Genomic DNA, 55366 nt, shown 5'->3' on the forward strand with positions numbered 1-55366 from the left:
GCAAGAACGGCCTCCACATCATCACCGCGCTACGCGACGCCATCACCGGAAACCCCTGGCTGCCAACGAACACCGAAATGCCCTGAACAGTTACCCTGATCGAGTGATGAACATGCGTTCGTGTGCCGGTAATCTTGGTGTGTGGACAGCGATGCGGTGATGCGAGCGGATGCGGTGGCCTTGGCCGACCGCATCTCCGCGCTGCTCACTGTGGTGCGGTCCGCCGAGGCCGAGATCGGTTCGCTGCTGGTGGAAATCGAGTCGCGCGGTGTCATGGAGTTGTTCGGCTACCGTTCTGCCGCACGGCTCTTTGAGCACCTCGCCGATGTTCCCAAAGCTGCCGCTGAGTCTGTGGTGAAACGAGCCCGTGCCCTCACGCCCGGCCGGAACCTGGATGGCAGCCCGGTGGCTGCTGTTGCTCCCGCCACCGGCGCTGCCGCGTCGGATGGCCGGTTGAGCACCCCGATGATCGACACCATCGTCGGAGTCATGACCCAAGTCCCGCCCGAACACCGCGACGAGGCCGAACAGCATCTGCTCACGTTCGCCGAAGACGCCGGGCACAAGCAAGTCGCAGCGCTGGGCGCACGGATCCTGGCGCACCTCGACCCCGACGGCCAGGCCCCCGACGAGGTCGAACCCGCCACCCCCAACCGCGAACTCTCGTTACGCCGCAAGAGAACCGGGGTCTGGGAACTGCAGGGTCGCTTCGACGACGAAACCGGCACCCGCGCCAGCGCTTTGCTCGACTCTCTGGCCCAGCGCCGCACCACCGACGAGGGCCCGGACGTGCGTTCCCCACAGGAACGCTACGGCGACGCGTTCTCCGACGCGATCGATCTCGCCCTCAACACCCCAGACCTACCGATGCAGGCCGGCGAACGAGCCCACGTGATGGTCGCCGTGTCGCTGGAAGACTTGAAGTCGGGCGTCGGCCGGGCCATCCTCGGCGACACCGGCACTATGTCGGCGGCCGAAGCCCGGATCCACGCGTGTGACTGCATGCTCATCCCCGCCGTGCTCGGCACGAAAAGCGAACCCCTCGACCTGGGACACCAACGCCGCCTGGTCCCACCCGGAATCCGCCGCGCGCTGTACCTGCGCGACCGCGGTTGCGCCTTCCCCGGCTGCCATCGCCCACCGCGGCACTGCCAGGGCCACCACGTCCGGCATTGGGCTGATGGCGGCTCCACCGAGCTGGGCAACATGGTGCTGATGTGCGCTCATCACCACCGGCTGTTGCACCGCTCGGGCTGGCAAGTCCGCATCGCCGCCGACGGCCTCCCGGAGTTCTTGCCGCCGGTGTTCCTGGACAAGCGCCGAAAACCCAGGCGCAACAACCTGCACCAACCGTTGCCGTTCGCGGCTTAGACAATTGACACGGGAAAGGCCCGCAGCCACCGGCTACGGGCCTACACCCACCGTCCTTGCCGTCCGTGCGCCTGGCCACATCTCAAACCCTGCGAGGCCTCACCGCTTCCCGGGCCGCACCTCCTGAGGAAACCGCTGGAGCGACTTCTCATCAGCCGCTCTCACCTGCCACCGACTGGCCATCGGCGCAGGGAATTCATCCCGCTGAACCACCCTGACTCACGTAGCGTCGAGCTGAGCCAGCAGTGGTGCCAGTGTCTTGATCCCCGCCGTCACCGCTGCCCTTCCCTTCGCCGAACTCACCAGCGGCTGTTGCGTCATCAGCACCACCACATACCGCCCGCCCACGACCCCGGTCGTGTTCAGCACCAGCGCGTTCCGCAGGATCATCCACCCCTGCTTGATCTGCCACGGCCGACCCGGCAGACCGTCCGGGATGCCGAAGTACTGGTCCCACCCGTCGTCCGCCGGGTTGCGGGCGGTGCCCAGCGCCGCCAGCAATGGGGCCGCCACGTCTTCCGGGATCGCGTCCGTCAAGTACTCGTACGTCGCCACCACGTCGCTCGCGCTCGTCTTCGCCATTCCCCACTGGGCCGGGTCGGTCGGCGGTGTCGTGTGCTCAAGACCGATCAGGGCCGCCGTGCGGGTCACTATCGCGTTGCCGCCGTTCTGCTCCCAGAACGCCGACGCGATCGCGTCGTTGCTGCCCTCCAGCATGTCCGTCAGGTCCTCGACCGCGTCCGCGTCCGGGAGGGCCCAGCCGTCGTTCGAACGGACCTCGTCGATCGCGATCAGGAGCTTGACCACCGATGCCGTGTAGTACGGCTGGTCCGCGTCGACTGAGGCCAGTGCCTTGCCCGACTCGCGGTCGTACAGGACGAATCCGACACTCGTGCCGCGCGACGCTGCCGTTACTGCGTCGCTCACCTCGCTCGCCACCGATGACAAGTCCGGGTACGGGACCTCGGACGTCGACGCCGCCGGGCTCACGGCCGTGTCGTCGGGGGAGCCAGGGGAGCCGGAGGAGACGGAGGAGACGGAGGAGACGGAGGAGACGGAGGAGACGGAGGAGACGGAGGAGACGGAGGAGACGGAAGCAGCTGGTGGGGCCGACGTCACCGCCACCGTCGTCACCAGGTGCCCACCGGCCGCGACCACCGCCCCGGCCGTCAGCACGGCCGCCGCCAGCCCCGCGCTCGCCAACGTCCACCGGATCCGTCTTCCCATGCCTGGTCAACGCCCGGCGGCGCCGGATCGACCTGTCGTTTCGCTGTGTCTTGCTGTGGGAATACTGTGGCCGCCGCCGGGCGCTACGTCATGGTGTGAGCGACTTGAAGATTCTGGTGGTGGGCGCCGGGGCGACCGGCGGGTACTTCGGCGGACGGCTGCTGCAGGCCGGCCGCGACGTCACCTTCCTGGTCCGGCCGGCCCGGGCGAAGCTGCTGCGGGAACGCGGCCTGCGGATCACCGGCCTCGGGGAAGACACCGTCCTCGAACCGCCGCTCGCCGAGACCGGAACCCTCGACCGGACCTACGACCTCGTGCTGCTGGCCGTCAAGGCGACCGGCCTGACCGCGGCCATCGACGATTTCGCCCCGGCGGTCGGCCCCGGCACGCTGATCCTCCCGTTCCTCAACGGACTCGCGCACATCGACGCCCTCGACGCGCGGTTCGGCAAGGACGCCGTGCTCGGCGGGGTCGCCAAGGTGCAGACGACCGTCGACGACGAGGGCGCGATCCGGCGGCTCGGCCCGCTGCAGAGCCTGGCCTACGGCGCTCGGACCGAGCCCGCACCCGACAAAGTCGCGGACGTCGACGCGGCTCTGAAGAACGCCGGGTTCACCGCCGCCCTGGACGAGCGGATCACCGAGTCGATGTGGGCGAAGTGGGTGTTCATCGCCGCGATCGGCGCGGTGAACACGCTCATGCGCGGCACGATCGGCGACGTCGTCGCCGTCCCGGGCGGCACGGACTTCGCCGAAGCCGTCGTGGCCGAAGCGGCCGCTGTCGCCGAGGCAGCCGGGTACCCGCTGCCCGCCGGCGATCTCGCGGCCACGCGCAAGACCGTCACCGACCCCGGGTCGGGTGGATCTTCGCTCTACCGCGACCTGCTCGGCGGCCACCCGGTCGAGGGGGACCAGATCTTCGGGGATCTCACCGCGCGTGCCCGTGAGCTGGGCGTTGCCGTGCCGCTGCTCGATCTCGTCACCCTGCAACTGCGCGTGCACCAGCACCGCATCGGGTGACCCGGTCACCGAGAGCGCTTTGCCCACACAGGCCGGGGATCGTGGTCTTTCGGGCATCGGCGTGGCGGTGCTGACGCGGTGTCACCGGGCACTGATAGCCTTCGGCAGGAAAGTTGCTTGAGGGTTTGACAAAGAAGCAGCGAGGGGAAATGGCGGACAGGTTCGAGTTCGTCCTCGAGGTCGTCGAAGCCCTCGTCGTCGGCCGGGCGACCGGTGGCGACGTCCGGCGCTACCCGTTGCGCGCGGGCAACCTCCCGGCGGACCCGGTGCGGTTCGTCGGAGTCGCGCGCCAGGTCTACGACGCGCTCGAGGAGCGACGGCTTTCGGTGTCGGGCGAGCTGCACCCCGGGGTGCGCACGGCGTTCGAGCTGCTGACCGAGCCGCGCGTTTCGGTTGCGGTGAGCGGGATCGACGGCCTCGGCGCCGACGTCGCCGTGCTGGTGGTCACCGACGGCGCCCAGGCGCTCGGCATCACCCAGGCCCCGGAGACCGACGAGCTGCTGTTCTCGCTGTTCGCCGACGAAGACCTGGTCGAGGTCGTCACCGGCGTGCTGCCCCCGGCCCCGGCCGCGACCACCGGCAAGCACGTCGTGCACCGCGCCGCCGGACGCGAGGTCTCGGCCATGACGGCGAAGCGGATCGCGGACGCCGAGTTCGACGAGGAAGAGACCGACGCCTTCGGCATGATCGAGGTCAAGGCCGTGGTGCGGCCGGGCCGCCGGCCGCCGGCGCCGAAGCCGTCGGACGTCGCGGTGCTCGAACGCGTGCTGGCCGAACCGCGGCTGGGCGGCGGCCACATCGCCGTCACCGCGCAGGGCCGGCGCGGCGAGCGGCTCGCGGGTGAACCGCTGAGCTGGCTCGACACCGCCGACGGCCGCTACCTGGTGCACACCAAGACCGGCGAGTCGGGCGAGCTGACGGCGGAGTACGTCCCCGCCGGGCGCGCCGACCTCGCGCGCGCGATCCGCGACGCGATCGCCGCCGTCTACTGAGCGGGAAGGGAAGACAGTCCTGATGACCGACGACACGGCGATGGCCGCCGAGGTTCTTCAGCCGGCGTTACAGGCGCAGACCGCGACCGAACCCGCGCAGAAGGCGCTGCTCGCGGCCCGGGTCGGCCTGGCGGGCGGTGAGCTGAAGCGGCTCGCGCAGTCCGGCGGCTTCGCCATCGACGACACCACGGGCAACCAGCTGATCGACGCCCTCGAAGGCGTGCTCGAGTCGCTGGAGCAGCGCTGGGCCAACCTCCAGCGGCTGCACGACGCGCCCGCGATGAGCCGGACCGCGACCGGCCAGTGGGTCTCCGCGCACATGGTGAGCACCGCGGCCGACGAGCACGGCCTGGTCACCCAGCTGCAGGCGGCGCGTCAGGAGTTCCCGACCTACGTCGAGGCCATCAAGCTGGCCAAGCAGAACTACAAGTCCCGGGAAGAGACCACGCGCACGACGCTGACGTCGCTCCCGACCGCCGACCAGAGCTGAGGGAGACCCGTGGCACCCACCGCCGAGTCCGTCTCGGATCCGTCGTCTCCGGACTACGACAAGCACAGTCCGCTCTACGACGTGACGGCCGATTCGTCGTCGAAGTACTACGTCGGGCCGCTGAAGACGGACAACACACCCTCGGGTGACGAGATCCGTAACATGGCCACCCAGCAGATCGACGACGAGATCCGGGCCGGCTGGCTCGGTCCCGCCGTCGACCCGGTGCTGCGCGACAAGAAGATCCAGGAGCTGTACCAGCAGCACCTCGACAACGCCAAGCACGGCCTCGACGAGGGCCTCACCATGCGTGAGAACGGTGGCGCACCGAAGACGCTGTGGGCCAACGCGAGCCACGAGCAGATGAACGAGGCCATCACGCAGGACGCCAACCCGGCGACCGTCGCGGAGACCTCGGAGGAGTGGGTCGCGGTCGGCAACGACCTGGGCACGCACCAGAAGACCCTCGGCGACGCGATCAACGCCAGCACCAGCAACTGGCAGGGTGACGCCGGCGACGCCGTCCGCGAGCACCTCGCCGGCGTCGGCAAGTGGCTGGGCGCGACCGCGCAGGGCGCGACGCTGGCCGGCCGGCAGCAGGAGATCCACTCGCAGGCGCTCAACGAGACCCAGCGGCAGATGGCGGCGAACCCGCCGGTGCAGTTCGACCTGCAGAGCACCAACCAGCGCCTGATGTCGATGACCGACCCGGTGCAGTACGCGGCGGCGGCCGGCGAGGCCATGCAGACCTACCGGGCGCAGACCGCGGCCCGGGACCACGCGGCGCAGATCCTGACGCAGTACGACGACACCATCGGCGGCGCGGTCGCGACGCCGAGGTTCCCGGCTCCGCCGAAGCTGCCGTCCGCGACGGCGCGGTCGGCGACCAGCCCGGCTTCGGGCGGTGCCGGCACCGGGGCGGACGGCTCCCAGCCGCTGATGGCGCGCGCGGCGATGGACCCGCTTTCGGCGCGGATCCCGGGCGAAGGGACCACGAGCGGTCCCGACGGCGTGAACGGTCCGGGCGGCGCGGGCGCGTCCGGTTCCGGCATCCCGGGCGGCGGCTCGGGAGCCGGTGGCTCGGGAGCCGGTGGCTCCGGGTTCTCCGGTTCCGGCATCCCCGGCGGCGGATCCGGCGCGGGCGGTTCCGGGTTCTCCGGCGCGGGCATCCCCGCCGCCTCGGGTGGCGGTGGCGCCGGCGGCATCGGTGGCGGCGCGGGCGGCTCCGGCTTCACCGCGCCGAACTTCGACGTGCCCGACACGCCCGGCGGTGGCAGCTTCAGCGGCGCCGGCATCCCCGGCTCGTCGATGCCGGTCGGCGGCGACTCGACGACGTCCTCGGGCTTCTCGCCGTCCGGGATCGGCGGCGGCGGAGGCACCGGCGGCAGCGGCTTCACCCCGGGATCGATCCCGGGTATCCCGGACACCTCGGGCGGGGGCGGCGGCAGCATCCGCGGCGGCGGGATCCCCGGGTTCACCCCGACCGGCATCGACCCGATCACCGGCCTGCCCACCGGCACCGGCCCGGGCGGCATCCCCGGCGGCGGCATCGGCGGCGGCAAGATGCCGACCATCGGCCGCGGCGGCGGGATCAACGGCGAGAGCATCGCGAGCCGGCTCGGCGGCATCGGTGGCGGTGGCGCCGGGGGCGGGTCCCTCGGTGGCATCGGCGGCGGTGGCTCGGGTGCCGGCGGCGTCGGCGGTGGTGTGCGCGGCACGGGCGCGGGCAACCTGAGCGGTGGTGCCGCCTCCGGCGCGGCGGCGGAGGCCGAAGCGGCGGCGGCGCGCAACGCGGGCATGGGCGGCAAGGCCGGTGCGGCGGGCAGCCCGGGCATGGGCGGCATGGGTGCCGGCAAGGGCGGCAAGAAGGAAGACGACAAGGAACACAAGGCCGCCGATTACCTCGAGAGCGACGACCCGAACTTCTTCGCGGGCGAAGAAGCGGTCGCGCCCCCGGTGATCGGCGACTGGAAGAACCAGGATTGGAAGTGAGCGCATGACAGCCGGCGGCTTCGAGGTCGAGCCGGACGAGCTGGTCGCGCACTCGAGCCACGTCGAGAGCCTGGTGGACCGGCTCGCCACGGCGGCTTCGGCGGCGGACTCGGCGATGTCGGACCACGCCTACGGGCTGCTGTGTGCGTTCCTCCCGCCGATCATCCGGCCGACGGGCGAGAAGGCGAAGGAAGCGCTGGACGCGTCGAGCGAAGGCGTGCGCGGGCTCGTGGACAACGTCAAGACGGCCGCGCAGTCCTATCGCGACGGCGAAGAGGCCAACGCGCAGCCGTTCGAGCGCCAGCTCGCGGCGGCGCCGCGCACGGCGGATGCGAAGGTGCAGGCATGACGAGCCCGAACGGCCTGGGGGACCTGATGCGGGACCCCGACGAGGCGATCCGCCGGATGGACGACTGGGCGGCCGGCTTCGCGGCGAAGGCGGAGCGCTACCAGGCGGCCCAGGAGCAGACCGAACGGCTACGGCTGACCGCGAGCAGCAGCGACGGCGCGGTGAGCGTCACCGTCGGCGCCGACGGCACGGTCACCGACCTGACGTTCAGCAACAAGATCAAGTCGTTCCCCCTGGACGAGCTGTCCCGGACGATCCTGACGACGATGCGCCGGGCCCAGTCCGGCATCGCCGAGCGGGTCGCCGGGGTGATGTCGGAGGAGCTCGGCGACGAGGACCGCGAGACCCGGACGCTGCTGCTGGACAACCTCCGCGGCCGGTTCCCCGACCCGGACGAGCCGGACGACCCGGTGCCCGCCGACCCGCCGCCCGCGCCGCCGCAGCCGCCGCCCGCCGCGGGTGCCGGCACGCCTCCGGCGTCGCCGCCGCGCCGCGCGGGTGCCACCGACCCGGACGAGCAGGACAACAACCCGTGGTGACCAGGCCCGCCGCGGCGGGGGGCTGACGAACCGGCCCTCCGTGCGGCGTGGCCCGGCCGGGCGGTATTGCTCGACAGACGGCCTCCGGGGGTCGACACTGAGCCGATGACCGGCCTGATCACCGGCAGCCGTGTCCGCCTGCGCCCCGCCGCAGCCGCGGACGCCGCCCGGTTCGAGGAGATCCTGTCGCACCCGGACGTCGCCCGCTGGTGGGCGGACGCCGAGGAGCCGGTGGCCGCCCAGGTGTCCTACTTGCTGGACCCCGACGAGGGCACCACGACCTACGCCATCGAGCACGAAGACGTCGTCGTGGGCATCGAGCTGGCCTTCGAAGAGGCCGATCCACAGTACCGGCACGCCGGGATCGACATCGCGATCCACCCGGACTGGCAGGGCCGCGGCCTCGGCTCGGACGCGATCCGGGCGCTGGCCGAGCACCTGTTCGGCCGGCGCGGGCACCACCGGGTCGTGATCGATCCCGCGGCGGACAACAAGTCCGCGATCCAGCTCTACCAGTCGCTCGGCTTCCAGCCGGTCGGCACGATGCGCTCCTACGAGCGCGGTCCGGACGGCAGCTGGCACGACGGGCTGCTGATGGACCTGCTGGCCGAAGACCTCGTCCCGGCGTTCGCCGGCTCGTGAGCGCGGAAGCCCCGGCCGGGGCGGCCCGGCAGCTGCGGCGAGTCGCCGTGGCGAGCGCGATCGGGACCACGATCGAGTGGTACGACTACTTCATCTACAGCACGGCGACGGCGCTCGTGTTCGGCAAGCTCTTCTTCACGACGCTTTCGCCCGCGTCCGGCACCCTCGCCGCGTTCGCGACGCTCGGCGTCGGGTTCCTGGCCCGCCCGGTCGGCGGGATCCTGTGGGGCCACTTCGGCGACCGCGTGGGCCGCAAGGCGATGCTGGTGCTGTCGCTGCTCCTGATGGGCGTGGCCACGGTCGGCGTCGGCCTGCTGCCCACGTACTCCGCGATCGGCGTCTGGGCCCCGATCCTGCTGCTGGTCCTGCGGTTGCTGCAGGGGTTGAGCGCGGGCGGCGAGTGGGGCGGTGCGGCGCTGATGGCGGTCGAGCACGCGCCGGAGGGGCGGCGCGGGCGGTACGGCGCGTTCTCGCAGATCGGCGTCCCGGCCGGGCTGATCCTGGCGCAGCTGCTGTTCTTCATCCTCGGCCGCAGCCTGACCGACGCGCAGTTCGCGGCGTGGGGCTGGCGGGTGCCGTTCCTGGCGAGCATCGTGCTCGTCGGCGTCGGCCTGGTGATCCGGCTGCGGATCGAGGAGTCCCCGGTGTTCGCGCGGCTGCGGGAGTCGGAGGCGCGCAGCAGCCGGCCGATGGTCGACGTCTTCCGCGAACGGCCGCGAGCGCTGCTGGTGGCGGCGGGCAGCTTCATCGCGAACACCGCGATCGGGTACATCTTCCTGGCGTACCTGCTGTCCTACGGCACGTCGGTGCTGAAGATCGATCGGACCACACTGCTGGTGGTGGTCATCGTCGGCAGCGTGACGTGGCTGGTGAGCATCCTGGTCACGGCGGCGTGGTCGGACCGCGTCGGCCGCAAACCGGTGTACCTGGCCGGATCCATCCTGCTGGTCGTCTGGCCGATCCCGTTCTTCCTGCTGGTGGACACCAAGGCCGCGGTCTGGCTGATCGTGGCCGTGGTGGTGCTGAACATCGGTCTCGGCGCGACGTACGGGCCGCAGTCGGCGTTGTTCGCGGAGCTGTTCGAGCCGCGCTACCGCTACAGCGGCGCGTCGTTCTCGTACGCGGTGGGCGCGGTGCTCGGCGGCGGGTTCGCGCCGCTGATCGCGACGGCGTTGCAGACCGCCACCGGAACTTCGCTTTCGGTGTCGCTCTATCTCGTCGCGGTGGCGCTGCTCAGTTTGGTGGCGGTGCTGTTCATCCCACGCTCACAGGCGGTCTAGGCGGACCGCGGCGGCCATCCGCTCGTAGCCCGCGTCGCCCGGGTGGAGGTGGTCGCCCGAGTCGTAGGCGGCGAGCATCCGGAGCGGGTCGGCCGGGTCGCGGACCGCGGCGTCGAAGTCGACGACGCCGTCGAAGACGCCGCCGGTGCGGATGAACGTGTTCACCGCGGTGCGCGTCGCTTCAAGGGTTTCGTCGTAGACGCGCCAGCCCTTGAACGGGGTGAGCGTGCCGCCGAGGACGCGGATGCCGCGCGCGTGCGCCTGCGTCACCAGCTGGCGGTAGGCCGAGGTGATGGCGCCCGGGTCGGTCTGGTGCGGGTCCTGCTGGATGTCGTTGATGCCCTCCAGCACGATCAGCGTCCGCACGCCGCCGACGCTCAGCACGTCGCGGTCGAAGCGGGACAACGCGTTCTGGCCGGCGCCCGACCCGGGCACGTCGAGCAGCAGCCGGTTGGCGCTGATGCCCGCGTTGAGGACGCCGAAGCGGCCGTGCAGCCGGTCGGCGAGGTAGTCCGGCCAGCGGTGGTTGGCCCCGGCGACCGAGCCGACACCGTCGGTGATCGAATCGCCGAGCGTCACGATCGAGGCCTCGGCCCCGCCCTGGACGTCGACGCCGGAAACGTAGTGCCACACCGACGTCTGCTCGGTGTAGGGCGCGCCCGACTCGCTGCCGGCGAAGTCGCCGGCGCGGGTGAAGTACGACGTCTGCGACGCGGCCGGGTGGTAGGTGACGGGCCCGGACTTCGTGGGCACGTAGGTCGTGACGAGCAGGTTGGCGTCGGCCGGGATCCGGACGTTCACCGGGTCGCTGAGGGCTTCGGCGCCGGCCGGGACGACGACGCTCGCCGCGCCGCCGAAAGTGAGGGAGCGCAGGGTGCCGGGCACCGCGTCGGGGCCGGTGCCCTGGACCGCGACGGTGACGTGCCCGAAGGTCAGGGGAGAGGCGCCGAAGGCGTTCGAGAGGTGCACGCGCGCCCGGTTGCCGCCGGCGCTGCTGTGCACGACGTTGCGGATCGAGTAGCCCGGGTAGCCGTCCGGGGTGTTGGCGACGGCGGACGCGGGCGAGGCGGCCCACGTGCCGACCCAGCCGCCGACGGCGTGCTCGGCGACCACCGGGAGAGCGCTTTCCGGATGGGCGCTGACCGGGTTCGCGCTGCCGGATGTCGTGAGGATGCCGATCCCCGCCAGTACTGCCGCGCTCAGAGCCAGAAAGCGTCGCATGCACTCACAGTGGCGCGGCTGCTCCGAGCCAGGGACCGCTGATCAGGTGACCGAATCGGACAAGATCCCGGACAGTTCGGACGGCGGCGGAGCGGGCCCGTCCGGGATTCTGGGGATGCCGGACGGGCCCGCGCGAGGTGGCCGTTGCCGCGACGGCCGCTCGCCGGAGTGCCCGGTCCCGATCGGGCGGAGGCTGGCCCGGATCGTTTGCTTCGTGGCGACTCCGGAGGGCGTGTGCGAGACGCCCTCACCCAGAGCACGGGCACCGGCCCGGGGCGGTTCAGTCCGTTCGCGAGGTTTCTCGCCCCGCCGGTCGACTCCGAAACGTCCGAAACGCCGTGAAGGCCACCTTCACGAACTTGAAGTTCCTGAAGGTGGCCTTCACGGCGTTCGAGCGGGAGGCTCAGGCTGCGGCGGCGGGAAGATCCGAGCCGAGCGCGCGGTGCCCGGCTTCGGTGAGTTCGGCGGGTGCCCATCGGCCGACGATCGTGACGCCGACGGCGCGGATCAGCCCGGCGCGGGCGAGGTCGTGGGCGGTGTTCTGGTCGCAGCAGGACAACCCGTCCACGCGGAGGTCGGGTTCACAGCTGCAGCGGAGCTCGGCGCGACCCTCGCCGACCGCCTTGAGCATGGCGATCGCGCGGCGGTTCAACGCGCTCGGATAGGTGGACATCGGTCTGGCCTTTCGACGCGGCTGGTGGTGGCGGCGAGTGCTGCAGCTCGTTACCGAGAACTACGGGCCGGACACGAGCACGGTTCACAACGATCGCGCCGGTTGGCCCCTTGACAGCGGCAGGCGTAACGAGCAGGGTCAGTCATCGGATGAATCAGCTCCGCTAGCGACAGAACCGCCTGCCAGGGGCGGACTCTGTCGTCATTCCGTCGTAGTCATCCGATCCCTGGAGGTTCAGTGACGACCTTCCCCCGCCGTCAAGCCCTCGGTATCGCGCTGGGTGGCGCCGTCGCCCTCAGCGCCGCCGGTCTCAGCCCGGCTGGTGCCGCCTCGCCCGTGGACGCCGTCCCGGACAGCCCCGGCACGCCGATCGTCCCGCCCCCGCCGCCCGTCCCGGTCGCGCTCGACGCCTGGTTCTCGAACGACGGCATCGACAGCGCGTCGGCCCCGGGCGGTGACTTCGACGGCTCCGGCTACACCTTCCCCGCCGAACACCTGCCCGCCGGGCAGACCGCCACCGTCGGCGGCGTTCCCTTCGAGCTCGGCTCCGCCGCGGCCGGCGCCAAGAACGACATCGCCGCCACCGGCCAGACGATCGACCTGCCGAAGGGGCGGTACTTCGTCGCCTACTTCCTGGTCGCCGCCAGCTACGGCACCACCGGCGGCACGGCGACCGTGCACTACGCCGACGGCAGCACGAGCGCCGGCTCCCTCTCCGGCCCCGACTGGTACACCGGCACCGGCGCCCTCGTCTCGCCGTTCCGCTACGCACCCGGCGGAGTCGTCGACAACAACCCGGTTTCTCTGGCCACCGGCCAGGTCTGGATCGACCCGGCCCGCGACGCCGTCGCCCTGACCCTCCCCACCACGGCGACGCCGGCGCCCAACGTCTCCAGCCTGCACGTCTTCGCGCTCACCCTGCAGCCGGTCGCCGTGGGCCGCTCGGCGTTGATCCTGGACGGCCGGTCGACGGCCAACCTGCTGACCGACGGCGGTCCGCAGGCCGTGGAGGCGACCGTCGTGAACGCCGGCACGGTGTGGCTCGGGGCCCGCGACAAGATCACCGTCACCGTCGACGTCCCGGGTGGCCGGACGACCGTGCCGGCGACCATCCGGGCGCTGGCGCCGGGGGAGCAGGCGACGGTCCGGCTCGGGCTCGCGCCGAACGCGTCCGTGCCGCCCGGGACCACCACGAACGGCCAGGTCCGCGTCACGGCCGGGCGCGGCACCCTCGCCACCCAGCAGGTCCCGATCACCCTCGGCGTCCCGGACTTCCGGCCGACCGACGCGTCGCTCTCGACGCACCGCGCGCCGTACTGGTTTACCGACAGCAAATTCGGCATCTTCATCCACTGGGGCGTGTATGCCGTGCCGGCCTGGGCGCCGGTCGGGCAGCAGTACGCGGAGTGGTACTGGCAGAACCAGCAGGACCCGAACGGCGCGACCTACGCCTACCACAAGGAGAAGTACGGCGAGGACTTCGCCTACGACGACTTCATCCCGATGTTCACCGCGGCGAAGTTCGACCCGCGCACCTGGCTGAAGCTGATCGCCGACGCGGGCGCCGAGTACTACGTCCTGACGTCCAAGCACCACGACGGCTTCGCCTTGTGGGACACCAAGGTGAGCGACCGCAACTCCGTGAAGCTCGGCCCGAAGCGCAACATCATCGACGAACTCTTCACCGCCTCGCGGAAGTACACCCCCCAGCTGCGCAACGGCCTGTACTTCTCGCTGCCCGAGTGGTTCAACCCCGACAACCCGTGGATGGGCCACGCCCCCCGCAACCCCTACACCGGCGCGCCGCTGCCCTACACCGGTTACACCGCCGGGAAGGACTTCGTCCGCGACTACCAGGCGCCGCAGGTGCTCGAGCTGATCTCGGAGTTCGACCCGGACGTCCTGTGGTTCGACATCGGCGGCGTCAACGACAGCCGGACCGTGCTCACCGAGTACTTCAACCACGCGAAGAACCGTAAGCGCCCCAAGGACGTCACCTACAACGACCGCGGCGGCATCCCCGACCACGACTTCACCACACCGGAGTACACGACGTACCCGAACACCGTGGTGGCGAAGTGGGAGTCGAGCCGCGGCCTCGACCCGTTCTCCTACGGCTACAACCGCGCGACGCCGGACGACCGGTACATGACGGCGGAGGAGGTCGTCCGGACCCTCGTCGACATCGTGTCGAAGAACGGCAACTTCCTGCTCGACATCGGCCCGGACTTCGACGGCACCATCCCGGACGTCATGCAGAAGCACCTGCGCGACGCGGGCGCGTGGCTGAAGGTCAACGGCGAGGCGATCTACGGCACGACGTACTGGTCGCGGATGGCCCAGCTCGGCGACCTGCGGTTCACGGTGAAGCAGAACGAGGCGTTCTACGTGCATTCGCTGGTGGCGCCGGGCAGCAGGCTGGTGGTCGACGCGCCGGTCCCGATCCGCCCGGGAGACCGCGTGACGCTCTTGGGCTACCGCGGGAACCTGCACTGGACGGTGGAGAACGGCTCGCTGGTGATCGACGTCCCGGCCGCGGCCCGGCAGGCGGGCCGCTTCGCCTGGGTGTTCAAGATCGCCTGGAGCTAGGCGCTGCTAAAAATCCGCGTTCTTGCCGATGTACAGCTCCGCGAACGCCGCCGCGGCCGCGGGCGAACCCAGCAGGCGGCGCATCCGGGCCTCCGCGATGCGCGCCGCGAACCGGTTCTCGCCCGTGGCCGCGGTGTTGTGGAAGATGTCCGACAGCCACAGCGAGAACTCCTGGTACTGCCACACCAGCGGCAGGCAAGCGTCGGAGTACCCGGCCAGCCGCGTCGGCTCGCCCGCGTAGTGCGCCTCGTACGCTTCCGCGAGCAGGAACGCGTCGTGCAGGGCGAGGTTCATGCCTTTCGCCGCGATCGGCGCGACCAGGTGCGCCGCCTCGCCCGCCAGGTGCAGGCGGCCGTGCGTCATCGGCTCCACGACGTAGTTGTGCATGTCGAGGATCCGCTTCTCGATCAGCTTTCCCGCGATGATCGGACCGTCCGGTACCGCGAGCCGGGCCTGCAGCTCCGTCCAGACGCGCTCGTCGGGCCAGTCCGCTTCGGTTTCGCCCGCCGCGGTCTGCAGGTAGAACCGCGTCACCGTGGGCGTGCGGGCCATGTGCGCGCCGAACCCGCGCGGGTGGATGCCGAACAGCACCCCGTCGGCGGACGGCGGGGCCTCGGCGAGCAGGGCCAGCCAGCCGATTCCGTAGTCGTGGTGGGACTTCACGGTGGTTTCCGGGGGCAGGTGGCCTTGGGAGACGCCGCGGGCGCCGTCGCAGCCGGCGACGAAGTCGCAGTCGATCCGCTGCTCGCCGTCGGCGGTCCGGAACGTGACGGCGGGGGAGTCCGACGTCAGGTCGTGCAGCCGGACGTCGGAGACCTCGAAGACGGCTTCGCCGCCCGCCTCGGTGTACTGCGTGACCAGGTCGGTGACGAGAAGTTGTTGCGGGTAGACGAAATGGCGCTGTCCGGTGACGTCGCCGTAGCGGAAGGTGTGCCGGCGGCCGGCGAACCGGAACTCGAACTTCTCGTGCCGCGGCGCCTTCGCGACGAGCTGCTCGCCGAGCCCGCGCTGTTCGAGCCCGCGGACCGCCCACTCCTCGATGAACCCGGCCCGCGGCCGTTGTTCGATGAACGCCCGGCTCTCCTGCTCCAGCAGCACGCAACCGATTCCCGCGCGCCGCAGGAGGTTCGCCACCGTGAGTCCGGCCGGGCCCGCCCCCACCACGGCCACCGCCGTGCGCCTCGCCACCATGCGCCCGAGGGTAGCGCGAACCGGACGAAACGTTCAGTAGTACTGGCGAAGTACCGGCCACGCCGTCGACCACGGTTCGGTCAGCGTGCACAGGGAGAGCGCGACGCCTTCTTCGTCGTTGTCGACGCCTTCGGCGTTGTGGTGCTTGGCCACCACCCGGCACCCGGTGATCAGCCGTGCCGCGGGCGAGCCGCGTTCCCAGCCGCCGACGAGCAGCACCGGGCCGACCAGCCGGTCCGGCGGCGGCCCCCAGTCGGCGTAGGACATGTGCGGCGAGTACGGCTGGGGCAGCCCGCGTGCGGGCCCGTAGTACTCCAGCGCGCCGGCTTCCCCGTAGTTCCCGGCGACGATCACCGCGGTGTCCCGCTCGGTGGCCGGGATGCGCGCCCACGCGCCGGCGACGGTGTCGGCGAACTCCGGCCAGCCGACCTGTTCGCCGGGTTCCTTGTTGACCGCCAGCAGCGGGCCGTTCAGGGCCGTCGCCGGCACCACCGGGAGTCCGGTGAGGACGGACACGACCGCGCACACCACGGCCGCCGCGCCGGTGAGCACCCGCCGCGGCACCCCGCCCCGGCCCAGCCACCGCAGCGCCGGCTCCGCGCCGAGTGCCACGAGTGGCAGCAGCAGCGGCACCGAGTAGTACGGCTTCCCGCCCAGGACCAGGAGCTCGGCGCAGACGACCGGGTAGGCGATCGCGAGGGCGCGGGCCCAGCGCAGGCCGGGATCGCGCCACGGCCGCACGAGCCCGGCGATCCACACCGGAACCAGCACGGGGGAGAGGTAGACCAGCTGCATCGGCACGAACAGCGCGCGGTTCTCGCCGCCGTCGTCGTCGCTGATCCCGCCGGCGACGGTGAGCATCGGCCAGCCGTGCGACGCCTGCCAGAGGACGACCGGCGCGGCGAGCACGGCGGCGATCCCGATCCCGGCCGCGAGCCACCACGTCCGCAGCACCCGGCGCGGCCCGGCGATCGCCACGCCGATGCCGAGGCCGGACAGCAGGAGCAGGACGAGCCACTTGTTCGCCATCCCGAGCCCGGCCGCGGCGCCGACGGCGAGCCACCACCGGCCGTCCCCGGTGCGCAGGAGTTTCAGCCCGAACAGGGCGATCAGCGACCACAGCAGCACGTCGGCGGAGTTCGTCGCCAGCATGTGCGACACCACGAGGATGTACGCCGAGAGCGCCGTCGCGATCGCGGTGAACAGCTGCGCGCCGCGGCCGCCGCCGAACTCGCGGGCGATCAGCGCGACGATCACGACGGTCGCCATGCCGAGCAGGGTCGCGGCCACGCGCAGGCCGGACGGCGTTTCGCCGAACACCGCTGTCGACGCGCGTGCGAGCCAGGGCGTGATCGGCGGGTTGTCGACGTAGCCCCAGTCCGGCCGGCGGCCCGCGGCGAGGAAGTACAGCTCGTCGCGGTGGAAGCCGTAGCGGCCGGACAGCACGGTCAGGATGACCGCCTGCGCGGCGACGACGATGCCCACCGGAAGCGCGGCGAACCGCGGCAGCTGTGCCAACCGGGCCCCCGGCCCGGGCCGGGGGCTTCGCCACCCGGACCCCCGAAAAGCTCGCGCACGACCGGCCCCCATGGCAGTCTCCCCTCGGCGTGCCCGGATGCTACGCCGGTGATCATGCTTCCGGGAGCGCTCCGACGTATTCTCCGCCCGCGTCGGCGACCAGCTCGGCCAGGGACTGCGCGCGGCGGATGGGCGTGAACTCCACGTGTCCGCGCGCGGACACGGTGAAGCCGTGCACGGCCGGGCGCGGCAGCGTGTTGTAGGCGTAGTGCGCGCCGAAGTAGTAGGCGCCGGTGTCGTGCGCGACGACGAGGTCGCCCGGCTCGAGCAGCGGCAACGGTCGTTCTTTCGCCAGCAGGTCGCCCGCGAAGCAGAGCGGGCCGGCGATGTCCTGCTCGACGTCGGGCCCGGTCTTCGGGCGGCCGGCGGCGTCGAGCGCGGTCAGCCGCAGCGGCCAGTGCTCCGGCTGGAGGACCGTGCGGGCCGCGACCTGCGCGCCCGCGTGCGTCACGGCGATGGGGCGGCCGCCCGCGACCTTCGTGTACTCGACGGTGCTGACCAGGAAACCGCTCTTCGCCAGCAGGGACCGGCCGAACTCGGTGACGAAGGTGTAGCGCCCGTCGGCCAGCGCCGGGACTTTCGCCAGCAACGTCGCGACGTACTCGGCGTAGGTCGGGCCGGGATCCTCGGAGGCGAAGTTCACCGGCAGGCCGCCGCCGAGGTCGAGGCTGGTGACCTGCCGGCGGCCGGCCGTGGCGTTGATCTCCTCGGCCAGCTCGTGCACCGCGGCGACGCCGTCGGCCATCAGCTCCGGCGGGCAGCCCTGCGAGCCGACGTGGACGTGCAGCCGGGTCAGCCACGGCCGTCCCGCGAAGGCATCGATGATGAGATTTCGGTTGTCGCGCAGGGGAATGCCGAACTTGGACGTCGTGGTCGCGGTGCTGGTGTCGCCGATCCGGCCCGCGCCGACCTGCGGGTTGATCCGGAGCCCGAGCACCGAGCGCGGATCGTTCCCGACGAGGTCGTCGAGGCGGGCGAGCTCCTGGAAGTTGTCGGCGTTGATCGCCGTGCCCTCGCGCAGAGCGTGCAGGAGCTCGGCGGCGGTCTTGGCGGGGGAGTCGAGGACGAGCCGCGGGCCGCGGACACCGGCGGCTTCGGCGACCGCCGTCTCGCCCGGGCTCGCGACCTCGGCGTCGACCCCGAGGTCGGCGAGGTACCGCAGGACGGGCGCCAGGCCGCACGCCTTGGCGGCGACGGTGTGCTGGACCCGGCCGAGCGGCGCGAACGCCTTGGTCAGGTCTTCGACGGCTTCGCGGATCCCGGCGAGGTCGACGAACCCGGCCATCGGGTCGAGGAGGTTCTCCGCCGCCGCGGCGGCGAGGGCGTGGAGCTTGCGGTCGGTGCGGTTCACGTTCCCAGTCTCGGGTGGACCGCGCGAGGCGGTCCAAGACTTCGTCCCTCTTGATCTATAGGTCCGTCCTATAGTGGCTGGGTGGATCTGCGCCGATGGCACTACTTCGCCGTGCTCGCCGAGGAGATGCACTTCACGCGGGCGGCCGCGCGGCTGTTCGTGTCGCAGCCGTCGCTGAGCCAGCAGATCCGGGCGTTCGAAGCGGAGCTGGGCGTGGCGCTGCTCGACCGTTCGGGCCCGCGGTTCGGCTTGACGGAGGCGGGGCGCGTCGCGGCGGCGGAGGCGAGGGAGCTGCTGGACCGCCTCGACCGGGCGCGCGGCGTGATCGCGGCGGCCGGGCGCGGCGACGCGGGCCAGTTGCGGATCGCGTACACCCGTTCGGCGCCCGGCCCGCTGGCCGGCGACCTGGTGGCGGCGTACCGGGCGCGGCACCCGGACGTCTCGCTGGCCTTGGAGACGGGGTGGACGAGCCTGAACCTGGCGCGCCTGGCGGCGGGCGAGATCGACGTGGGGTTCGTCCGGCCGCCGGTGGTGTCCCCGGGCATCGAGGTGGCGGTGGTGGGGTCGGAGGAGGTGCTGATCGCGCTGCCGTCCGGGCACGCGCTGGCCCGGCGGCGCGGCCGGTTGCGCCGGACGTGGATCGCGGCGGAGCCGGTGGTGTTCTGGCCGCGCGAAAACGGGCCGGGCCAGTACGACGCGATCAGCGCGCAGGTCTGGCCGGGCGGGGTGCCGCGGATCGTCCGGGAGGAGCCGGAGGACGAGCAGCTGATGCGCGCGGTCGCGGAGGGTGCGGGGGTCGCGGCGGTGCCGGAACACCGTGCACGCGGGTTGAAGCGCCGCGGCGTGGTGCTGCGACGGCTGGAAGACCCGGTGCCGGTGATCGAGCTGGGGCTGGCTTGGCGGGCCGGGGTGGTGGCGCCGGTGGTACGGGGATTCGTGGAGCTGGCCCGCGGGGGCGCGCAGGCGTAGGCGGGGGCCGGCGATCCGGATCACCCGGGCGGGGCGGCCCGCGCGGCGTATGCTCGCGGGCGGACAGGAGGGGATTTCCCATGGCAGGCCACGAAATCACCGATCGCATCGCCGACCTGATCGACGAGGAGCACCGGCTGCGCAAGGGTGCCCTCCACCACGGCGGGCTGACCGCGGAGGAGCGCTTCCGGCTCAAGGAGCTCGAACACCAGCTCGACGCGGCCGTCGACCTGCTGCACCGCCGTCAGGCCCTGTCGGTCTTCGACGACGACTGAGCCGACGGCCGACGCGCCGCCGTCTCAGTCGTCTCAGTCGTCTTCGGGGTCGATCAGGTGTGGCGCAGCAGGGCGCCGAAGCCTTCCCAGAGGTCGAGGCGCTCGTCGAGCACCACCACTTCCGCGCCGGTGGCGATCGCCGCGAACGGGATCGCCTCGTCGGCCCGGCGCTGCTCCGGTTCCGCGACACCGAGTGCCTGCAACCCGGCCTTGCCCACCGCGACCTGCGCCGGCTCCGGTCCCGCGAACACCGCGGTGTCGCCGGGGGAGCCGACCAGCAGGGTGGCCACGTTGGCCTCGGCCAACGCCGCCGTCACGGCTTCGAGCCCGCTGACCGCCCGGCCGGACGCACGGCCCGACTCCGCGCGGAACGTCTCGGCGACGTCGTCGAGGCTCGCCAGCCGGCGCCCGGCGAGCAGTTCGCCGACGTGCCGGTCGAGCTCCTCGTGCGACGAACCCGGCGCCCGGCTGCCGCCGTCGACCTCGCTGGTGATCCGGCGGACCGGTTCCGGCAGCCGGTCGCGCAACGCACTGCGCGCCTGCACGTCGCCGGCCAGGACGACCAGTCCGGCGTGGGAGCGCTCGACCGCCTTCGTGACGTGCCGCGCGACCTCGTCGAGGTTCTGCCGGGCCGTCTCGCCGGTCTGCTTCTCGCGGTGCGTGGGCCCGCCTCCGCCCTGGACGGCGGGCGGATCCGCCCCTTCGACCGTCTCGGTGTGCGGCGCGCCGCGGCCGTGTCCGGTGATTTCGGCGCCGGTCTGGTCGGTCACGACGACCAGGTACGGCAGGGTCTCTGCCTCGTGCGTCGCGAGCGGCAGCAGGTACGGCAGCGCCGAGAAGCGCACCACCGGGGCCGGCGGCGGGGCGGCGAGGTGCCGGTCGAGCACGACCGAGCCGTGCGCGGCGACGATGCTCCGGCCGGCCTTGCCGACCGGCGGCTCGCTGTCGCGGACGGCCCGCAGGACGGCCTCGATCGTGGCCGGGTCGGCCCGCTGGTCGCTCAGCGCCGCCTCGATTTCCTTCAGCCGGAGTTCGAGCTGTTTGGCGGCGTCCTCGGTGTCGTGCGAGAAGTCGAAGTGCACGGACGCGAACGGCCCGGGAGCCGTGGTGAGTTCGCGCAACGGGGAGGTGTCCACAGTGGACTCCTTTCGGTGCTTGACGGTCAGGAGCTTCGTCCCTGTTGCCCGGCGAGCGCGGTGGTCGCCCGCTTCCGGGCCTAGACGTCGCCGAGCGCCGACCGGACGGCCGCCACCACGTCCGGGTGACCGAGTGGCAGCGGCGGCGGAACGCGGTCCTCGGGGCCCTCGGTGGTCGACGCGATCACCCGCACGTCGGTGCCCGCTTCGCGCAGCTTGGCCACGACGTCGGCGCGCTCCGCCAGCCAGGCTTCGTTGGCCTGCGCGGCGTCGCCGGACGGGAGGAAGGCGTCCGACGCCGGGTCGACCAGCAGCAGGTGCGCGGCCGCGCCCTCGTGGCGTTCGACGAGCTGGAGGGCTTCGGCCGCGAAGGGACCGCTCGCCACGACGGCGATGTCGGGGTCGCCGGGCCCGTGGTCACCCACGAGGTCGTCGGCTTCGGTGAGGGCGCCGCCCGCGGGCACCCGGCACCAGAAGATCCCGCGCTTCTCGGCCAGCGGCCGCCAGGTCGCCGGCAGCTCGTCGTGCCGCGCGGCACCGGCCGGGTCGAGCACGATGATCTTGGGGCCGGACGGGTCGCCGGCGGTGACGACGGACGGGCCTTCGGAGCGGACGGGGTCGGGTTCGGCGGCCATGGGCTTTCCTTTCAGCGGCGCGGGAGTTCGGGGGAGCCGGTGTCGAGCGGCACCGCGCCGGAGCGGACGAGTCCCAGCTGGACGGTCTGGCGGCCGGTCAGCCGCTCCAGGGCCCAGTCGACGGCCGTGCGCAGGCGGTTGCCGGGCATCGCCATGAGGTGGTAAGCGCGGGTCACGGCCTTCGCCGGGAGCCCGGAAAGCGGGATGTGCAGCGGGTTCGCCGCGGCGGCGCCGGCCCCGAGGTCGACGACGAAGCCGAGGTCGTGGTGCCGGTAGGTGGCGGGGCGGCCGTACCCCAGCGACGCCGCGACGTTGCGCCCGGCGAGCTTTCCCTGCCGCTCGGCGTGCTGCGCGGTCATCGCGGTGTACTGGCCGGGGCGGGTGAGGTCGGGCACCGCGGCCGCGTCTCCGCAGGCGAAGACGTCGTCGCGGCCGGGCACGCCGAGCTGGTCGCTGACCACGAGCCGGCCCTTCGCCGTCTCGAGCCCGAGGTCGGCCACCAGCGGGTCCGGCCGCACGCCGACGCACCACACCAGGGTGCGGGTCGGCACCGGCTCGCCGTTCGTCAGCGTGACGCCCTTCTCGTCGGCGTGGCCGACCGAAGTCTTCATCAGCACCTCGACCTCGCGGGCGCGCAGCACCTCGTCGGCCGTCTTCCCCAGCCGCTTGCCGAGCTCGGGCAGCACCCGCTCGGCGACGTCGAGCAGCAGCCAGCGGATCTTCTGCCCGGCCAGTTCGGGGTGGCGCGCGGCGAGGGCGTCGGTGAACGCGGGGCCCTGCGCGGCGACCTCGGTCCCGGTGTAGCCGGCGCCGACGACGACGAACGTGCAGCGCGCGTCGCGCTCGGCGGGGTCCTCGGCCGCGGCGGCCAGCTCGATTTGGCGCGTGATGTGGTCGCGCAGGTAGAGCGCCTCGGGCACCCCGCGAAACCCGTGCGCGTACTCCGGGACGCCCGGGATCGGCAGCAGCTTGTTGACGCTGCCCGCGGCGAGCACCAGCCGGTCGTACCCGATCCGGTGCTCCTGATCCTCCGGATCGGTGAACGTGACGTGCCGGGCGTCGAAGTCGACTCCGGTCGCGACGCCGAGCACGAGGCGAACGCCGGGCAGCGTCTCGGGGATCGACACCGTCACCCGACGCGGGTCGAGGATCCCGGCCGCCACCTCCGGCAGCAACGGCAGGTAGAGGAAGTAGTCCGTGGGGTTGAGGATGACCACTTCGACGTCCTCGCCGACGGTCTTCCGCAGGCTCTTGGCCGCGTGGTAACCGGCGAAACCACCGCCGACGATCACGACTCGCATGGATCTCCTTCCGGGCCGGACCTCGGTCGTCCGGCGGTTACCCGAGGCCACGGCCGGGAAACCGGCGGGGTTGACCTGGGGACGCAGGGGCGTACGGTCGAGGGGTTGGCTGTTGTTCAGACACACGTGCTCCGGTCAGCGCCCCTGCACGCTGCGTTAGGGAGCGCCATGTACGGCTTCAGCACGATCGACGACCCGTCCGGCTTGACCTTCACCGCCACCGAGCGATCGGGCGGGGTCCGCGTAATCACTTTAGTGGGTGACGTCGATGCGGCCACCGTCGAAACCTTCGACGAAGCCCTCGCCACCGGCGAGCGGCTGGTCGTGGACCTGACCCGGGTCGCCTTCCTCAGCTGCGCCGGCGTCCGGTCGCTGCTCGAGGCGAACACCCGCGGCAAGCTCGCCGTCGTCGTCGGCGGCCACGCCGTCACGCGCTCGCTGGAGGCCACCGGCGCGGACGTGCTGCTGGAGATCCACTCCCGGGTCGGCGCCGCGCTCGCGGGCCTCACCCCGGTGCCCGAACCCGGCCGGGAGGCGTGACCGCCCGGCGGTCGCGCCTTCCGCCGTCCACACTGGACTGTGGGAATCAAGGACACTGTGGTCAGTCGTCCGGCCAGTCGCCGGTGGCTTTCTCGTAGCCGATGGCACCCGCCCGCTCGGTCGCGGCCTTGACCGCGGCGAAGATCGCGCCCTGCACCGCCGCCGCGATGAGCACCTGCCGCCAGGTGTAGTCGCGGTCGGTGGCGTCGGGCGCGTCTTCTTCGCCGGCCACGCGCTTCCAGACCTGCTTGAACGCCTGGCCGGCGAGGACACCGCCGAGCGCGCCGATGACCCAGCTCAGCGGCTTGTACAGAACCTTGTTCACGAGTCGTTCCTCCGTCGCAGGATCAGCCGGATCACGATCAGCAGGCCGAGCACGCCGGCGAAGATCGGCACGGGGTTGCTCCGCACGACATCGGCGCCCTGGCGGAACTTGACCGCGGTCGGCTCGTTCGTCACTTCGGCGACTTTCGCGGTCGCCTGGTCGAGCTTCTCGTCGACGTTCTCCTTGACCCGGGTCTTCACGTCGAGCTTCTGCCCGAGCGCTTCGAGGGTCTCGCTCAGCTCCTCCCGGGTGGTGTCCCGGTCGAGCCGCGCCTCTTCGGCGTTCTTCGGGAAGTCCCCGCTCATGTGCGCACTCCCTGCTTCACGGTGTCCACGTCCGCCCGGACGCCGCTGATGGCTTCTTCCGGCACCGGCGGCACGCCTTGCGTGACTTCCTTCTTGCCGACCATCGCGGCGACCCCGGCGACCAAGAACAGCGCGACCGCGACGATCACGGCGGCCAGCCAGCCGGGCACGACCAGTGCGAGCGCCAGCACGGCGGCCGCGACCAGGGTGCCGGCGCCGAACAGCGCGAACAGGCCCGCCGCGCCGAACAGCCCGGCGCCGAGGCCCATCTTCTTGCCCTTGCGCTGCAGTTCGAAGACCGCGAGCCGCATCTCGTCCCGGACGAGCCGCTTGACCTCGTCGGTCAGGTCCGTCACCAGTTCGCCGACCGAGCGGTCGGCGCCGGCTTCTTGTTCACTTCTTCGATCACGGAACACCTCCTTGCCTGGCCGCCGTGTACCCGGCCCCGCCCGGGGTCAACCACGCCGGGTTTGACCGGTCCGGCACCGGGTAGCCGATCCGTACCACCACCGACGAGGAGGAGAGTGCATGAGCACGATCACCGAAATCGTGGACGTGGAAGTCCCCGTTTCGACCGCGTATAACCAGTGGACTCAGTTCGAGGAGTTCCCGCGGTTCATGGAAGGCGTCGAAGAGATCCGTCAGGTCGACGCCACCCACACCCACTGGGTGACCCGGTTCGGTGGCGTGACGCGCGAATTCGACGCGACGATCACCGAGCAGCACCCTGACGAGCGCGTCGCCTGGACGTCGGACTCCGGTCCGGACCACGCCGGGGTGATCACGTTCCACCGGCTCGACGACGCGCACACCCGGGTGACCGCCCAGATGGACATCGACCCCGAGGGCTTCGCCGAAAACGTCGCGGACAAGCTCGGCGTCCTCGACCGCCGGGTGAAGGGCGACCTCAAGCGGTTCAAGGAGTACATCGAGCAGCGCGGCGGCGAGACCGGCGCCTGGCGCGGTGACGTGGACCGCCCCGGAGCGCGGTAACCTCAGAGAACCACACGATCGGGTGACACGGCGGGGCGGCGACGCCCCGCCGTGTTTCGCGTCCGGAGACGTCGGGTAGGCGGCTGGCATGACTACCCCCGACGTCCCGGCCGTGGAACTGGAGAACGGCGTGCGGATCCCGCAGTTCGGGTTCGGCGTGTTCCAGATCCCGCCCGAGGAGACCGCCCAGGCCGTGCGGACCGCGCTCGAGGCCGGCTACCGCCACATCGACACCGCGCAGATGTACCGGAACGAAGAAGGGGTCGGCGCCGGTATCGCGGAGTCGGGGGTCGCGCGCGACGACGTGTTCGTCACGACGAAGCTGGCGAACGACGCGCACGGCCACGACAACGCGATCACCGCGCTCGAGGGCAGCCTGCGGCGCCTCGGCTTCGACCACGTCGACCTGTACCTGATCCACTGGCCGTTGCCGCACAAGGACACCTTCGTCCGGACGTGGCAGGGCTTCGAAGACATCCTGCGGGCGGGCAAGGCCCGCGCCATCGGCGTCTCGAACTTCCAGCCCGCCCACCTCGACCGGCTCGCCGAGGAGAGCGCCACGGTGCCCGCGGTCAACCAGATCGAGCTGCACCCGGCGTTGCAGCAGACGGAGCTGCGCGCCTACCACCAGGAGCACGGCATCGCCACGGAGGCGTGGAGCCCGCTGGCCCAGGCGGAGGTCCTGGACGACCCGGTCCTCGCCGACCTGGCCGAAAAGCACGGCCGCACGGCCGCGCAGGTGGTGCTGCGCTGGCACCTGCAGCTCGGGAACATCGTCTTCCCGAAGTCGTCGTCGCCGGAGCGGATCAAGCAGAACATCGACGTGTTCGGCTTCGAGCTCGACGACGAGGACATGACGGCGATCGGCAAGCTCGACGACGGCCGCCGCACCGGCCCGGACCCGGACACCTTCACGGGGTGACCGCGGCGTTTCCCTGCGCAACCGGCCGGGTACTTCACCCGAAGAGGTCCCCCTGGAAGGAGCGTCCGGCATGAGCACCAACGCGTATCTGTCGTTTCTCGTGATCGGGGTGGTGCTGGTTCTGATCGACGGGCAGATCATCTACCGCAGCGGTCGCCGCTACCTGGAGAACTCCTACGGCGACCCGGCGGCGGGCGCCTCGATGACCCGGCTCGTCACGGTCCTGTTCCACCTCGCGACCCTGGGCGTGCTGGCCCTGGTGTCGACCATCAATTTCGGCGGCGAGATCACGGGCATCGTCGCCCGCGTGGGCATCCTGCTGCTGATCCTGGCCCTGGCCCACGCGATCACGCTCGGCGTGCTGGCCCGCATCCGTGGTGAGCAGGAGGTCGAGGCGGTCGTCCAGCGCGGCCGGCCGCAGCAGCGGGTCGAGCCCGAGCAGCCGGCGGGCCCGACGGTGACGCCGGTGCCGGGCCAGCCCGGTACGTACCCGGACGTCAGCCCCTCGCTGGAGAACCGGTCCCCGTACTCGGCTTCGTAACCGGATTTCGTTCCGAGGGCGGCACTTTCACGGGCAAGTGCCGCCCTCGTCCGTGCCCGGGGTTCAGCGGTCCGCCACCGGCAGATCCACCTCGGTGTGCCGGGCGGCGAGCGCCCGGGCCAGGTCGGCCAGCTTGACGTTCAGGTCCTGGGACGCGCGGCGCAGCACGTCGAAGGCTTCGTCGGCCGTGATGCCGCGGCGCTGCATCAGGATGCCCTTCGCCTGGCCGATCACGTCCCGGCCCTCGACCGCGCGGCGCAGGTGCGCCGTCTCCAGCTCGGCCGCGGCGACGGCGTCCGTGTGCGCCAGCGCCAGGGACGCGTGCGTCGCCAGCAGCAGCGCCAGGTCGATCGCGCGGCCGTCGAAAGCACCCGGCCGGCTCGAATAGATGTTGAGCGCGCCCGAGCGCCGTGGCGGGAGGGCGTCGGGGAGCAGGGCCGTCGCCAGCACCGAGTGGTAGCCGTAGCCGGCGGCGACGGGGCCGAACGAGGGCCAACGGGGTTCGTTCGCGAGGTCCCGCGACCGGGCGATGGCCGGGCCGTCCGGGCGGGCCGACTCGACGCACGGGCCTTCGTCGTGGTCGTACTGCGCCTGGTCCAGCCGTACCGCGACCGGGTCGGTCTCGACCGGCGTGTGGAACCTGCCGTCGGCTTCCCGCAGGGTGACGCTGACCAGGTCGGCGTCCGGCACAATCGCGCTCGCGGCGCCGACGACGAGCCGGAGGACGCCGCCGACGGTCGGCGTCACGTCGAGCAGCGTGCGCGTGAGCTCGGTGAACTGGCCGACCAGCGAGCCGGCCGATTCGCCGTCCGGCCCGAACCCGGCTCGTTCCCGGGCCCACTCGTCTTCGCCGATGCTCATGCGTCTCCGTCGTCTTCGGGGATGGGCCTCCATTCAACCCGATGCCGGTGCTCAACCGGGGGAGCCGGCCGCGCGGCGCAGCGCGTCCCGCGCCCGGTCGACGAAGCCCGGCCCCGGCCACAGCTGGTCGGCTTGCGGCATGCGGTCGGACAGGTCCGGGTGCGGCAGTGCCGCCGCGGCGTCCCGGACGGCCAGGACCTCCTCGCCCAGCTCGACCCGCCGCTCGGGCGAGCAGGTGAGCCGGACCTGGCGCACGGCCGCCGGGCCCTCGTCGCGGACGTGCCGGCGCACGGCGCGGATCAGCCCGCCCAGCAGGCGCTCGAACCGCGTCTCCTGCGGTCCCACCCCCTCCAGCTCCCGCATCAGGCCGTCCGCCTCCGCGAGAGCGCCGTCGCCGTCGAGGAAGGACTCTTCGGCCACCGCGTGGCGGACGAGCTCCGCGGTCAGGTGGTCGGCGAGGTCCTTGCGGTTCTCGGGACTGCCCTGACCGAGCTCGATCTCGGTGCACAGCCGGTCCAGCTCCCGGTGGTCGCCGGCGAGGACGGTGGTCAGGTCGGTTGCGGGCTGGCTGCCGTTCATGCACGCTCCTGGTCCGGGCTCGGGTTCTCCTGGCGAATACCCGCTGCTCGCCCGCCGAATCCCCGTGTCGGGCCGGCCCACGCCGGGTATTCGTCAGGAGAACCGGCCCCCGAGGAGGATGATCATGGCAGCGCCGTCGTCGGTGATCGAGCGCGAGCGCAAGTACGAGATCGTGGCGGGCAGCGGGGTTCCCCGGCTCGTCGGCGTCGCGGGCGTCGAGACCCAGGACGACCCGGTCGAGCAGATCCTCGACGCGTCCTACTACGACACCGGGACCTTCCGGCTGGCCGGCAGCGGCATCACGCTGCGCCGCCGCGTCGGCGGGCACGACGCGGGCTGGCACCTCAAGCTGCCGGTCTCCGCCGACGAACGGCAGGAGATCCAGCTGCCGCTGGGCGGCGACCCGAACAAGGTCCCCGGGCGGTTCCGCCGGCTCGTGCGCGCCTACACGCTGGGGGAGAAGCTGGTGCCGATCGCGCACCTGCGCACCGACCGGTTCGCCCACCGGCTGGCCGACGGCGACGGCCGGACCGTCGCGACCCTCACCGACGACCACGTGACCGGGGAAGCCGGCGGCGAGAGCGCGCGGCTGGACCAGTGGCGCGAGCTGGAGCTCGAGCTGGACCCCGAAACCGACCCCGGCCGGCTCGAGGAGTTCGACCGGGCGCTGGCCGAAGCCGGTGCCTCGGCCTCGCCGTGGCCGTCGAAGCTGCGGCGCCTGATCGGCGACCGCGTCCCCGCGCCGCCCCGCGGCCGCAAGAAGCCGACCGCGGGCCAGGTCGTGCTGACGTCGCTGCGCGAGCACCACGCCCGGCTGCGCCGCGCGGACATCGGGGTCCGGCTGGACGTCGAGGACTCCGTGCACCAGATGCGCGTCGCCACCCGGAAACTGCGCAGCGCGCTCCGCACGTTCGGCTCCGTGGTGGACAAGGACGCGACCGCCCCGCTCGCGGCCGAGCTGAAGTGGCTCGGGCAGCAGCTGGCGCCGGCCCGGGACGCGGAGGTCAGCGAGCAGCGGCTGCGCGAGCAGCTCGACGACCTCCCGTCCGAGCTGGTGTTCGGGCCGCTGCGCCAGTACCTCACCCGGTACTTCGCCCGCGAGGCCGAGGAAGGCCGGACCCGGGCGATGACGGCACTGACCGGCAAGCGGTACCTGAAGCTGCTGCGCGCGCTGGACGCCGTGGTGGAGGAACCGTCGCTGACCGGCCGGGCGCGCAAGCCCGCGAAGTCCGCGTTGCGCAGGCCGGTGCGCAAGGCCGCCGCGAAACTGCGTCGCGCCGAAGCGGCGGCGAGCGGACTGGCCGGCCACGAACTCGAGACGGCGCTGCACGAAGTCCGCAAGAAGGCGAAGCGGGCCCGCTACGCAGCCGACACGGTGAAGCCGGTCTACGGCAAGAAGCTGCGGCAGTGGCGCAAGAACGTCAAGGCCGTCCAGAGCACCCTGGGCGAGCACCAGGACACGGCGGTCGGCCGGGAGGTCCTGCACCACCTGACCATCGCCGGGCACGGCGAAGGGCAGAACACGTTCACGTTCGGGATGTTGTACGCGAGGGACGCCGAGGCGGCGGAGAAGCTGCGGGGGCGGTTCGCGGGGGAGTGGCGGCGGCTCCGGAAGGGCGGTCACCCGCGCTGGCTCCGCTGAGCGGCCCTCGAAACGTCTTGAATGGCTCGTTCAGGGCCGGGGAAGTCCTGAATGAGTAATTCAAGACGTCTGCCGAGGTGAACGGGAGCGGGCGGCTCAGCTGTCGCCGGTGAGCTTCCCGCGGAGCTGCTCCAAGGTCTGCGACAGCAGCCGGGAGACGTGCATCTGGGAAATGCCGACGCGGTCGGCGATCTGCGTCTGGGTCAGCCCGCCGAAGAACCGCATCACGAGGATCGCGCGCTCCCGCTTCGGCAGCTCCTGGAGCAGCGGCTGGAGGGCCTCGTGGTTCTCGACCATGGCCATCTCGTGGTCGGGTTCCCCCATGGTGTCCGCCAGCGACAGCGCCTCGGCGTCGTCGTGCACCGGCTTGTCGACGGACAGGGCCTGGTACGCGTTACCCGCCAGCAGTCCTTCCCGGACCTCGTCGACGTCCAGGGTCAGGTGCTCGGCCAGCTCGGTCGGCGTCGGCGCGCGGCCCAGGCGTTGGGACAGCACCGCCGAGCCCTGGCTCAGGGACAGGTGCAGCTCCTTGAGCCGCCGCGGGACCCGCACGGACCAGCCGGTGTCCCGGAAGTGCCGGCGCACCTCGCCCATGATCGTCGGCACCGCGAAGGACAGGAAGTCGTGGCCGCGGGTGGGGTCGAACCGGTCGACCGCGTTGATCAGGCCGATCCGCGCCACCTGGACCAGGTCCTCGCGCGGCTCGCCACGGCCCGAGAAGCGGGTGGCGATGTGCTCGGCCAGCGGCAGCAGCTCGGTCACCAGCCTGCTGCGGACGACCTCGCGCCGCGGGTCGTCGGGGTCGAGGGTGCCCAGCTCCTCGAACAGCGGCTCGCAGTGGGCGTATTCGTCCGGGCGGTGGAGGAGGGTTTTACGCTCGCTGCTCACGCGCTCGTTCCCGGGTTCAGCACCAGCTCGATCGTGACGATGCCCGCGCCTCCGCCGGGAAGGACGTCGCAGTGCGCGGTCACCGACCGGCTCAGCGTGGTGAGCACGTGCCAGCCGAAGGTGCGGTCGCTCGGGGGCCGCGGGTCACTCGACCGCGTCGAGACGGTCACGCGCAGCCCGTCGGGCGCCAGCCGGAAGCGGCAGTGCAGCTGGGTGCCCAGCTCGGCCAGCTGGACCAGCTGGGCACACGCCTCGTCGACGGCCATCTTGGCGTCGGCGATGGCGTCCAGCCCGAAGTCCGCGCGCGAAACCACGCCGTGGGTGAGCATCCGGACGAGGGGGATCTGCTCCGCCATGGCGGGCAGGCGCAGCTCCACCAGTTCCTCGAGCAGCTCGTCCAGCGTCGGCTTGCCGCCGTGCGAGCTACCACTTCGTGTTTCTTCCATGCGGGAGGTACTACCCATCTGGGCGAATGACGACACTTCGTGGTCAGGGATTTCCGGTCTGATCACCGGCCCAGCGCCCGTTCGAGTTCCTTCTTGGTCATCGACGAGCGGCCGTTGATGTTCCGCTTCTTCGCTTCGTTGTACAGCTGGTCCTTCGTCGGGCCGCCGGGACCCTTCCGGTTGCCGGACCGCTCGCCGCCGCGCTGCTGAGGCGACTTGTCCTTGACGGAAGACTTGCTGGCCTGCCGGGATTCACCCGACTGCGCGCGGTTCTTGTTCACTGTCCGGGCCGCGATCTCCTTGGCCCGTTTCGTGCCGGCTCCACGGTCCTCGGCCGAGTCCTTGACGTGCTCGTACTGGCGCTCGCGCTTCTTGCTCCACGACTGAGGCATGACAGCTCCCTTCGGCTCGCGGGATGAATACCCGGTCGATCATCGGGTAAACGTTACTTCCGGGCGATGAGCAGCGGCGATCACCCCGCCGACCGCCGCCTGATTACCCACGCCGGGGAGCGGGTACGCGGGGCGTGACCCGAGAGGAGACGCCGATGCGGATCGGTTACACGCTGATGACCGAGCAGACCGGGCCGAACGAACTGGTCCGGTACGCCGCCGGTGCGGAACAGGCCGGCTTCGAGTTCGAGGTCATGAGCGACCACTACTCGCCTTGGCTGGCCGAACAGGGGCACGCGCCCTACGCCTGGAGCGTGCTGGGCGCGGTCACGCAGGTCACCGACCGCGCCGAGCTGATGACCTACGTGACCTGCCCGACCATGCGCTACCACCCGGCGGTCGTGGCGCAGAAGGCGGCGACGGTGCAGGCGCTCTCGGGCGGGCGGTTCACCCTCGGTCTCGGGGCGGGTGAGAACCTCAACGAGCACGTCGTCGGCCGCGGCTGGCCGCCGGCGAACGTCCGGCACGACATGCTCGCCGAAGCCCTGCAGATCATCGGCGGCCTGTTCGACGGCGGGTACTTCGACTACGAGGGCAAGCACTTCCGCGTCGACTCGGCGAAGCTGTGGGACCTGCCGGAGAAGCGGACGCCGATCGGTGTCGCGGTGTCCGGCTCGCAGTCGATCAAGCGGTTCGCCCCGGTGGCCGACGCGATGATCGCCGTCGAGCCGAAGGCGGAGCTGTCGAGCGAGTGGGACGCGACCAAGCTCGGCCCGCCGACCCGGAAGATCGGGCAGATGCCGGTGTCGTGGGGCACTGACCGCGACGCCGCCGTGAAGCGTGCGCACGAGCAGTTCCGCTGGTTCGCCGGCGGCTGGAAGGTCAACGCCGAGCTGCCCGGGCCGGCCGGGTTCGCCGGCGCCACGCAGTTCGTCCGGGAGGACGACGTCGCCGGTTCGATCCCCTGCGGGCCGGACGTCGACGCGATCGTCGAGGGCGTGCGCGAGTTCGAGAAGGCCGGCTTCACCGACCTCGCCCTGGTCCAGATCGGCGGCGACCAGCAGGAAAGCTTCCTGGACTTCGCCGAAAAGGAGCTGCTCCCGGCGTTGCGGGGATAGCTCCACCCGTTCGGGGTAACGCGGATCTTCGCCGACAGGAGTAACACGCACAGTACGGACAGTCCAGCGGCGGGAGTTGCGGGTGACCGAGGTTAAGCCGGCACCGAGCCTGCGGGCGGTGCCCCTGGCGGTGGCGCGGCGCGGGCCGAAGGGCGGCACGCTGCTCGCGCTGCTGCGCACCACCGACCCGAAGCAGATCGGGTTGCTGTACCTGACGACGTCGTTCGCGTTCTTCATGGCGGGTGGCGCGATGGCGCTGCTGATGCGTGGCGAGCTGGCCCGCCCCGGCCTGCAGTTCCTGTCGCCGGAGCAGTACAACCAGCTGTTCACCATGCACGGCACGATCATGCTGCTGCTCTACGCCACCCCGAACCTCTTCGGGTTCGCCAACTACATCCTGCCGCTGCAGATCGGCGCGCCCGACGTCGCGTTCCCGCGGCTGAACGGGTTCGCCTACTGGCTGTACCTGTTCGGCGGGCTGATCGTGATCAGCTCGTTCCTGACCCCGGGCGGCGCGCCCGACTTCGGGTGGACGGCCTACACGCCGCTGTCGAACGCCATCCACTCGCCGGGTGTCGGCGGCGACCTGTGGATCATGGGCCTGATCGTGTCCGGCCTCGGCACCATCCTCGGCGCGGTCAACATGGTCACCACGATCGTCTGCCTGCGCGCGCCCGGGATGACGATGTGGCGGATGCCGATCTTCACCTGGAACATCCTGTTCACCGCCGTCCTGATCCTGCTGGCGTTCCCGATCCTCACGGCCGCGCTGTTCGGGCTCGAGGCGGACCGCCGGCTCGGAGCGCACGTGTTCGACCCCGCCAACGGCGGAGCGATCATGTTCCAGCACCTGTTCTGGTTCTTCGGCCACCCCGAGGTCTACATCGTGGCGCTGCCGTACTTCGGGATCGTCACCGAGGTCGTGCCGGTGTTCAGCCGGAAGCCGCTCTACGGCTACCGGCTGATGGTGTTCGCGACCGTCGCGATCACCGGGCTGTCGGCGGTGGTGTGGGCGCACCACATGTTCGCCACCGGCGCGGTGCTGCTGCCGTTCTTCTCGATCATGACCTTCTTCATCGCCGTCCCCACCGGCATCAAGTTTTTCAACTGGATCGGCACGATGTGGAAGGGGCATCTCAGCTTCGAGACGCCGATGCTGTGGTCGGTCGGCTTCATGGTGACGTTCCTGTTCGGCGGCCTCACCGGCGTCATCCTGGCGTCGCCGCCGTTGGACTTCCACGTCACCGACTCCTACTTCGTCGTCGCGCACTTCCACTACGTCCTGTTCGGCACGATCGTGTTCGCCACCTTCGCCGGGATCTACTTCTGGTTCCCGAAGATGACCGGCCGGATGCTCGACGAGCGGCTGGGCAAGTGGCACTTCTGGACGACGTTCATCGGCTTCCACACGACCTTCCTGGTCCAGCACTGGCTGGGCGACGAGGGCATGCCGCGCCGGTACGCGGACTACCTGACCAGTGACGGCTTCACGACGCTGAACACGATCTCGACGATCGGCGCGTTCATCCTGGGCGCGTCGACGCTGCCGTTCATCTGGAACGTGGTGAAGAGCTACCGCTACGGCGAGCAGGTCCTGGTCGACGACCCGTGGGGCTTCGGCAACAGCCTCGAATGGGCGACGACGTGCCCGCCCCCGCGGCACAACTTCCTGGACCTGCCGCGCATCCGGTCGGAGCGGCCCGCGTTCGAGCTGCACCACCCGGAGGCGGTCGAGCAGATGAAGGAGGAGCGGCACGTCCGCTCGAAGCGGGCCCAGGCCCGGGCGCTGGATCGGGAGGCCAGTCCCTCCGGAGCGCGGGACGGGCACGCGGGCGCGGCGGGTTCGTCGCGCTGACCGCCCGCCGTGCCGGCTCGCGGGCCGCTCAGGCCGGTGCGGGTTCGGGCCGCCGGGCCGACAGCGTGAGACGCCGGTCGGCCTCCGTCACCCGCAGGGCCCGGCGGACCATCGGGTTCGTGCCGGGGATCACCAGCAGCTCGGTGCCGTTCTGTTCGGCCTGCAGTGTCGCGTGCAGCAGTACCTGGACGCCCGCCACGCCGAGGAAGTCCACTTCGGACAGATCCAGGGTCAGCCGCTCCGGGACCGCCCACAGGCGGTCCGAAACCAGGGCGCCCAGTGCGCCGGCTGTCGCGGTGTCGAGGGCTCCGCCGGCGGTGATCAGTACCGTGTGCGGCGCGGGCCACGTCGTGCGCAGCCGCAAGGGGGGATTTCGTGGTCGGGGGACCATCATGCCGGTTCGCCGCCGTCCTGGTACCGCGCGGGCCGGGGCGCCGCGCTCGAGGTGTTCCGAGCCGGCTGCTGTGCTGAACCGATGGGCTCGAGCCTAACGGTGTGCGAGCCACCCGCAACCGCCGTTGCTCCGTTCGGGCGAGCGGTCGCCGCGGCGGTGACCGCTTGTGCCCATGCTGATCGGGATGCAGTAATCTCGCGCCGGACCCGTTAAAGCGCTAGCGGCCCACTAGTGGCGCGCGCCCGGGTCCTCCCTGGTGAAGAGCGCCCTGACAGCGAGAAGAGGGGCGTCACCAAGGATGACGGGCGGCCATGAGCAGCTCACCGCGCGGCTGGACGAAGTCACGGTGGCGATGGAGTCGCTGACCGCGATGCTGGACTCGGAACTCGATCTGGGCCAGATGTTGCAGGCGGTGTGCGACCACGTGGTGCAGGTGGTGCCGGGGGCCGACATGGCGAGCATCACCCTGGTGCGGGAGGGCTTGCCGGAGACGGTGGCCAGCACCGATCAGCGGGCGGTCAACTTCGACCGCGAGCAGTACCGGATGGGGGACGGCCCGTGCCTGCGCGCGGCCGAGACCGGGCAGCCGGTGCGCGTCGGCGTCGGAGCGGTGGGCGACGTGTGGCCGCAGTTCGTGTCGAAGGCCGAGCAGCTGGGCGTGGCCAGCTTCCTGGCCGCGCCGCTGACCGTGGACGAGGACATGTCCGGCGCGGTCAACCTGTTCGGCTTCGGCGAGCATGGCTTCAGCGAGCTGAGCACGAAGATCCTCGAGCTGTACACGGCGACGGTGGTGCTCGGCCTGCGCAGCGCGCGCCGGTACTTCGCGGCCCGCGAGCTGATCGACCAGCTGAACCGCGCGCTCGAGACGCGAGCGGTGATCGACCAGGCCAAGGGGATCCTCATGGCCGCGCACCGGATCACCGCCGAGGAGGCGTTCCAGCGGCTGGTGAAGCGTTCCCAGGACGGCAACCGCAAGCTCCACGAGGTGGCGGCGGAGTTCGTGGAGGCGGTGGCGACGACAACGGCGTGACAGCCGGCTAGCTGGTCGGTACCTCGTCCGGGGGTGCCTCGGTCTCGGTCACCTGGTCGGGCCGGTGTCTGCCGCGCTGGCACGTCGTGCAGACCAGCGTCCGGCCGAGCACGGTCCCGTCGTCGGCCACGACCTGGGCCACGTGCATCGTCGGGAAGCCGCAGACCTCGCAGGGCAGCGACCCGTCCTCACGGCTGATGCGGAGATGGGTGCTCATCCAAGCCTCCTGATGTGACGTGGGTCTCACACACCTTGCCGGGTTCCCGGTGCGAACCGGCTGAATTCACTCGTTCGGCCTAGCGTCGGCTGTCTCCGGGAACCCGTTCGGTGCCTCTTGTGTTGGGTGGGATGAGGCCGGGTAACCGGCCGGCGAAAGCTTGACCGGGGATTGCCGGAGGGGAGCGAACATGCGAGACAAGCGGAACGACCTGCGACCGGTGGCGGACCTCCTGCTGGAGGGCGGGGACACACCGGCCCAAGCCTCGACGCGGCGCAAGGCGGCCTTGGCCGTCGCGGCGAACGCGAAGGACCCCGAAGACTGCGCGCAGCTGCTCGAAATGCTAGGCCTGCACCGGTCCGGCGGCCGCAGCAGCGAAGTCGCCTGACGCACGACATGCCCGGAGCCCGCCGAGACCACCCGGTCCAGGCGGGCTCCGGCGCGTCACGCACCGCGACGACGTCGCGTTTCGCGCACCGGCCACGCGGGTATCGCTGCCGGTGAGGAGGTCGAAACATGGCCAGACCAGTGTGGAGCGGCGCGCTGAGCCTCGGGCTGGTCACCGTTCCGGTGGAGCTGTACCCGGCGGTGGCGGACCACACGATCCACTTCCACCAGTTCGAACGCGGGACGTCGGACCGGATCCGCAACCGGCGGGTCAACGAGCGGACCGGCGACGAGGTGACCCAGGACGAGATCGTCAAGGGCTACGACGTCGGCGCCGGCGACCACGTGCTCGTCGAGCCCGACGAGCTGGACGAGATCGCCCCCGAGCGGTCCCGGCGGATCGACATCGAGCAGTTCGTCGAGCTCGACGAGATCGATCCGTGGTTCTACGACCGCACCTACTGGCTCAAGCCGGCGAAAGAAGACTTCGCCAAGGCGTACGGCCTGCTGCTGCAGGCGATGGACCGCAGCGAGAAGGCCGGCGTCGCCAAGTTCGTGCTGCGCGGCAAGGAGTACCTCTGCGCGATCCGCGCCGGCGAGGACGTCATGGTGCTGAACACCCTGCACTTCGTCGCCGACCTGCGGAAGCCGAAGGACGTCATGGGCGGGCTGCCCAGCCTCCCGAAGCCGCGGCCCAAGGAGCTGGACATGGCGCTCTCGCTCGTCGACGAGATGACCGCGCCGTGGAAGCCCGGCGACTTCCGCGACGAGTACTCCGAGCGCGTCGAGGACCTGATCAAGGCCAAGAAGCAGGGCAAGGAGATCGCCCACGAGGAGGAGCCGGAGCCCTCCGCCGACGTCGTCGACCTCTTCGAGGCGCTGTCGCGGAGCGTGAAGAACCGCAAGGGCGGCGGCAAGCAGGCCAAGACGACGAAGAAGAAGGAACCGGACCTCACCGACTTGTCCAAGTCCGACCTGGACAAGCTCGCCCGCGAGCAGGGCGTCAAGGGCCGCTCGAAGATGACGCGCGCCGAGCTGGAAGAGGCGCTCAAGGCGTCCTGAAGGGAGACCGATGGCCGCGAAGGACCGGCTGGCCGAATATCGCGCGAAACGCGACGCGTCCCGGACGCCGGAGCCGCGTGGCCGGGGCAAGCGGAAGAACGGGCCCGTCTTCGTCGTGCAGCGCCACGACGCGAGCAGCCTGCACTTCGACTTCCGCCTCGAGATCGGCGGCGTACTCGTGTCGTGGTCGGTGCCCAAGGGCCCGTCGCTCGACCCGGGCGACCGGCGGCCGGCCATCCGCACCGAGGACCACCCGCTCGGCTACGCGGACTTCGAGGGCAAGATCCCCGAAGACCAGTACGGCGGCGGAACCGTGGTTGTCTGGGACACCGGGACCTTCGACGTGCTCACCGGCGAACCGGCGGAGCAGGCGCTCGCCGACGGGCACCTGAAGGTCGGCCTGCACGGCGAAAAGCTGACGGGCGCCTTCTCGCTGATCCGGCGGCACTCGGACGGCCAGGAGCAGTGGCTCCTCGTCAAGAAGGACGACGACAGCGCCGACCGGCGCCGCAAGCCCGCCAAGACGCGGCCCGAGTCGGTGCTCACCGGCCGGACCAACCGGGAGCTCGAGTGACCGGACCCGGCTGGCGCGAACCGACCCTGGCCACGCTCACCGACCGGCGGTTCTCCGACGACGACTGGATCTACGAGCGCAAGCTGGACGGCGTCCGGGCGATCTGCGCGCGCGACGCCGGCCCGCCGACGCTCTACTCGCGCAACCACAAGGTGATGGACAACGCCTACCCGGAGATCGTCGAGGCACTCGCCGCCCAGGGCGGCCCGCGGTTCGTGGTGGACGGCGAGATCGTGGCGTTCGACGGCGCCGACACCAGCTTCGCCGCGCTGCAGCCCCGGATCCACGTCAGCGACCCGGACCGCGCGCGGGCCACCGGCGTGCGCGTGTACTACTACCTGTTCGACCTGCTGTACTACGACGACCACGACACGACCGGGCTGCCGCTGCGCCGGCGGAAGGCGTTGCTGCGCGACGCGTTCGACTTCGAGGACCCGCTCCGGCTGTCGGCGCATCGCAACACCGAGGGCGAGAAGTTCTACGCCGAGGCCTGCCGGCGCGGCTGGGAAGGCGTCATCGCGAAGCGGGCGGACGCGCCGTACCACCACGGGCGGTCACCCGACTGGCTGAAGTTCAAGTGTTCGCGGGGGCAGGAGCTGGTGATCGGCGGCTTCACCGACCCGCAGGGCGCGCGGCACGGCTTCGGTGCGCTGCTGCTCGGCTACCACGAGGACGGCGGCCTGAAATACGCCGGCAAGGTGGGCACCGGGTTCGACGAAAAGCTGCTGGCCTTCCTGCACGCGCGGCTGCGGGAGCGGGAGACCGGCCGCTCGCCCTTCGCGGGGCCTGTCAAGGAAACGGGTGCGCACTGGGTCCGGCCGGACCTGGTGGCCCAGATCGACTTCTCCGAATGGACGCGCGACGGGCGGCTGCGGCACCCGCGGTTCGCCGGGCTGCGCGAAGACAAGAAGGCGGCGGACGTGGTGCGGGAGCGGGCGTGAACGGCGAGATTTCCCATGCGGACAAAGTGTTCTACCCCGGCGACGGGCTGACGAAGGGTGACGTCGTCGAGTACTACCGCGCGGTCGCCGACGTCATGCTGCCGCACCTGCGCGGCCGCCCGCTGACCCTGCGGCGGTTCCCGGACGGCATCGACGGCCAGGGCTGGTTCCAGAAGCACCCGGGGGAGCACTTCCCGGACTCGATCCGCGTCGAAAGCGTCCCCCGGCGCGGTGGCGGCACGGACGACTACGTGGTCTGCGACGACGCCGAGACGCTGGACTACCTGGCCCGGCAGGGCACCCTGGAGTTCCACCTCCGGCTGTCCACAGTGGACGCGCCGGAGCGGCCGGACCGGCTGGTGCTGGACCTCGACCCGCCGGACGGCACGGAGGTCGCCGAGCTGCGTGCCGTCGCGCGGCGGATCCGCGACCACTACGAGCGGGTGGGGCTGACGCCGTTCGTCCAGGCGACCGGCGGCCGCGGCTTCCACGTGCTCGCGCCCCTGGACGCGAAGTCGGACACCGAAGTCGTGCTCGAGCTGTCGCGCGCGCTGGCCGACAGCGTCGCCGCGGACGACCCGGACCGCCTGACCACGGCGCAGCGCAAAGACAAGCGCGGCGACCGGATCTTCCTGGACGCCAACCGCAACGGCTACGCGCAGACGTTCGTCGCGCCGTACTCGCTGCGCGCCCGCCCGGGTGCGGCGGCCGCGACGCCGCTGGACTGGCGCGAGCTGGGCAAGGCCGAGCCGGCCGGCTGGAGCCTGGCCAAGGAGAAGCAGCGCTTGGCGCGCAAGGACGACCCGTGGCGGGACCTGGACTCGCACGCGGGATCCGCGGAAGCGGCGCTGAAGCAGCTCACTTGAGCGTCTTGCCCGCCGCCTTCAGGTCGGCGACGAAGGCCGCATAGGCCTCGTCGCGGTCCGGCGCGCGCAGGACCGCCGACGGGTGCACGGTCGCGACCGCCGAGGGCACCAGCTCGGCCACGTCTTCGGGCGCGTCGACGGGCTCGCCGCGATGGGCGGTGAGCCGGAACTTCGGGCCCAGCAAGGACTGCGCGGCGGTCGCACCCAGCAGCAGCACCAGTTCCGGACGCACCGCGCGCAGTTCGGCCAGCAGCCACGGCCGGCAGGCGACCACCTCGGTGCGGCCGGGCTTCTGGTGGATGCGCCGCTTCCCGCGTTCGTCGCGCTTGAACTTGAAGTGCTTGACGGCGTTGGTGACGTACAGCGTCGTCCGGTCGAATCCGGCCTCTTCGAAGGCTCGGTCGAGGAGCTTCCCGGCGGGCCCGACGAACGGCTCGCCCGCCAGGTCCTCCTTGTCGCCCGGCTGCTCGCCGACGACGAGAACCTTCGCCTTCTTCGTACCTTCGCCGAAAACGGTTTGCGTCGCGTCCTTGTACAGGGCGCATCCACGGCAGCCGGCCGCCGCCGACCGCAACTCGTCGAGATCGGTGCTGTCGGGCGGCTCCGCGCCGCTGGTGCCGGGCATGTGCCGGAGTTCCCCCGTTCCACGGCCGGGTAAACCTGGGGTTCCTCCCCGCGCGCGTCGGGGTACCTCGCGGATATGACCCGCAGCCGAGGAAAAGTCGAAGTCACGACCCGCGTCACCCTGGACACCCCCGAGGACCTGGCCGAGCACTACACGCCGGGCGTCGCGGACCAGGCGAAGCGGGTCGCCGACGATCCGTCGCTGCTCGCCCGCGAGACCGTCAAGGGCAACTCCGTCGCCATCGTGTCCGACGGGTCCGCCCTGCTCGGCCTCGGTGATCAGGGCCCCGCCGCCGCCCTGCCGGTGATGGAGGGCAAGGCGGCGCTGCTCAAGCGGTTCGCCGAGGCTGCTGCTGCGCGCCGGCTACCACTCGGAGGGGATCGTCGTCTGCGACAGCGAAGGCGTGCTGCACCCGGACCGGGACCTGATGGGGGAGAAGCACTGGCTGGCGGACAACACCAACCCCGCCGGTGCCACCGGGAGCGTGCAGGACGCGCTTCGCGGCGCGGACGTGTTCGTCGGCGTCAGCGCGAGCGACCTGCTCGCCCCGGACGACGTCGCCGCGATGGCCGATCGCGCGATCGTGTTCGCCCTGGCCAACCCGGACCCGGAGGTCGACCCGGACGCGGCGCGCGAGCACGCGGAGATCGTCGCCACCGGCCGCAGCGACTTCCCCAACCGGATCACCAACGTGCTGGCGTTCCCGGGGATGTTCCGCGGCCTGCTCGACTCGGGCGCGCCGCGGGTGACGGGGGAGATGCTGCTGGCGGCGTTGCGGGCCCTGGCGGACGTGGTGGGGGACGACCTGGACGCGGGGCACATCGTGCCGAGCGTGTTCGACGAGGCACTGGTGCCGGCGATGGCCGGAGCGGTCGCCGGCGCGGCGAAGGCCGCCGAGTAGTCCTTTGTGGACTGAGCGCGCGGGCTCAGTGCGAGTCGGCGGCCGGGGTGGTGCCGTCCGGAGCCGGCTTGCGGGTCGTCTCGGCGCGGGCGATGTGCCACGCGACGAGCGAGCCGGCGCCGACCGTGCCCCAGAGCACGAGCCCGGCGTCGCGGGCGAAGAGACCGACGACCAGCATGACCGCCGCGGTCACGTCGCACAGCACGAGCAACAGGTTCCACCGCTGGGTTTCGCGCAGGGTGCGGCCGGCGAAGGCGGCCGCGAACGTGGGGTCGCTCGCCTGCAGTTCCAGCTCGATTTCGCGCAGGGCGTGGCGTTCGCGATCCGGCAGCATGGTGGGCCTCCTCGCCTCGGCTATCGCAGTGGTACCCGTTCCGCGTCCTTTCGAAGCGGCACTTTCGGGGAAAGTCAGTGGTTGTCGCGGGGAATGCCCTTCGTCTTCGCGATCCGCTGGTAGGCCACCGCCGGGCGCAGCACCATGCCGTCGCAGAGCTGGTCGACCATCGACCGCTGGATCTCCTGCCACGGCGTCTGCGCGTCCGGGACCGGGTAGCCGCCCGCTTCCACCAGCTCCTTGTGGCGCAGCGCGAGCTCCTCGTCCGCGATCAGGACGTCCGCCGTGCCGGCGGCGAGGTCGATCCGCACCCGGTCGCCGGTCCGCAGCACGGCGAGCCCGCCGCCCGCCGCGGCTTCGGGGGAGGCGTTGAGGATCGACGGTGATCCGGACGTACCGGACTGGCGGCCGTCGCCGAGGCACGGCAGCTCGCGGACGCCCCGCTTGATCAGCGCCGCCGGCGGCCGCATGTTCACCACCTCGGCCGCGCCCGGGTAGCCGAGCGGCCCGGTGCCGCGCATGACGAGCAGCGTGTGCTCGTCGACGCCGAGGTCCGGGTCGTCGATGCGGGCGTGGTAGTCCTCGGGGCCGTCGAACACGACCGCGGTGCCCTCGTAGACGCCGCCGGCCAGGTAGCGGCGCCGGAACTCCGGCGAGATGACGCTGGACTTCATGATGGCCGCGTCGAAGAGGTTGCCCTTGAAGACCAGGAACCCGGCGTCTTCGGTGAGGGCGGTGTCGAAGGTGCGGATGACGTCGCGGTCGCCGGCCTCGGCGGCGCGGCAGTTGTCACCGAGCGTGCGACCGTTGACCGTCGGCGCGTCCTCGTGGACGAGCCCGTGCCGCATCAGCTCGTGCACCACGGCCGGGACACCGCCCGCGCGGTGGAACTCCTCGCCGAGGTACTTCCCGGCCGGCTGGAGGTCGACCAGCAGCGGGACGTGGTGGCCGAGCCGCTGCCAGTCGTCGAGGGGCAGGTCGACGCCGATGTGCCGGGCGATCGCGCCGATGTGGATGGGCGCGTTGGTCGAGCCGCCGATCGCCGAGCTGACGACGATGGCGTTCTCGAACGCTTCGCGCGTCAGGATGTCCGACGGCTTGAGGTCCTCGCGCACCATCTCGACGATCCTTCGCCCGGTCAGGTAGGCCATCCGCGCGCGGTCGCGGTGCGGCGCCGGGATGGCGGCGCAGCCGGGCAGGCTCATCCCGAGCGCTTCGGCGAGCGCGTTCATCGTGGAGGCGGTGCCCATGGTGTTGCAGTGCCCGGGCGACGGCGCGGACGACGCGACGAGCTCCATGAACCCGGCGTCGTCGATCTCCCCGGCGGCGAGCAGCTCGCGGGCCTTCCAGACGATGGTCCCCGACCCGGTGCGCTCGCCGTTGTGCCACCCGTTGAGCATGGGACCGCCGGACAGCACGATGGCGGGGATGTCGACGGTGGCGGCGGCCATCAGGCACGCGGGGGTGGTCTTGTCGCAGCCGGTGGTGAGGACGACGCCGTCGATGGGGTAGCCGTAGAGCGTCTCGACCAGGCCGAGGTAGGCGAGGTTGCGATCGAGCGCGGCGGTCGGGCGCTTGCCGGTCTCTTGGATGGGGTGCACCGGGAACTCGATGGCGATCCCGCCGGCCTCCCGGACGCCTTCACGCGTGCGGTCGGCGAGCTGCAGGTGGTGCCGGTTGCAGGGGGACAGGTCGGAGCCGGTCTGCGCGATGCCGATGATCGGCCGGCCGGACTGCAGCTCCTCCCGGGTCAGGCCCCAGTTCATGTACCGCTCGAGGTAGAGCGCGGTCATCCCGGGGTCGGCGGGGTTGTTGAACCAAGCTTCGCTGCGCAGTCCCATACCGGCCAGTCTGTCAACGCCGGTCCCGGAATGCACGCGCCGGCCGGCTCGCGGTGTGACCGCCGGACGTCATGAACGACTCGTTCATGTCACCGGACGAGGTGAACGACTCGTTCATGACGTTCGCGCCGAGGCTGGCGGCCGGACCCGGATCCCTCGGGCCCGGCCGCACCCCCGGCGGCGCTCGTGCAGGCCACCCGCGCCGGTGGCCTCCGCGAAATTCAGCCGAGCCCGTTCAGCCCGATCACCCGGGAGTACCAGTGGGCACTCCGCTTCGGCGTCCGGCGCTGCGTCGCGTAGTCGACGTGGACCAGGCCGAACCGCTTCGCGTACCCCTCGGCCCACTCGAAGTTGTCCAGCAGCGACCAGTAGAAGTACCCGCGCAGGTCGACCCCGGCCGCCAGCGCGTCGTGCGCCGCCCGGAGGTGGGAGTCGAGGAACGCCACCCGGTCGGTGTCGACGATCTCACCGCCGTCGGCCACGACGTCCGGGTAGGCCGCGCCGTTCTCCGTGATGTACAGCGGCACGCTCCGGTAACCGCGGTGGACCTGCAGCAGCGACTCCGTCAGCCCGGCCGGCTGGACCTCCCAGCCGGAGTCGGTCCGCGGGGCCGCCGGGTCGGGGACGAAGTGGACGTCGCCCGCGCCGACCCATTCCGGGCCCGCCGGCTCGCTGCCCGGCACCGGGCGGCCCGCGACGCGGTAGTCGCGGTAGTAGTTCACGCCCAGCCAGTCGATGTGCGCCGCGATGACCGCCGCGTCTTCGTCGCGGACCACGTCCGCGAGCCCGAACGGCGCGAGGTCGGCGACCAGGTCGTCCGGGTAGCCGCCGCGCAGCACCGGGTCGAGGAACAGCCGGTTCTGCAGGCCGTCGATCCGGCGGCACGCGGAGACGTCGGCGACGTTGGCCGGGTCGTGCGGCACGACGGGGTAGAGGTTGAGCGTGATCCCGGCCGGGGTCCCCGGCGCGTGGCGGCGGATGGCGTCCATCGCCAGCCCGTGCCCCAGCAGCAGGTGGTGCGTGGCGGCGACGGCGGCCGGGTGCTCGGTGCGGCCGGGCGCGTGGATGCCGCCCGCGTAGCCGAGCATCGCCGCGCACCACGGCTCGTTCAGCGTCGACCAGCTGGCGACGCGGTCGCCGAGGCGCTCCAGCACCGTCTCGGCGTACTCGGCGAACCGGTACGCCGTGTCCCGCGAAGTCCAGCCGCCCTTCTCCTCCAGTGCCTGCGGCAGGTCCCAGTGGTAGAGCGTCGCCCACGGCTCGATCCCGGCTTCCAGCAGGCAGTCGACGAGCCGGTCGTAGAACGCGAGCCCGGCGGCGTTGGGGGCGCCGCCGTCCGGCCGCACCCGGGGCCAGGCCAGCGAGAAGCGGTAGGCGCCGAGACCGAGCCGGCGCATCAGGTCGACGTCCTCGGAGTATCGCCGGTAGTGGTCGGCGGCCGGGTCGCCGGTGTCGCCGCCCACGACCGCGCCCGGATGGCGTGCGAAGACGTCCCAGACCGAGTCGGTGCGACCGTCGGCCGTGGTGGCCCCTTCCACCTGGAACGCCGCGGTGGCGGCGCCCCAGACGAAGCCGGGCGGGAACATCAGCGCTGTCTCCGCCCGAACGCTGTCGGGATGTACGGACATGGTCACCCTTTCACGGCACCTTGCATGATCCCGGCCACGATCTGGCGGCCGAGGAGGACGAAGACGATGAGGATCGGGATGGTGGCCAGGGTCGTGCCGGCCAGCACCAGCGAATAGTCGACGTAGTAGCCGCTCTGGAGCTTCTCCAGCGCGACCTGGACGGTCGGGTTGCCCGCGTCCAGGACCACCAGCGGCCACAGGAAGTCGTTCCAGGACGTCATGAACGTGAACATCGCGAGGATCGCCGCGGCCGGGCGCACGGCGGGCAGGCAGACGTTCCAGAAGATCCGGATCATGCTGCAGCCGTCGACGCGCGCGGCCTCGATGAGCTCGTACGGCAGGGCGTCCACTGTGTACTGGCGCATCCAGAAGACGCCGAACGCCGTGACCAGGTTGGGCACGATCACCGACTGCAGCCCGCCGGCCCAGCCCAGCTTCGACATGGCGATGAACAGCGGAATGATGCCCAGCTGGGTCGGCACGGCGAGCGTGACGACGATGAACACGAACAGCCCGTTCTTCCCGCGGAACCGCAGCTTGGCGAAGGCGAACCCGGCCAGCGACGAGAACAGCACGGTGGTCAGGGTGACCGTGCCGGACACGATGACGCTGTTGGCCAGCGCCTTCCAGAATGGCACGGTGTCGAAGACCCGCGACGCGTTGGCGAAGAAGTTGCCGCCGGGCAGGATCGGCGGGACGGGCTCGGTGAGCATCCCGTTGTCGCGGCTGGCCACCAGGAACGACCAGTAGAACGGGAACAGCGAGCCGAGCACGAAGATGCCGAGCACCCAGTAGGTCGCCTTGCGCGGCTTGCCGAGCGTCGCGACGCTCCGGCGGAAGCCACCTTGCAGCGTGGTCATTTCTTCTTCACCGCCGGGGTGCGGGCCAGCCGGCCGGTGAGGAAGAAGTTCACCAGCGCGATGAGCACGATGATCAGGAACAGGATCCAGGCGATCGCCGAGGCGTAACCGAGGTTGTAGTTCTCGAACGCGGATTGGTACAGGTACAGCGTCACGGTCTGGAACTGGTTGGTGGAGCCGCCGTTGTTCGACCCGGGCATGGCGTCGAACAGCTTGGGTTCGGTGAAGATCTGCAGCCCGCCGATCGTCGAGGTGATGGTGACGAAGATCAGCGTCGGCTTGAGCAGCGGCAGCGTGACGGCGGTGAACCGCCGCCACGTGCCCGCGCCGTCGATCAGCGCGGCCTCGTGCAGTTCCTTCGGGATGGCCTGCATGGCCGCCAGCACGATCAGCGCGTTGTACCCGGTCCACCGCCAGTTCACCATGATCGCGATCGCGACGTGGCTGCCGAACCGGCTGGCCTGCCAGTCGACCGGGTCGAGCCCGATCAGCTGCAGCACGTCGTTGATCAGGCCGTACTTCGGGCCGAACAGGTTGGCGAAGATGATCCCGATCGACACCAGGCTCGCCGCGTAGGGCAGCAGGATGCCGACGCGCCAGCCGGTCGCGCCGCGCAGCCGGCTCCCGAGCAGGGCCGCGAGCAGCATCGCGATGATCAGCTGCGGGATGCTGGAGAGCAGGAAGATGCTGACCGTGTTGGTCAGCGCGTTCCAGAACTGGCTGTCGGCGAACAGCTCCTTGAAGTTGTCGAAGCCGATGAACTCGGGGTTGTCGTCCCCGGCCTTCCAATCGAACATCGAGACGTACGCGGTGTAGAGCAGCGGGAACAGCCCGACGATCCCGAAGACGATGAAGAACGGCGCGACGTAGAGGTACGGCGATACCTTGACGTCCCACCGGCTCAGCTTGTGCCGGAAGGTGGGCCGGGGAGACGTGCGCTCCCCGGCCTTGCTCCCTTCCGGCGCGACTTTGTCGATGACGGTCATGAGGTCAGCGGGTGATCTTCTTCGCCGCGTCGACCATCTGCTGCCAGCCGTCCGCCGCCGGCTTGCCCTGCTCGACCGCCTTCAGGGCGGGGCTGGACGCGTTCTCCTGGATCTGGCCGTCGCCGGGGCCCTTGTACTGCGGCTTCTGGACCTTCTTGGCCTGCTCGGCGAACAGTTCGCCGACCTTCGCGCCGAAGTAGTCGTCGGTCTTGCTCAGCAGCGCGGGGTCCGTGAGGGCCTTGACCTGGCTCGGGAAGGTGCCCTTGGCCTGGAACGCCTTGATCTGCTGCTCGGGCGCGGTCAGCCAGGCCGCGAGTTCGGCGGCCTCCTTCGGGTGCTTCGACTGCGTCGGCACGGTCAGGTACGAGCCGCCCCAGTTGCCACCGCCGCCGGGGAAGGCCGCGGTGACGGCCCACTTGCCGGCGTTCTCCGGGCCGGCCTGCTCCTTGATCACGCCGAGCATCCACGCCGGGCACACCTTCGTGGCGAACGCGTTCTGCTTGAAGCCGGCTTCCCACTCGGGGCTGAACGCGGTCAGCTTGGCCGACTCGCCCTTGGCGACGGCGTCGGTGACCTTCGTCCAGGCGTCCTTGATGCCCTGGTTGCTCTCGACGGCGAGCTTGTCGTCGCTGCCGATGTAGCCCTGGGGGAGCTGGTTGACCATCGCGTTGAAGTTCTGCGCGGCCGAGTCGAACCAGGCCTTGCCCTTCGTCTTGGCGACGTAGTCGGCGCCGGCGGCGAAGTAGCTGTCCCAGGTGGCGAACAGCGGCTTGACCTGCTCGGGGTCGGTGGGCAGGCCCGCGGCCTGGAACATGTCCTTGCGGTAGCACATGGCCAGCGGCCCGATGTCGGTGCCGTAGCCGATGAGCTTGCCGTCCTTGGTCTTGGCGGCGTCGTACTTCCAGCCGAGCCAGCGGTCGGGGGAGGCGTCGGCGGGGCCGATCTTGGTCAGGTCGTTGAACTTCGAGCCCTTGTCGAGGACGTCGGAGAGGTGACCCTCCTCGACCGCGGCGACGTCGGCGAGACCCGAGCCGGCGGCCAGCTTCGTGATGAGGTCCTGGTGGTAGGGGCCGCCCTGGCCGGTCTTGCGGTGGGTGATCTTGATGTTGGGGTGCAGCCGCTCGTACTCCGGGATGAGCGCCTCGTAGCCGAACTCGGTGAACGTCGCCAGCGTGAGGTCGACGTGTTCGTTCGGACCCGCCGCGGCCGGCGTCTCGTCACCGCCGCCACCGCAGGCCGTGGCGCCGAGCGCCGTCATCGTGATGCCCAGTGCGAGGACCAGGCCGTTCCGGATCGTTCTCACGTGTCCAACCACCTTGTTGACGGGAATGAGCGCTCTCACTGCTGGGAGCCGATCTGGGAGCGCTCCCAGGTGTCGCAGAGTCTGCTGGGGGCCTTCACCGGTGTCAAGGGGTCGTGACCGGAGCGTTTCCTGCGAGGAGCGCTCCCGGACTCCGCGCGCGTGTGCCGGTTAAGCTGTTGACGTCCGGGTGGTCGTGGGAGCGAGGGCGGTAGGCGTGGGGCCTCGAGCAGGGGATGAAGAGCGGCCGACGCTGGAGGACGTCGCGGCGTTCGCCGGCGTGTCGCGGTCGACGGCGTCGCGCGCGCTGAACGACGACGCGTACGTCAGCGCGGCGGCGCGCGAGAAGGTCCAAGCCGCGGCCCGTGACCTGGGCTATTCCCCGAACCAGGCGGCCCGCTCGCTGGTCACCCGCCGCACCGGCGCGATCGCCGTGGTGCTCTCGGAGCCGGAGGCGCGGCTGCTCGACGACCCGTACCGGACCGCCGTCATGCGCGCCGGCTACCGCGAGCTCGCCGACATCGGCCGGCAGATGGTGCTGATCTTCAGCGACACCCGCGAGGACCTGAGCCGGACCGTGCGGTTCCTCGAAGGCGGCCACGTCGACGGCGCGCTCGTGTTCGCCCCGCACCGGGCCGACCCGCTGCCCAAGGCGCTGCGTCTGCTGCGCATCCCGGTCGTGTTCGGCGGGCAGGCGGCCGGCATCCGCCGCGGCGTGCACGTCGTCGACTTCGACAACGAGGGGGGCGCCCGGCTCGCGGTCGAGCACCTGGTCGCGGCGGGGCGGCGGCGGATCGCCACGATCGCCGGGCCGCAGGACCAGAGCGCCCCGATCGACCGGCTCGCCGGCTGGCGCAAGACCCTCCTGGACGCGGGGCTCGACCCGGCCGAACTCGCTGAAGAGGCCGACTTCACCCTGTCCGGCGGGGCGAACGCGATGTCCGCGCTGCTGGCCCGCCGGCCGGACCTCGACGCGGTGTTCGTCGCCAGCGACATGATGGCCGTGGGTGCGCTGCGCACCCTCGACGCCGCGGGCCGGCGCATCCCCGAGGACGTCGCGGTGGTCAGCTTCGACGACAACGCCACTCTCGCCCCGGCCATGGACCCGCCCCTGACGTCGGTCCACCAGGACCCGCGCGAGCAGGTCCACGCGATGGTCGAGACGCTGATGCAACTGCTCGACGACCAGAGCCTCAAGCCGCGGCAGCACGTCCTGTCGGTCTCCCTGGCGGTCCGCGCCTCGAGCTGACCCCGTGTCGGCCGTACCCGAACGGACGACACGCGTACCGGAATGGACGACGCGAAGTAGGCCCGCGTCGAAAGCTTCGACGTGGGCTGGGAGCGATCCCGTTTCAGGTGCACACCTTCGGCGCTAAACACCGTTCGCCCGGCACTCGGTGTGACCGAACCGCTGAGCCGAACGGGTGGCGAGCCGACGATCGACGGCGGCTGTTCAGGAGCGTTCAGCGGCTCTCGCTCCGCCGCGCGCGTCGCTGTGACGTTTTCCGCCGCGGTGTCCTTCTGACTCGATTCTTTACATCCACGTTTCCGGCTGGCTACCGTCTGCGCCTGGAAGCGCTCCCAGATCGCTGGCTCCCTACGGACAAAGGAGTTCCGCAGCCATGCGTTCCTCTCCCCGATGGCGCCGATCGCGCCGAACCCGCTGGTTGCGCGGTCGCGCGACGGCCCTGGCTTCGGCCGTGGTCGCGTTCACCGCCGCGCTGGTCGTCCCATCCTCGGCGCTCGCCGCCGACGTCGCCTGCTCCGTCACCTACACCACCAACGACTGGGACACCGGGTTCACCGCCAGCGTCTCGCTGCGCAACGACGGCGCGGCCCTCGACAGCTGGAAGGTCGGCTGGACGTTCCTCGACGGCCAGAAGGTCCAGCAAGGCTGGAGCGCCACCTTCGCCCAGACCGGCACCGCGGTCACCGCGACGAACCTCTCCTACAACGGCCACCTCGACACCGGGGCGAGCACCAGCTTCGGCTTCAACGGCGCCAAGGGCTCCGCCAACCGCCCGCCCACCGACTTCTCCGTCAACGGCACCGCCTGCACCGGCGCCAACAAAGCCCCCACCGTCAGCCTGACCTCGCCGGCGTCGACCGGCACCTACTACGCCCCGGCCACGATCCCGCTCGCCGCGTCCGCCGCCGACAGCGACGGCACCGTGAGCAAGGTCGAGTTCTACGCCGGCGACACGCTGCTGGCGACCGACACGGCCGCGCCGTTCGAGGGCAGCTGGGCCAACGTCCCCGCCGGGACGTACTCGATCACGGCCAAGGCCTACGACAACAAGAACGCGTCCACGTCGTCCAGCCCGGTGAGCGTGAAGGTCCTTTCCGGACCCACGATCGTCGCCACCCCGGCGACCGCGCAGGTCAAGCAGGGCGGGACGACGACGTTCGCCGTCACCCTCGCCGGCGCGCCCACCGCCTCGGTCACCGTCGGCGTGGCCAGGACGGCGGGAAGCGCCGACCTGACCGCGAGCCCCACGAGCCTCACCTTCACGACGGCGAACTGGAGCACGCCGCAGAACGTCACCGTGCAGAGCGCCGACAACGGGGGAGCGCTGGGCAGCGCCACCTTCACCGCGAGCGGCAGCGGCTACACCGCGGCCACGGTGACGGTGAACGAGATCTCGTCGTCCACATCGGACTACCAGCTCGCGTTCCTGACCCAGTACAACAAGATCAAGGATCCGAACAACGGCTACTTCCGGAAGTTCGGGAACATCCTGGTGCCCTACCACTCGATCGAGACGCTCATCGTCGAGGCCCCCGACCACGGCCACGAGACGACGTCGGAGGCGTTCAGCTACTACCTGTGGCTGGAAGCGTCCTACGGGCGGATCACCGGTGACTGGTCGCCGTTCAACCAGGCCTGGACGTCGATCGAGACGTACGCGATCCCGTCGGCGGCCGACCAGCCGGGCAACTCCGGCTACAACGCGAGCAAGCCCGCCACCTACGCGGCCGAGTACCCGAGCCCGAAGTCCTACCCGTCGCAGCTGCAGACCGGTGTGTCCGTCGGCGCCGACCCGATCGCGGCGGAGCTGAAGGCGGCCTACGGCTCGGCGGACGTCTACGGCATGCACTGGCTGCTCGACGTCGACAACATCTACAAGTTCGGCCACTGCGAGGACGGCACGAACACCGCGCCCGCGTTCATCAACACCTTCCAGCGCGGTTCGCAGGAGTCGGTCTGGGAGACGGTGACCCAGCCCAGCTGCGACATCCTGAAGTTCGGCGGCAAGAACGGTTACCTCGACCTGTTCACCGGCGACTCGTCGTACGCGAAGCAGTGGAAGTACACCGACGCGCCCGACGCGGACGCCCGCGCCGTGCAGGTGGCCTTCCAGGCCGAGAAGTGGGCCGCCACGCAGGGCAAGAGCGCGGACGTCGCGGCCGTGGTCAAGAAGGCGTCGAAGATGGGCGACTACCTGCGGTACTCGCTGTTCGACAAGTACTTCAAGAAGATCGGCAACTGCGTCGGCGCGTCGAGCTGCGCGGCCGGCAGCGGCAAGGACAGCGAGCACTACCTGGTCTCCTGGTACTACGCCTGGGGCGGGTCGATGGACTCGTCCAGCGCCTGGGCGTGGCGCATCGGTGACGGCGCGGCCCACCAGGGCTACCAGAACCCGCTGGCCGCGTATGCGCTGTCGACCGACCCGGGGCTGAAGGTCACTTCGGCGACCGGCGCGCAGGACTGGGCGACCAGCCTCGGCCGTCAGATGGAGTTCCTGCAGTGGCTGCAGTCGTCCGAAGGCGGGCTCGCCGGCGGCGCGACCAACAGCTGGGAGGGCCAGTACGGCACCCCGCCGTCCGGCACGCCGACGTTTTACGGGATGTTCTACGACCAGCAGCCGGTCTGGCACGACCCGCCGAGCAACCAGTGGTTCGGCTTCCAGACCTGGGGCATGGAACGGATCGCCGAGTACTACCAGGCGACCGGCGACGCCCGCGCGAAGAAGATCCTCGACAAGTGGGTCCCGTGGGCGATCGCGAACACCACGGTCGGCGCCGGCGGGAGCTTCCAGATCCCGTCCGACCTGACCTGGAGCGGCGCGCCGGACACCTGGAACGCCACCAGCCCGGGCTCGAACACGAGCCTGCACGTCACGGTGAAGAACTACAGCAACGACGTCGGTGTCGCCGCGTCCCTGGCGAAGACGCTGCTCTACTACGCGGCCGGCTCGAGCAACGCCTCGGCCAAGACCGTGGGGGAGCAGCTGCTCACGGCGCTCTCCGCGAACACCGACACCCAGGGCATCGCGGTGCCGGAGACCCGGACGGACTACAACCGGTTCGACGACGCCTACAACGCCACCACCGACCAGGGGCTGTACGTGCCCACCGGCTGGACCGGCACGATGCCGAACGGCGACGCGATCAACTCCAGCTCGACGTTCACCTCGATCCGCTCCTTCTACAAGAGCGACCCGCAGTGGCCGAAGGTCCAGTCCTACCTGGACGGTGGCGCCGCGCCGACGTTCACCTACCACCGGTTCTGGGCGCAGTCGGAGATCGCCACGGCGTTCGCCGCGCACGTCGCCCTGTTCGGCTGAAAGGCACTCGATGAAGCGACTGCTCACCCTCGCGGTCGCCGCACTGGTCGGGGGCGCCGTACTCACGGCGTCCCCGGCCACCGCGGCCTCTGCGGCACAGGGAACCGGCACCGGCTACTGGCACGCGTCCGGCTCCCAACTCGTCGACGCCACCGGCGCGCCGGTCCGGATGACCGGTGTCAACTGGTTCGGCGCCGAGACCGGCAACTACTCGCCGCACGGCCTGTGGAGCCGGAACTACCAGGACATGCTCGACCAGATGGCCGGCCTCGGCTACAACACGCTGCGGCTGCCGTACTCCAACCAGCTGTTCGACGCCGGTGTCAAGCCAACCAGCATCGATGCCGTCCAGAACCCGGACCTGCAAGGGCTTTCCGGGCTCCAGGTACTCGACAAGATCATCGCGTACGCCGGCACGAAGGGCATGCGGGTCATCCTGGACCAGCACCGCCCGGACTCCGGCGCACAGTCCCCGCTCTGGTACACCAGCGCGTACCCGGAGAGCCGCTGGCTGTCCGACTGGACGATGCTCGCGCAGCACTACCGGGGCAACACCACGGTGATCGGCGCCGACCTGCACAACGAGCCGCACTCGATCCAGGGTGGCGGCGGCGCGTGCTGGGGCTGCGGCGACACCGCGACCGACTGGCGCCTGGCCGCCGAACGCGGCGGCAACGCCGTCCTGTCCGCCAACCCGGACTGGCTGGTCATCGTCGAGGGCGTCGACTGCGTCAGCGGCACCGGCGACCCGCAGTGCGGCTGGTGGGGCGGCAACCTCTCCGGCGCCCGCCAGTTCCCGGTGCGGCTGTCCAAACCGGACAAGCTGGTCTACTCGGCGCACGAGTACGCGACGTCGGTGTTCGCCCAGCCGTGGTTCTCCGACCCGTCGTTCCCGGCGAACCTGCCGGCGCTGTGGGACCACTTCTTCGGCTACCTGCACAAGGAGCACATCGCGCCGGTGCTGCTCGGCGAGTTCGGCACCACGCTCGCCGACCCGCGTGACAAGACCTGGCTGCAGGAGCTGATGAAGTACTCGGGCACCGGCACAACCGGGATGAGCTTCACGTACTGGTCGTGGAACCCCAACTCCGGCGACACCGGCGGCATCCTCAACGACGACTGGACCACGGTCAACCAGGCCAAGCAGGCGATCCTGCAGCCGTACCTCATCCCGCCGGTCGGAGGCGGCGGCGGGACGACCGATCCGCCGCCCGCGGTGAGCTGCGCGGTCACCTACCACGTCGACAACGCGTGGCAGGGCGGCTTCGTCGCCTCCGTGACGCTGAAGAACACCGGCACCTCGCCGCTGAAGACCTGGGCGCTCGGCTGGACCGCGCCATCGGGGGTGCAGATCACCGGCGGCTGGGGCGCCACCGTCACCCAGTCCGGGCAGCAGGCGAGCGCCAAGGCGCCGACCTGGGCGCCCGACCTGGCCGGCGGCGCTTCGACGTCGATCGGCTTCCAGGCGACCGGCTCGTCCACCGGCAGTCCCAGTGGCTTCGCCGTCGGCTCCACTCCTTGCAGCGCCTGACCCGACAACACGAAGGAGCACACTCGATGAAGAGTGATTTCTGGTCCGCGAAGAGGAAGTCGCGGCTCGCCGTGGCGTCCTCGGTGACGGCCGCGGCCGTCGTGGCCGGCCTGGTGGTGGCGGGCGGCAGCCCGGCGATCGCCGCGTCCGGCTGCAAGGTGACCTACACCGTCAACCAGTGGGACACCGGGTTCACCGCGAACGTCGCGGTGACCAACCTCGGCGAAGCCGTCTCGAGCTGGGACGTCCAGTGGGACTTCGCCGGCAACCAGCAGGTCCAGCAGGGCTGGAGCGCCACGTTCAGCCAAAGCGCCAAGCACGTGAGCGCGAAGAACCCGTCTTGGGGCGGCGCGCTCGCGTCGAACGCGACGGCGAGCTTCGGCTTCAACGGCTCGTACTCGGGCACGAACGCGGTCCCCACGGCGTTCTCGCTCAACGGCGTCAACTGCGACGGCGGCACCACCACGACCACCACCCCGACGACCCCGACCACGCCGACGACACCCACCACCACCCCGACGACCACGACCACGCCGAACCCGGGCACCCACGTGGACAACCCGTACTCCGGCTCGAAGGGGTACGTGAACCCGGACTGGTCGGCGGAGGTGAGCGCGGCGGCCGCGGCCAAGGGCGGCACGCTCGGCGCGCAGATGGCCAAGGTGGCGAACACGTCCACGGCCGTGTGGCTCGACCGGATCGCGGCGATCGAGGGCACCTCGAGCGCCCGCGGCCTCCGCGGGCACCTCGACGCGGCGCTGGCCCAGCAGAGCGGCGGCACGCCGGTGACGATCCAGATCGTCGTCTACGACCTGCCGAACCGCGACTGCGCGGCGCTGGCGTCCAACGGTGAGCTGCAGGCCGGCTCGGACGGCCTGGCCCGGTACAAGAGCGAGTACATCGACCCGATCGCCTCGATCCTGTCCGACGCGAAGTACGCGCCGCTGCGGGTCGTGGCGGTCGTCGAACCCGACTCGCTGCCCAACCTGATCACCAACACCGCGACGGCCAAGTGCGCCGAAGCGCAGTCGACCGGGGCGTACACCCAGGGCATCCAGTACGCACTGAACAAGCTCCACGCGATCTCCAACGTC

56 protein-coding genes and 1 pseudogene (1 of these 57 cut by a window edge) are annotated in these 55366 nt (G+C 71.2%); 31 read left to right on the plus strand and 26 right to left on the minus strand.

Annotated features, from left to right (window positions below):
• The first annotated feature begins 141 nt into the window (after positions 1–141).
• Positions 142–1371, plus strand: coding sequence for a DUF222 domain-containing protein (locus AB0N03_RS42785; protein ID WP_364385209.1), 1230 nt, complete (start codon positions 142–144; stop codon positions 1369–1371).
• A gap of 219 nt (positions 1372–1590) precedes the next feature.
• On the opposite strand, the gene AB0N03_RS42790 is transcribed toward AB0N03_RS42785, so the two are convergent.
• Entirely contained in the window at positions 1591–2598 is a 1008-nt protein-coding gene (locus tag AB0N03_RS42790; protein ID WP_364385212.1) for a hypothetical protein, read from the minus strand.
• 104 nt (positions 2599–2702) lie between these two features.
• Here AB0N03_RS42790 and AB0N03_RS42795 point away from each other — a divergent pair, with 104 nt between their 5' ends.
• The 8 genes from AB0N03_RS42795 (at position 2703) to AB0N03_RS42830 (ending at position 9901) form a co-directional block, all read left to right on the plus strand.
• Positions 2703–3617: a ketopantoate reductase family protein gene (locus AB0N03_RS42795; RefSeq protein WP_364385215.1), complete on the plus strand. Its 915-nt coding sequence runs from the start codon at positions 2703–2705 to the stop codon at positions 3615–3617.
• A 149-nt stretch (positions 3618–3766) separates the two neighbouring features.
• Complete coding sequence (locus AB0N03_RS42800) at positions 3767–4609, plus strand: ESX secretion-associated protein EspG (protein WP_364385218.1); 843 nt, start codon at positions 3767–3769, stop codon at positions 4607–4609.
• A 22-nt stretch (positions 4610–4631) separates the two neighbouring features.
• A complete protein-coding gene (locus AB0N03_RS42805) occupies positions 4632–5099 on the plus strand; it encodes a hypothetical protein (protein WP_364385221.1) in 468 nt (155 codons plus the stop codon).
• Positions 5100–5108: 9 nt separating this feature from the next.
• Entirely contained in the window at positions 5109–7091 is a 1983-nt protein-coding gene (locus AB0N03_RS42810) for a hypothetical protein (RefSeq protein ID WP_364385224.1), read from the plus strand.
• A 4-nt stretch (positions 7092–7095) separates the two neighbouring features.
• On the plus strand, positions 7096–7440 hold the full coding sequence (locus AB0N03_RS42815; RefSeq protein ID WP_364385227.1) for a type VII secretion target: 345 nt from the start codon (positions 7096–7098) through the stop codon (positions 7438–7440).
• Positions 7437–7979, plus strand: coding sequence for a YbaB/EbfC family nucleoid-associated protein (locus AB0N03_RS42820; protein ID WP_364385230.1), 543 nt, complete (start codon positions 7437–7439; stop codon positions 7977–7979). Before AB0N03_RS42815 ends, AB0N03_RS42820 begins: the two co-directional genes overlap by 4 nt.
• 105 nt (positions 7980–8084) lie before the next feature.
• The gene (locus AB0N03_RS42825) at positions 8085–8621 is read left to right on the plus strand and encodes a GNAT family protein (RefSeq protein ID WP_364385233.1); all 537 of its coding nucleotides are present in this window, start codon (positions 8085–8087) and stop codon (positions 8619–8621) included.
• Entirely contained in the window at positions 8618–9901 is a 1284-nt protein-coding gene (locus AB0N03_RS42830; protein ID WP_364385236.1) for an MFS transporter, read from the plus strand. The genes AB0N03_RS42825 and AB0N03_RS42830 overlap by 4 nt, the downstream gene beginning before the upstream one ends.
• Here the strand turns inward: AB0N03_RS42830 and AB0N03_RS42835 are convergent.
• Complete coding sequence (locus AB0N03_RS42835; protein WP_364385239.1) at positions 9887–11122, minus strand: SGNH/GDSL hydrolase family protein; 1236 nt, start codon at positions 11120–11122, stop codon at positions 9887–9889. The genes AB0N03_RS42830 and AB0N03_RS42835 overlap by 15 nt on opposite strands.
• A 403-nt stretch (positions 11123–11525) precedes the next feature.
• Entirely contained in the window at positions 11526–11795 is a 270-nt protein-coding gene (locus tag AB0N03_RS42840; protein ID WP_364385242.1) for a hypothetical protein, read from the minus strand.
• A 237-nt stretch (positions 11796–12032) separates the two neighbouring features.
• On the opposite strand from AB0N03_RS42840, the gene AB0N03_RS42845 reads away from it, so the two are divergent.
• Complete coding sequence (locus AB0N03_RS42845) at positions 12033–14384, plus strand: alpha-L-fucosidase (protein WP_364385245.1); 2352 nt, start codon at positions 12033–12035, stop codon at positions 14382–14384.
• Between the two features lie 6 nt (positions 14385–14390).
• On the opposite strand, the gene AB0N03_RS42850 is transcribed toward AB0N03_RS42845, so the two are convergent.
• The 3 genes from AB0N03_RS42850 to AB0N03_RS42860 all read right to left on the minus strand — a co-directional run bounded on the left by AB0N03_RS42850 (position 14391) and on the right by AB0N03_RS42860 (position 18504).
• Complete coding sequence (locus tag AB0N03_RS42850) at positions 14391–15575, minus strand: 4-hydroxybenzoate 3-monooxygenase (RefSeq protein ID WP_364385248.1); 1185 nt, start codon at positions 15573–15575, stop codon at positions 14391–14393.
• A 33-nt stretch (positions 15576–15608) separates the two neighbouring features.
• Complete coding sequence (locus AB0N03_RS42855) at positions 15609–17093, minus strand: glycosyltransferase family 39 protein (protein ID WP_364385251.1); 1485 nt, start codon at positions 17091–17093, stop codon at positions 15609–15611.
• Positions 17094–17205: 112 nt separating this feature from the next.
• Positions 17206–18504 (minus strand): diaminopimelate decarboxylase, encoded by a 1299-nt coding sequence (locus AB0N03_RS42860; RefSeq protein ID WP_364385254.1) that lies wholly within the window; start codon positions 18502–18504, stop codon positions 17206–17208.
• An 81-nt stretch (positions 18505–18585) separates the two neighbouring features.
• Between AB0N03_RS42860 and AB0N03_RS42865 the strand changes: the two genes are divergently transcribed.
• Positions 18586–19473, plus strand: coding sequence for a LysR substrate-binding domain-containing protein (locus AB0N03_RS42865; protein WP_364385257.1), 888 nt, complete (start codon positions 18586–18588; stop codon positions 19471–19473).
• 80 nt (positions 19474–19553) lie between these two features.
• Complete coding sequence (locus AB0N03_RS42870; protein WP_364385260.1) at positions 19554–19748, plus strand: DUF2630 family protein; 195 nt, start codon at positions 19554–19556, stop codon at positions 19746–19748.
• 53 nt (positions 19749–19801) lie between these two features.
• On the opposite strand, the gene AB0N03_RS42875 is transcribed toward AB0N03_RS42870, so the two are convergent.
• From AB0N03_RS42875 to AB0N03_RS42885, 3 genes are all read right to left on the minus strand, one after another.
• The gene (locus AB0N03_RS42875) at positions 19802–20884 is read right to left on the minus strand and encodes a hypothetical protein (RefSeq protein WP_364385263.1); all 1083 of its coding nucleotides are present in this window, start codon (positions 20882–20884) and stop codon (positions 19802–19804) included.
• 80 nt (positions 20885–20964) lie between these two features.
• A complete protein-coding gene (locus AB0N03_RS42880; protein WP_364385266.1) occupies positions 20965–21519 on the minus strand; it encodes a hypothetical protein in 555 nt (184 codons plus the stop codon).
• Between the two features lie 11 nt (positions 21520–21530).
• Positions 21531–22820 carry an NAD(P)/FAD-dependent oxidoreductase gene (locus AB0N03_RS42885; protein ID WP_364385269.1) on the minus strand — a complete coding sequence of 430 codons (1290 nt, stop codon included), beginning with the start codon at positions 22818–22820 and terminating at the stop codon, positions 21531–21533.
• A gap of 168 nt (positions 22821–22988) precedes the next feature.
• Here AB0N03_RS42885 and AB0N03_RS42890 point away from each other — a divergent pair, with 168 nt between their 5' ends.
• Positions 22989–23360, plus strand: coding sequence for an STAS domain-containing protein (locus tag AB0N03_RS42890; protein ID WP_364385272.1), 372 nt, complete (start codon positions 22989–22991; stop codon positions 23358–23360).
• Between the two features lie 61 nt (positions 23361–23421).
• Here AB0N03_RS42890 and AB0N03_RS42895 read toward each other — a convergent pair whose 3' ends face one another.
• From AB0N03_RS42895 to AB0N03_RS42905, 3 genes are read right to left on the minus strand one after another with little or no spacing between them, the layout of a single operon-like run.
• Complete coding sequence (locus AB0N03_RS42895) at positions 23422–23685, minus strand: DUF4235 domain-containing protein (protein ID WP_364385275.1); 264 nt, start codon at positions 23683–23685, stop codon at positions 23422–23424.
• The gene (locus AB0N03_RS42900) at positions 23682–23990 is read right to left on the minus strand and encodes a DUF3618 domain-containing protein (protein ID WP_364385278.1); all 309 of its coding nucleotides are present in this window, start codon (positions 23988–23990) and stop codon (positions 23682–23684) included. Before AB0N03_RS42900 ends, AB0N03_RS42895 begins: the two co-directional genes overlap by 4 nt.
• The gene (locus tag AB0N03_RS42905) at positions 23987–24406 is read right to left on the minus strand and encodes a phage holin family protein (RefSeq protein ID WP_364385281.1); all 420 of its coding nucleotides are present in this window, start codon (positions 24404–24406) and stop codon (positions 23987–23989) included. The genes AB0N03_RS42900 and AB0N03_RS42905 overlap by 4 nt, the downstream gene beginning before the upstream one ends.
• Positions 24407–24518: 112 nt before the next feature.
• Between AB0N03_RS42905 and AB0N03_RS42910 the strand changes: the two genes are divergently transcribed.
• The 3 genes from AB0N03_RS42910 (at position 24519) to AB0N03_RS42920 (ending at position 26446) form a co-directional block, all read left to right on the plus strand.
• Positions 24519–24983, plus strand: a complete 465-nt coding sequence (locus AB0N03_RS42910) for an SRPBCC family protein (protein ID WP_364385284.1) — start codon at positions 24519–24521, stop codon at positions 24981–24983.
• Positions 24984–25071: 88 nt separating this feature from the next.
• The gene (locus tag AB0N03_RS42915) at positions 25072–25905 is read left to right on the plus strand and encodes an aldo/keto reductase (protein WP_364385287.1); all 834 of its coding nucleotides are present in this window, start codon (positions 25072–25074) and stop codon (positions 25903–25905) included.
• A 70-nt stretch (positions 25906–25975) separates the two neighbouring features.
• Positions 25976–26446: a hypothetical protein gene (locus tag AB0N03_RS42920; protein WP_364385290.1), complete on the plus strand. Its 471-nt coding sequence runs from the start codon at positions 25976–25978 to the stop codon at positions 26444–26446.
• A 63-nt stretch (positions 26447–26509) separates the two neighbouring features.
• Here the strand turns inward: AB0N03_RS42920 and AB0N03_RS42925 are convergent, their stop codons facing one another.
• Both AB0N03_RS42925 and AB0N03_RS42930 read right to left on the minus strand, forming a co-directional pair.
• Entirely contained in the window at positions 26510–27307 is a 798-nt protein-coding gene (locus AB0N03_RS42925; RefSeq protein WP_364385293.1) for a GAF and ANTAR domain-containing protein, read from the minus strand.
• 51 nt (positions 27308–27358) lie between these two features.
• Positions 27359–27886 carry a hemerythrin domain-containing protein gene (locus AB0N03_RS42930; RefSeq protein ID WP_364385296.1) on the minus strand — a complete coding sequence of 176 codons (528 nt, stop codon included), beginning with the start codon at positions 27884–27886 and terminating at the stop codon, positions 27359–27361.
• A gap of 124 nt (positions 27887–28010) precedes the next feature.
• Between AB0N03_RS42930 and AB0N03_RS42935 the strand changes: the two genes are divergently transcribed.
• On the plus strand, positions 28011–29528 hold the full coding sequence (locus AB0N03_RS42935; protein WP_364385299.1) for a CYTH and CHAD domain-containing protein: 1518 nt from the start codon (positions 28011–28013) through the stop codon (positions 29526–29528).
• A 96-nt stretch (positions 29529–29624) separates the two neighbouring features.
• On the opposite strand, the gene AB0N03_RS42940 is transcribed toward AB0N03_RS42935, so the two are convergent.
• The 3 genes from AB0N03_RS42940 to AB0N03_RS42950 all read right to left on the minus strand — a co-directional run bounded on the left by AB0N03_RS42940 (position 29625) and on the right by AB0N03_RS42950 (position 31254).
• Positions 29625–30416: a SigB/SigF/SigG family RNA polymerase sigma factor gene (locus tag AB0N03_RS42940; RefSeq protein WP_364385302.1), complete on the minus strand. Its 792-nt coding sequence runs from the start codon at positions 30414–30416 to the stop codon at positions 29625–29627.
• Positions 30413–30862, minus strand: a complete 450-nt coding sequence (locus AB0N03_RS42945) for an ATP-binding protein (protein ID WP_364385305.1) — start codon at positions 30860–30862, stop codon at positions 30413–30415. The genes AB0N03_RS42940 and AB0N03_RS42945 overlap by 4 nt, the downstream gene beginning before the upstream one ends.
• A 62-nt stretch (positions 30863–30924) precedes the next feature.
• Complete coding sequence (locus AB0N03_RS42950) at positions 30925–31254, minus strand: plasmid stabilization protein (RefSeq protein ID WP_364385308.1); 330 nt, start codon at positions 31252–31254, stop codon at positions 30925–30927.
• A gap of 155 nt (positions 31255–31409) precedes the next feature.
• Between AB0N03_RS42950 and AB0N03_RS42955 the strand changes: the two genes are divergently transcribed.
• Positions 31410–32372, plus strand: coding sequence for an LLM class F420-dependent oxidoreductase (locus tag AB0N03_RS42955; protein WP_364385311.1), 963 nt, complete (start codon positions 31410–31412; stop codon positions 32370–32372).
• Between the two features lie 118 nt (positions 32373–32490).
• Positions 32491–34227 carry a cytochrome c oxidase subunit I gene (gene ctaD / locus AB0N03_RS42960; RefSeq protein ID WP_364385398.1) on the plus strand — a complete coding sequence of 579 codons (1737 nt, stop codon included), beginning with the start codon at positions 32491–32493 and terminating at the stop codon, positions 34225–34227.
• A gap of 28 nt (positions 34228–34255) precedes the next feature.
• Here ctaD and AB0N03_RS42965 read toward each other — a convergent pair whose 3' ends face one another.
• Positions 34256–34591, minus strand: a complete 336-nt coding sequence (locus AB0N03_RS42965) for an STAS domain-containing protein (RefSeq protein WP_364385314.1) — start codon at positions 34589–34591, stop codon at positions 34256–34258.
• Between the two features lie 328 nt (positions 34592–34919).
• Between AB0N03_RS42965 and AB0N03_RS42970 the strand changes: the two genes are divergently transcribed.
• Positions 34920–35651: a GAF and ANTAR domain-containing protein gene (locus AB0N03_RS42970; protein WP_364385317.1), complete on the plus strand. Its 732-nt coding sequence runs from the start codon at positions 34920–34922 to the stop codon at positions 35649–35651.
• A gap of 7 nt (positions 35652–35658) precedes the next feature.
• Here AB0N03_RS42970 and AB0N03_RS42975 read toward each other — a convergent pair whose 3' ends face one another.
• Positions 35659–35868, minus strand: coding sequence for a hypothetical protein (locus tag AB0N03_RS42975; protein ID WP_364385320.1), 210 nt, complete (start codon positions 35866–35868; stop codon positions 35659–35661).
• A 190-nt stretch (positions 35869–36058) separates the two neighbouring features.
• On the opposite strand from AB0N03_RS42975, the gene AB0N03_RS42980 reads away from it, so the two are divergent.
• The 5 genes from AB0N03_RS42980 (at position 36059) to ligD (AB0N03_RS43000) (ending at position 39698) form a co-directional block, all read left to right on the plus strand.
• A complete protein-coding gene (locus tag AB0N03_RS42980; RefSeq protein WP_364385322.1) occupies positions 36059–36256 on the plus strand; it encodes a hypothetical protein in 198 nt (65 codons plus the stop codon).
• 128 nt (positions 36257–36384) lie between these two features.
• On the plus strand, positions 36385–37317 hold the full coding sequence (locus AB0N03_RS42985) for a Ku protein (protein ID WP_364385325.1): 933 nt from the start codon (positions 36385–36387) through the stop codon (positions 37315–37317).
• A gap of 10 nt (positions 37318–37327) precedes the next feature.
• Positions 37328–37891, plus strand: coding sequence for a DNA polymerase ligase N-terminal domain-containing protein (locus AB0N03_RS42990; protein WP_364385328.1), 564 nt, complete (start codon positions 37328–37330; stop codon positions 37889–37891).
• Positions 37888–38832 carry a non-homologous end-joining DNA ligase gene (gene ligD, locus AB0N03_RS42995; RefSeq protein ID WP_364385331.1) on the plus strand — a complete coding sequence of 315 codons (945 nt, stop codon included), beginning with the start codon at positions 37888–37890 and terminating at the stop codon, positions 38830–38832. Before AB0N03_RS42990 ends, ligD (AB0N03_RS42995) begins: the two co-directional genes overlap by 4 nt.
• Positions 38829–39698 carry a non-homologous end-joining DNA ligase gene (gene ligD / locus AB0N03_RS43000; RefSeq protein ID WP_364385334.1) on the plus strand — a complete coding sequence of 290 codons (870 nt, stop codon included), beginning with the start codon at positions 38829–38831 and terminating at the stop codon, positions 39696–39698. The genes ligD (AB0N03_RS42995) and ligD (AB0N03_RS43000) overlap by 4 nt, the downstream gene beginning before the upstream one ends.
• Here the strand turns inward: ligD (AB0N03_RS43000) and AB0N03_RS43005 are convergent.
• Positions 39691–40323: a UdgX family uracil-DNA binding protein gene (locus AB0N03_RS43005; protein WP_364385337.1), complete on the minus strand. Its 633-nt coding sequence runs from the start codon at positions 40321–40323 to the stop codon at positions 39691–39693. The two genes, ligD (AB0N03_RS43000) and AB0N03_RS43005, sit on opposite strands and share 8 nt — an antisense overlap.
• 75 nt (positions 40324–40398) lie before the next feature.
• On the opposite strand from AB0N03_RS43005, the pseudogene AB0N03_RS43010 reads away from it, so the two are divergent.
• Together AB0N03_RS43010 and AB0N03_RS43015 are read left to right on the plus strand one after the other, a co-directional pair.
• Positions 40399–40635 (plus strand): annotated as a pseudogene (locus AB0N03_RS43010) (NAD-dependent malic enzyme); the annotation flags it as partial.
• Between the two features lie 91 nt (positions 40636–40726).
• Positions 40727–41224, plus strand: coding sequence for a malic enzyme-like NAD(P)-binding protein (locus AB0N03_RS43015; RefSeq protein WP_364385340.1), 498 nt, complete (start codon positions 40727–40729; stop codon positions 41222–41224).
• A 25-nt stretch (positions 41225–41249) separates the two neighbouring features.
• Here the strand turns inward: AB0N03_RS43015 and AB0N03_RS43020 are convergent, their stop codons facing one another.
• The 6 genes from AB0N03_RS43020 to AB0N03_RS43045 form a co-directional block, all read right to left on the minus strand.
• Positions 41250–41558, minus strand: coding sequence for a DUF3040 domain-containing protein (locus tag AB0N03_RS43020; protein WP_364385344.1), 309 nt, complete (start codon positions 41556–41558; stop codon positions 41250–41252).
• A 74-nt stretch (positions 41559–41632) separates the two neighbouring features.
• Positions 41633–43399 (minus strand): IlvD/Edd family dehydratase, encoded by a 1767-nt coding sequence (locus AB0N03_RS43025; RefSeq protein ID WP_364385347.1) that lies wholly within the window; start codon positions 43397–43399, stop codon positions 41633–41635.
• Positions 43400–43620: 221 nt separating this feature from the next.
• A complete protein-coding gene (locus tag AB0N03_RS43030; RefSeq protein ID WP_364385350.1) occupies positions 43621–45033 on the minus strand; it encodes a GH1 family beta-glucosidase in 1413 nt (470 codons plus the stop codon).
• Entirely contained in the window at positions 45030–45887 is an 858-nt protein-coding gene (locus AB0N03_RS43035; protein ID WP_364385353.1) for a carbohydrate ABC transporter permease, read from the minus strand. The genes AB0N03_RS43030 and AB0N03_RS43035 overlap by 4 nt, the downstream gene beginning before the upstream one ends.
• The gene (locus AB0N03_RS43040; RefSeq protein ID WP_364385356.1) at positions 45884–46873 is read right to left on the minus strand and encodes a sugar ABC transporter permease; all 990 of its coding nucleotides are present in this window, start codon (positions 46871–46873) and stop codon (positions 45884–45886) included. The genes AB0N03_RS43035 and AB0N03_RS43040 overlap by 4 nt, the downstream gene beginning before the upstream one ends.
• A gap of 4 nt (positions 46874–46877) precedes the next feature.
• Positions 46878–48176: an extracellular solute-binding protein gene (locus AB0N03_RS43045; protein WP_364385359.1), complete on the minus strand. Its 1299-nt coding sequence runs from the start codon at positions 48174–48176 to the stop codon at positions 46878–46880.
• Between the two features lie 250 nt (positions 48177–48426).
• Here AB0N03_RS43045 and AB0N03_RS43050 point away from each other — a divergent pair, with 250 nt between their 5' ends.
• From AB0N03_RS43050 to AB0N03_RS43065, 4 genes are all read left to right on the plus strand, one after another.
• Entirely contained in the window at positions 48427–49422 is a 996-nt protein-coding gene (locus tag AB0N03_RS43050) for a LacI family DNA-binding transcriptional regulator (protein ID WP_364385401.1), read from the plus strand.
• A gap of 373 nt (positions 49423–49795) precedes the next feature.
• The gene (locus AB0N03_RS43055) at positions 49796–52741 is read left to right on the plus strand and encodes a glycoside hydrolase family 48 protein (RefSeq protein WP_364385362.1); all 2946 of its coding nucleotides are present in this window, start codon (positions 49796–49798) and stop codon (positions 52739–52741) included.
• Between the two features lie 10 nt (positions 52742–52751).
• Positions 52752–54272, plus strand: coding sequence for a cellulase family glycosylhydrolase (locus tag AB0N03_RS43060; RefSeq protein ID WP_364385365.1), 1521 nt, complete (start codon positions 52752–52754; stop codon positions 54270–54272).
• Between the two features lie 26 nt (positions 54273–54298).
• Positions 54299–55366, plus strand: the 5' portion of a protein-coding gene (locus tag AB0N03_RS43065) for a glycoside hydrolase family 6 protein (RefSeq protein ID WP_364385368.1). 729 nt of this gene lie beyond the right edge of the window; only the first 1068 of its 1797 coding nucleotides appear in the window; the start codon lies at positions 54299–54301; the stop codon falls past the right edge of the window.

Origin of the sequence: Amycolatopsis sp. NPDC051061 (genome assembly GCF_040682935.1) — a bacterium.
In the GTDB taxonomy this organism is placed as follows: Bacteria; Actinomycetota; Actinomycetes; order Mycobacteriales; family Pseudonocardiaceae; genus Amycolatopsis.

Excerpts from the sequence above, each read along its gene's own strand:
- AB0N03_RS42820 (WP_364385230.1), top strand. The coding sequence starts at position 7,437 with ATGACGAGCCCGAACGGCCTGGGGGACCTGATGCGGGACCCCGACGAG.
- AB0N03_RS42930 (WP_364385296.1), bottom strand. The coding sequence starts at position 27,886 with ATGAACGGCAGCCAGCCCGCAACCGACCTGACCACCGTCCTCGCCGGC.
- AB0N03_RS43035 (WP_364385353.1), bottom strand. The coding sequence starts at position 45,887 with ATGACCACGCTGCAAGGTGGCTTCCGCCGGAGCGTCGCGACGCTCGGC.
- AB0N03_RS43060 (WP_364385365.1), top strand. The coding sequence starts at position 52,752 with ATGAAGCGACTGCTCACCCTCGCGGTCGCCGCACTGGTCGGGGGCGCC.
- AB0N03_RS42870 (WP_364385260.1), top strand. The coding sequence starts at position 19,554 with ATGGCAGGCCACGAAATCACCGATCGCATCGCCGACCTGATCGACGAG.
- AB0N03_RS42910 (WP_364385284.1), top strand. The coding sequence starts at position 24,519 with ATGAGCACGATCACCGAAATCGTGGACGTGGAAGTCCCCGTTTCGACC.
- AB0N03_RS42890 (WP_364385272.1), top strand. The coding sequence starts at position 22,989 with ATGTACGGCTTCAGCACGATCGACGACCCGTCCGGCTTGACCTTCACC.
- AB0N03_RS42985 (WP_364385325.1), top strand. The coding sequence starts at position 36,385 with ATGGCCAGACCAGTGTGGAGCGGCGCGCTGAGCCTCGGGCTGGTCACC.
- AB0N03_RS43005 (WP_364385337.1), bottom strand. The coding sequence starts at position 40,323 with ATGCCCGGCACCAGCGGCGCGGAGCCGCCCGACAGCACCGATCTCGAC.
- AB0N03_RS42970 (WP_364385317.1), top strand. The coding sequence starts at position 34,920 with ATGACGGGCGGCCATGAGCAGCTCACCGCGCGGCTGGACGAAGTCACG.
- AB0N03_RS42920 (WP_364385290.1), top strand. The coding sequence starts at position 25,976 with ATGAGCACCAACGCGTATCTGTCGTTTCTCGTGATCGGGGTGGTGCTG.
- AB0N03_RS42925 (WP_364385293.1), bottom strand. The coding sequence starts at position 27,307 with ATGAGCATCGGCGAAGACGAGTGGGCCCGGGAACGAGCCGGGTTCGGG.
- AB0N03_RS42980 (WP_364385322.1), top strand. The coding sequence starts at position 36,059 with ATGCGAGACAAGCGGAACGACCTGCGACCGGTGGCGGACCTCCTGCTG.
- AB0N03_RS43055 (WP_364385362.1), top strand. The coding sequence starts at position 49,796 with ATGCGTTCCTCTCCCCGATGGCGCCGATCGCGCCGAACCCGCTGGTTG.
- AB0N03_RS42835 (WP_364385239.1), bottom strand. The coding sequence starts at position 11,122 with ATGCGACGCTTTCTGGCTCTGAGCGCGGCAGTACTGGCGGGGATCGGC.
- AB0N03_RS42880 (WP_364385266.1), bottom strand. The coding sequence starts at position 21,519 with ATGGCCGCCGAACCCGACCCCGTCCGCTCCGAAGGCCCGTCCGTCGTC.
- AB0N03_RS43020 (WP_364385344.1), bottom strand. The coding sequence starts at position 41,558 with ATGCTGCCGGATCGCGAACGCCACGCCCTGCGCGAAATCGAGCTGGAA.
- AB0N03_RS42840 (WP_364385242.1), bottom strand. The coding sequence starts at position 11,795 with ATGTCCACCTATCCGAGCGCGTTGAACCGCCGCGCGATCGCCATGCTC.
- AB0N03_RS42975 (WP_364385320.1), bottom strand. The coding sequence starts at position 35,868 with ATGAGCACCCATCTCCGCATCAGCCGTGAGGACGGGTCGCTGCCCTGC.
- AB0N03_RS42945 (WP_364385305.1), bottom strand. The coding sequence starts at position 30,862 with ATGGAAGAAACACGAAGTGGTAGCTCGCACGGCGGCAAGCCGACGCTG.
- AB0N03_RS43040 (WP_364385356.1), bottom strand. The coding sequence starts at position 46,873 with ATGACCGTCATCGACAAAGTCGCGCCGGAAGGGAGCAAGGCCGGGGAG.
- AB0N03_RS42885 (WP_364385269.1), bottom strand. The coding sequence starts at position 22,820 with ATGCGAGTCGTGATCGTCGGCGGTGGTTTCGCCGGTTACCACGCGGCC.
- AB0N03_RS42805 (WP_364385221.1), top strand. The coding sequence starts at position 4,632 with ATGACCGACGACACGGCGATGGCCGCCGAGGTTCTTCAGCCGGCGTTA.
- AB0N03_RS43025 (WP_364385347.1), bottom strand. The coding sequence starts at position 43,399 with ATGGGACTGCGCAGCGAAGCTTGGTTCAACAACCCCGCCGACCCCGGG.
- AB0N03_RS42935 (WP_364385299.1), top strand. The coding sequence starts at position 28,011 with ATGGCAGCGCCGTCGTCGGTGATCGAGCGCGAGCGCAAGTACGAGATC.
- AB0N03_RS42815 (WP_364385227.1), top strand. The coding sequence starts at position 7,096 with ATGACAGCCGGCGGCTTCGAGGTCGAGCCGGACGAGCTGGTCGCGCAC.
- AB0N03_RS42800 (WP_364385218.1), top strand. The coding sequence starts at position 3,767 with ATGGCGGACAGGTTCGAGTTCGTCCTCGAGGTCGTCGAAGCCCTCGTC.
- AB0N03_RS42900 (WP_364385278.1), bottom strand. The coding sequence starts at position 23,990 with ATGAGCGGGGACTTCCCGAAGAACGCCGAAGAGGCGCGGCTCGACCGG.
- AB0N03_RS42915 (WP_364385287.1), top strand. The coding sequence starts at position 25,072 with ATGACTACCCCCGACGTCCCGGCCGTGGAACTGGAGAACGGCGTGCGG.
- AB0N03_RS42825 (WP_364385233.1), top strand. The coding sequence starts at position 8,085 with ATGACCGGCCTGATCACCGGCAGCCGTGTCCGCCTGCGCCCCGCCGCA.
- AB0N03_RS42955 (WP_364385311.1), top strand. The coding sequence starts at position 31,410 with ATGCGGATCGGTTACACGCTGATGACCGAGCAGACCGGGCCGAACGAA.
- AB0N03_RS42850 (WP_364385248.1), bottom strand. The coding sequence starts at position 15,575 with ATGGTGGCGAGGCGCACGGCGGTGGCCGTGGTGGGGGCGGGCCCGGCC.
- AB0N03_RS42950 (WP_364385308.1), bottom strand. The coding sequence starts at position 31,254 with ATGCCTCAGTCGTGGAGCAAGAAGCGCGAGCGCCAGTACGAGCACGTC.
- AB0N03_RS42790 (WP_364385212.1), bottom strand. The coding sequence starts at position 2,598 with ATGGGAAGACGGATCCGGTGGACGTTGGCGAGCGCGGGGCTGGCGGCG.
- AB0N03_RS42990 (WP_364385328.1), top strand. The coding sequence starts at position 37,328 with ATGGCCGCGAAGGACCGGCTGGCCGAATATCGCGCGAAACGCGACGCG.